Here is a 55,142-nt window from a genome sequence, read left to right on the forward strand (position 1 = left end):
CGTCCCGTCTTGCTTGCCGAGCCCGGACCATCTGGCAGTTCTGGCCCGCCTCGTCGTTGTCGGGGCTGCTTCCCGCCCGTGGTTCCCGTCCCGGACCCGGACTGCCCCCAGCTTCACTGCGCCGCTGCGACGACACGGCGGCGAAGGTCTCTCACCTCCACTCGGTTCAACAGCGCCTCGTGGCGCTCCAGATCCGCCACCCAAAGCCGGTTCGGCGCGTCGGCCCGGAAGTTGCGTTCGACCCGATCCGGGGCGGCGGTGTGGTTCGGATCCTGCCGGGTCGAGCCGTGCTTCCAACCCCGACGCAGATGCGCGCCCTGCAGGCCGTGGGCGCGCATGATCCGCTCGATGCGCTTGCGCCCGACCCGCACGCCCTGGCGGCGCAGCTCCAGCCACACCCGCGGCGAGCCATAGGTCGCGGCGTACTCGTTCACGCTGCGCACTTTGACGATCTGCTCGAGCAGTGCGGCATCGTCGAGCTCACGGCGCGAGGGATACTCGCGGCGGGTCCGCCAGTCGTAGTAGGTCGAGGCGGGGATGCCCAGGACCCGCAGTACGAGACCGGCCGGGAAGCCATGGGCGTCGATGAAGCTCATGACCACCTCCGGGTCGGGCCGATCTCGCTGGCGAAATACGCACTCGCCGCGCGCAGGACCTCGTTGACCCGCCGCAGCTCGGCGTTCTCGGCGGCCAACCTGCGGTTCTCCTCGACCATGTCAGTGCTTGGGCGGTCATGCCGTTCGCCGGCATCGGCCTCGGCCTGACGGACCCAGTTCCGCAGGGCCTCGGGGTGCACGTTGAGTTGCTCGGCCAGCCGCTTGAACGACGGCCGCGGCTCGGACTGTCGATACAGCCGGACCGCCCGTTCCCGCAGCTCATCGGGGTACTTCCTCGGTGCTGCCAACAGAGCCTTCCTTCCCAGTCCCTAACCATGGGACCAGTCTTCGAAGACTCCGGCGAAGCGGGGGAAGCTCACAGCTCACCGAAGCCGGGTTCCGCGCCGACGTCCGGCCGCTGGAGTTCAGCCAGATGGTCGAGGCCCGGCGGACCGGCAACTTCAGCGCGACCGTGTCGCTGCTGCAGGCCGGGCGACCGGACAGCAGCCAGTTCGCCGTGGACTTCTACATGCCCGGCGGCACCTACAACCCGGGGAACTTCTCGCTGCCGGGTCTGGACGCCCTGCTCGCCGAGTCCCGGGCGGCCGACGACACGGCCGAGCGGGAGGGACCGACCCGGGAGCTGTTCCGCGAGGTCTTCGAGGCGGGACCGCCGGTGATCCCGGTGTGCAACGTCATCTGGGTCGCCGCCTTCCGCGATGGCGTCACCGGCTTCGAGGTGCCGACGTACGGCGACTACGGCTTCGCCTCCATCAAGATCGCCGGCTGATCAGGGAACGGAACGCAACGGATGCAGAACATCGATCTCAGTGAACGGGTCGCGGTGGTCACCGGCTCCGGACGCGGCCTCGGCCGCGCCTACGCCGAGGCGCTGGCGGCCGCAGGTGCCGCGGTGGTGGTGAACGACCTGGACGCCGACGCGGCCGGCGAGACCGTCGCCGCGATCACCGGGGCGGGCGGCAGGGCCGTCGCACACGTCGGCGGGGTCGGTCCGACCGAGACTGCCGAGCAGCTCGTCGAGCGGGCGGTGAGCGAGTTCGGCAGGCTGGACGTGATGTGCACCAACGCGGGTGCGCTGCGCGACCGGACCCTGCTCAAGCTCGCCGACGACGAGATGGACATAGTGCTGGACAGCCACATCCGCGGCACCATCACCTGTGGCCGAGCCGCCGCCAGGCAGTTCAAGGAGCAGGGTGACGGCGGCCGGTTGATCCTCATCGGGTCACCGGCGGGCCAGCTGGGCAGTTTCGGGCAGACCGCGTACGCCGCCTCCAAGGCGGCGATCGTCGGGCTGGTCCGGGTCTGGTGGGTGGAGCTGGCCAGGATCGGGGTGACGGTGAACGCCGTCATCCCGAAGGCGCTGACCAGGATGGCGGCCACGATCCCGGGGATGGCCGAGGTCGTCGAGCAGGTGGAGGCCGGCGGACCCGTGCCCGAGCACCTGCGGCACAACGGAACCGGCACGGTCGCCGATGTCGCGCCGCTGGTCGTGTACCTGAGCGCGGCGGAGTCGGCGAAGGTCACCGGGCAGTACTTCGGGTTCGGCGGCGACCGGTTCTCGGTGTGGGCGCACCCGTCCGAGGCGTTCGTGACCCACCGGTCCGGTGGCTGGACGGCCGAGCAGCTGGCCCTGGACTTCGCCGACTTCACCGATCACCTGCGGAGTCACCTCCCGGCCGGCTGAACACGGCCCGGATGGAGTGGACGACCCCGGGTCCGGCACCGCCGGACCCGGGGTTCCGGCGTGCGCAGATGCAGGTCAGCGCTCCGGCACCGGCAATCGGCACTCGGCCGCGATGGCGTCGCCCGCACGGATCATCGGCCCTTCCCAGCGCACTCTCCCGCGGATACTATCTACATAGTGGACTATTTGTCCGATTATAGGACAGCTGAGATCTCAAAGGAGAGACTCCATGGCCCGTCGACTCACCGTCGCGCTGGCGGGCGTGACCGCCCTGCTCCTGCTCACGGCCTGTGGCAGTGCAGCGGGCGACGATCGTCCGAAGGTCTTCCGGGTCGGCTTCGGCGGCGACCCGATCACGATGCATCCGCACCTCAGCGCGCCCGCGTACAACATCTTTCTGACCCCGGTGTACGAAACACTGATCAAGTCCACCCCGGACGGCGGGTACGAGCCCGCGCTGGCCACCGAGTGGACCCTCGCCGAGGACAGCCGCAGCCTGGCGCTCACCCTCCGCCCCGGGGTGACCTTCCAGGACGGCACCCCGTTCGACGCCGAGGCGGTGCGGGCCAACCTGGAGGCCGCCGCACGCTCCGGCACCCTCACGGCCCGGAGCCTGACCACGGTGGACAGCGTCGACGTCGTCGACGACACGCACGTGGTCCTGCGGCTGAACGCGCCGGGTGGTCATCTCGTCGGTGTGCTGGCGAGCGAGGCCGGGATGATGATCAGCCCGGCGCTGCTGGACGGCGACGAGGCCGCCCGCAACCCGGTCGGCACCGGCCCGTACCAGCTGACCGAGCTCACCCGCGGCCGGACCGCCTACGCCCGGTGGGACGGCTACCGCGATGCCGACACGACCGAGCTGGACGGCATCGAGATCCACGGCTTCCCGGACGACACCGCCCGGTTGAACGCACTGCGCTCCGGGCAGCTGGACGCGAGCTTCATCTTCCCGTCCCAGATCGACCAGGCCGAGCAGTCCGGCATGCGCACGACGGTCTTCGAACGCACCGTCTTCCACTCGATGCTGCTCAACACCGGCCGCTCGGAGTTCGGCGATCCGCGGGTGCGGCGCGCGATCGGACTGGCGCTGGACCGGGCGACCATGGCCCAGACCCTCTACGACGGCAACTGCAGTCCGGCGGGTCAGCCCTACCCGGAGACGCACTGGGCGCACTCCCCCGAGGTCGGCCAGCCCGAGTACGACCCGGAGCAGGCCAAGTCACTGCTCGCCGAGGCCGGCCTGCCCGACGGGTTCACGTTCACCCTGGCGGTCTCGAACATCACCACCTACCAGCGCCTCGGCGAGGCGGTCCAGGGCGAGCTGGCCCGGATCGGGATCACCGTGGACCTCGACATCATGGACAACCCGTCACTGACCGCGTTGCGACAGACCGGCAACTTCGACGCCGTCGGCGGGCAGTACGAGTCCGGCCGGCCCGATCCGACGACCTTCCTGACCGACTTCTATCTGCCCGGTGGGACGTTCAATCCGGGTGGCTTCACGACACCCGGCGGGGCGGAGCTGGTGGATCTCGCCCGGCAGTCCACCGACGAGGCGGACCGCACCGGCCCGGTGCGGCAGGTCGTCGCCGATGCCGCCGAGCTCGGCGCACCGGTGGTCCCGGTCTGCTTCCCCGGTTCCATCGAGGCCGATGCACCGCACGTCACGCACGGGGTGACCGTGTCGATCGTGGGCGACCACGACTTCTCCACCGTGCGGATGGACTGAGGGAGCCGAGTGGGATGACCGGACTGATCGCGGGCCGCGTCGCGCTCGTCACCGGCGCGGCCCGCGGTCAGGGCCGCAGCCATGCGGTGCGGCTGGCGGAGGAAGGTGCCGCCGTGATCGCGGTGGACATCTGCCGGCAGATCGACTCCGTGCCGTACCGGCTCGCGACGTCCGCGGATCTGGAGCGGACGGTCGACGAGGTCCGGGCGGTGGGCGGGCGGATCGTGGCGGTCGAGGCCGACGTGCGCGACCCGGTCGCGCTCGGTGCCGCGGTCGGCACCGGGGTCGAGGAGTTCGGCAGGCTGGACATCGCCTGCGCGAACGCCGGCATCCTCAGCTTCGCCGGGGCCGGTGAGATGGGGCAGGCCACCTGGCAGGACATGATCGACGTCAACCTCACCGGGGCGTGGAACACCGCGCAGGCCGCGATACCGCACCTGACCGGCGCCGGTGGTGGGTCGATCGTGCTGACCAGCTCGGCCGCCGGGTTGCGGGCCCGCCCGAACCTGGCGCACTACGTCACGGCGAAGCACGGCCTGACCGGGATGATGCGCAGCCTGGCGATCGAGCTGGCGCCCAGGATGATCCGGGTGAACTGTGTGCTGCCCACCGGCGTCGGCACCGACATGGTCACCAATCCGGCGATGTGCGCCCTGTTCCGGCCGGACCTGCCCGACCCGGGGCCTGACGACATCCGGGACCGGTGCCGGGAGATGAACGCGATGCCGGTTCCCTGGGTGGAGGCCCGGGACGTCAGCAACGCGGTGCTGTTCCTGGCCTCCGACGAGGCCCGCTTCGTCACCGGTGCGTTGCTCCCCGTCGATGCCGGAGCGACCCTGTAGCCGCTCCGGTACCGCCCGGGTACCACCGTGGGCAGGCGTCGAGGACGGGTGACTCGACCGCTCGCCGGGACGGGTACCGGCTCAGGATCGCGGACCCGCTGTCCACGCGAACCTCACCGCCGGTGACCGCACCCCCTGCGCGGCGCGGGACCGGTTGGGCTCTTCCAGCGTGTCGAGCAGGTCCTCCCCCTCGGTGACCAGCCCGGCCAGCACCGCCGGCGTCAGCCAGTCCGGGCGCAGAGCGAACAGCAGGTCCTCGGTGGCGGTGTTCCCGCTGGCGCCCGGTGCGAACGGGCATCCGCCGAGCCCGCCGAGCGCGCCGTCGAGCAGCGTCGCCCCGGAGCCCACCGCGGCCAGCGCGTTCGCCACGCCCTGTCCCCAGGTGTCGTGACCGTGGAAGCCGATCCGGCGGCCGTCGGCGAGCCCGGCGACCCGCTGCACCAGCGCGCCCACCTCGGACGGCACGGCCTGGCCGAGCGTGTCGCAGACGATCACGTCGCAGGAGCCGGCGGTCCGCGGGTCGGCGACGATCGCGGCGACCCGGTCCGGATCGACCGGGCCGTCGAACGGGCAGCTGAACGCGGTCGCCAGGCACAGCTGGATCCGGCCGCCGGCGTCGAGCGCGAACCGCACGGCGTCCGGCATGGCGGCCAGCGACACCTCGGTGTCCCGGCCGATGTTGGCGTTGTTGTGGGCGTCGGAGACCGAGAAGCAGTACTGGACGTTCCGGGCACCGGCGGCGAGCGCCTTCTGCACGTGCCGGGGCGTCGCGACCCACACCCAGCAGCGGTCGAGTTCGTCGGGGGTGAGCGCGGCGACCACGTCGAGCGTGTCGGCCAGCGGCGGCACCAGGTCGCCGCGGGCCAGCGAGCCGATCTCCAGCTCCGGCACGCCCGCCGCGAGCAGCGCCCGGACCAGCTCGACCTTGCGGCCGGTGGGCAGCGGCTTCCCGGTGAGCTGCAGGCCGTCGCGCAGGGTCACGTCGCGCAGCACGGCCCCGGTCACGACGCGTCCCCGGCGGCCGCCCGGATCGTCTCGGCCGGGTAGCCGAGCAGGCCGCCGAGCACGTCGTCGGTGTCGGCACCCAGGTCGGGCCCGACGTGGCGGACCGGCACCGAGCGGCCGTCCAGCACCGGGACGACGCCGGGGAACCCGACCCGGGCGGGGGCCTCGCCGCCGGTGTCGACGTCGAAGTACTGGACCATGTCCCGGGCCCTGAACTGCTCGTCGGCGACGATGTCGGCGGCCGAGTAGATCGGCCCGGCGGGCACCCCGGCCTCCTCCAGCTCGGCCAGCACCCGGTCCCGCGGCAGTGACCGGGTCCAGGTCTCGATCGCGCCGTCCAGCTCGTCGCGCCGGGCCCAGCGACCGGCGTTCGAGGTCAGGTCCGGCGCCTCGGCGAGATCCGGGCGGCCGATCACCTGCATGAACCGGCCGTAGATCGAGTCGCTGTTCCCGGCGATGACGACGCTGCCGCCGTCGCCGCAGACGTAGGCGTTGGACGGGGCGATGCCCTCCATCCGGCCGCCGACCCGGCGCCGCTGCACGCCGTAGGCGAGATGGTCGGGCACCAGCGACTCCATCATCGAGAAGACGGCCTCGTTGAGCGCGACGTCCATCGACCGCCGGTTCAGCGGCGGCCGGTCGCTGCTCGACTCCCGCTGGTAGAGCCCCATCACCGCGGAGAACGCGCCGTAGAGGCCGGCGATCGAGTCGCCGATCGACACCCCGGTGCGCGACGGCGGCCGGTCCGCCTCCCCCACCAGCGCGCGCAGTCCGCCCATCGCCTCGGCGACGGCGGCGAACCCGGGCCGGGCGGCGAGCGGGCCGGTCTGGCCGAACGCGGAGATCCGGACCAGCACGACGTCCGGGTTGACGGCGTCCAGCTCGGCCGGGCCGAGACCCCACTTCTCCAGCGTGCCCGGCCGGAAGTTCTCCAGGACGACGTCGGACCGGGCGGCCAGGTCCAGCACCGCCTGCCGGCCCGCGTCGCTGCGCAGGTCCAGGGTGATCGACCGCTTGCTGCGGTTCAGCGTCCGGTACAGCATCGAGGTGTCCCCGGCGTAGAGCCGCCAGTTCCGCAGCTCGTCGCCGGTCCGGGGGCGCTCGACCTTGATCACGTCGGCGCCGAAGTCGGCGAGCAGCCGGCCCGCGGTCGGCGCCGCGATGTAGTTGCCCAGCTCCAGCACGCGGACACCGGACAGCGGCAGTCCGTCCGCGGTCACGTCGGACACGGTTCCTCCTCGAACGACAGTCGACCCACATCATGATGTACGCCCCACGATGCGAGCAAGCCCCGCCGGGCTCCCCCGGGAGCAGACCACAGCGGCGCGACGTAGGGTCCGGAGCCGTGAGATCCCGCTCCGGCCGGCGGCGCGCCGCGCGGGAGGTGTCGCCACTGCCCGCCCGCGACGGCCTCGATCCCGCGCGGCTGCGCACCCCGCCCGCCGGGACGTGGCCGACGATGCGCGCGCACCTCGTCGCGCGGCTGCCGCACGTCGATCCGGCGGCGATCGACGCGAAACTGGCCGCCGGGGAGATCGTGACCGCCGCCGGGCCGCTGCGCCCGGACTCGCCGTTCACCCCGTCGACCACGTTGTGGCTGCACCGCGAGGTGCCCGACGAGGCGCCGGTGCCCTTCCCGCTGGAGGTGCTGCACGCCGACGACGACCTGGTCGTCGTCGACAAGCCGCACTTCCTGGCGACCATCCCGCGCGGCAGCCACGTCCGGCAGACGGTGCTGGTGCGGCTGCGCCACGAGCTGGGCCTGCCCGGGCTCAGCCCGGCGCACCGGCTGGACCGGGCCACCGCCGGGGTGCTCCTGCTGGTGGTGCGGCCCGAGCTGCGCGGCGCCTACCAGACCCTGTTCGCCACCGGCCGGGTCACCAAGACCTACGAGGCGCTCGCGCCGCACGATCCCGCGCTGGAGCTGCCGCGCACCGTGGTCTCCCGGATCGTGAAGCGGCGCGGGGTGTTCGCGGCCGTCACCGAGCCGGGCGAGCCGAACGCCGAGACCCGCATCGAACGCGACGGGCACCGCGACGGCGTCGCCCGGTACCGGCTGTTCCCGCGCACCGGGCGGACCCACCAGCTGCGGGTGCACCTCGCCGGGCTCGGCGTGCCGATCCTCGGCGACGACGTGTACCCCGAGCTGCGCCGGCGCACCGACGGCGACTTCACCCGCCCGCTGCAGCTGCTCTCCCGGTCGCTGGAGTTCGACGACCCGCTCACCGGACGGCGGCGGCGCTTCGTCAGCCGCCGCACCCTGCAGGCCTGGGACGATCCGGCCGGGTGGGCCGGGGGGTGACCTCCGCGCCCGCCGCGGCGCCGCCGCCGCCCACGCAAACCCGCAGGCGCCCCGCACCGAGCCCCGGCCGGGCCACGCGGATCCCGCACCGACGCGAGCCGGCGGGAGGCGGCCGGGGATCAGCCGACGTTGCGCCCGCCGTCGCCGTTGAGGCGATGCCCACCACCGTGCCCGTTGAGCGCGGCACCGTTCACCGGCGGCGCAGGCGGCAGCGGGTCCTCGGCGGCGCGGTGCCGCCCTTCCCGCAGGCCGCGCTGGTAGCTCGCCAGCCGGCTCCGGACGCGGTCGGGCTGCCGCTCCCGCGATCCGCTCGGCAGGGCGCCGTTCGGCGTGTCCCGCCAGGACGGCGGCACCATGGCCTGCCCGGGCAGCCGCTGCGGGAGCCCCTGGGCGGTGGTCGGGAGGTCGACCACCCGGTCGGCGCGGATGCGCGCGGCGTCGAACTCGGTGTCCCCGGGGGTGCGCCAGTTGCCCGACGTCGCGGAGCCGCCCGGCTGCCCGTCGGTTCCCGCGGGTGCGCTGGGCTCCCGGAACCAGGCCGAGGCGACCGCCGCGAAGATCGGCGTGTCGTCGACGTCGTCCACGGCCACCGGAACCTCCGAATCGAACGGACCGAACAGCTCCACCGGCGGGGTGCCCTCCGCAGCGGTGAGAGGTAGTGCCTCTGTGACGGGTGGATCGTCCGGGCCGTCCGGGCCCGGCGGCCGGGCGCCGTTGCGCGGCCCGGCGGGTGGCGGTCCGCCCTGCGGCGGGGGCCCCTGCGGCGGTGCGCCCTGGGGCGGCCCGGGCGGAGGGGGCGGGACCGTGCCGAAGGCGACACCGGCGCGGGCGGCGTCCGCGCGCGCGGCCTCGGCCTGCGGATCGGGCTGCGGGCCCGGCCGGGACGGCGCGTTCTGCGGCAACGGCCCGTTCTGCTGGAACGGGGCGTTCTGCTGCGACGGCCCGTTCTGCTGGGACAGGGCGTCCACCTGCTCGGCGGGCTGCCGGACCGGCCACTGCGCACCGGACCCGTTGCGCTGGTCCGGGGCACCGAACGGGGTGGCCGCGGCGATCCCGGGCGGCCGCCCCGGCGCCCCGCGCTGCGGCAGGTCACCCGCCGGCACGCCACGCTGCGGCAGGTCACCGCCGGACGGGGGCCGCGGCAGATCACCCTCCGGGCCACCACGGTGCTCCACGGCGGGCGGGCCGGACCGGACCGGATCGGTCCCGGCCGGGTCCCCGGGCCGGGGAGCCGTGCTCGCGGCCGAGAGCGGCGGCCAGCTCGGCACCTGCTCCTCGGCCGGGGCCGGGCGCGGCTCGTGCTGCTGCGGCGGCCACGGTGCCTCACCGGCCGCCGACGGCGAGTGGTGCAGTGCCGCGGTCGGCCCGGCCTCCTGCTCGCGGGCCGGCTCGGGCGGCGCGGACTGCTCGCCCTGCGGACCGCCGTGCACCACCGACGACGGCAGGTGCAGGACCGCGATCGGCGACACGCCGGTGGTCCCGGCGGGCCCGCGGACGCCGAGCCGGGCGCCGATCGTGCGGGCCAGCCGGGCGGCGACGTGCAGGCCGATCTCCTGCGGCGCGACCGGGCCGCCCGGGGTGGCCGTGGTCAGCGCCCGGTCCAGCTCGTCGATCGGGGTGAGGTGGCGCGGCGGCTGCGCGCACTGCAGCTCGACGACCAGGCCGCCGTCAGGACCCCAGCGGCTGTGCAGCTCGAGCCGCTCCCCCGGCGGCGTCGATCCGGCGGCGTGCGCGAGCAGTTCGGCGAGGATCTGGCCGAGGACGGTCTCCGCGGCGGCGTCCAGCGCGATGCTGGGGGTGGGCGGGACGACGGTGCGCGACGCGGCCTCGCTCGACGCGACCACCGCGTTCAGCGTCTGCCCGAGCGGGGTGGGCGGCGCGGCGAGCCGGGGGCCGCGCGGGGACCCGGCCAGGACGAGGATGTGGTCACCGTCGCGGGCGCCGCGCCGGGCGGCGGCGGCCAGCTCCGCCAGGTCGGCGAGTGCGCCGGGGCGTAGCTCACCGCTGCGCAGCCGTTCGGTCAGGAGCTGCTGGCGCTCAGACCGGGCCCGCAGCCGGTGTGCGATCGCAGCCAGCACCGCGTCGCCTCCGGCGCCGTCACCCGGCCCGCCCGGTGGATCCTGCCCCGGACCGGACCGGCTGTACGGCGGGTCGTCTCGCGCCACGCGATCGTCCTCCGAACGGCTGGTACGACGCCCGGTTCCGGACGTCGCGCACCCGGCCCGCTGCGGGATCGGGCCGGGAACGGTCGATCACGAAGACTACTCAACGGTTGCGCTTTCGCCCGCCCCGATGCGGTGGGCGGTGGACCGCGGAGGGGCGGGCGGCGCGGGCCCGGCCACCCACCGGCCCGTCCACCCGGTCCCCCTCGACCGGCGGACCTTCCGCAGCGCCGGGCCGCGTGGCCCGGGCCGCGCCCTCGTCGCGCCGTCACCGCTCCCGGCCGGCCGTCACCCGTCCGGCGTCACTCGAAGCGTGACGGGTCCCCGGCGCCGGTGCGGACGATCTCCGGCTCGTCGCCGGACAGGTCCACCACGGTCGTCGGCTCGGTGCCGCAGTCGCCGGAGTCGATGACCGCGTCGACCTGGTTCTCCAGCTCCTCCTTGATCTCCCAGCCCTGCGTCATCGGCTCGTCGTGCCCGGGCAGCAGCAGGGTGGACGACAGCAGCGGCTCGCCGAGGCGTTCCAGCAGCGCCTGGGTGGTGGCGTGGTCGGGGATCCGCACGCCGACGGTCTTCTTCTTCGGGTGCAGCAGCCGCCGCGGCACCTCCTTGGTGGCGGGCAGGATGAACGTGTAGCTGCCCGGGGTGGACGCCTTCACCGCCCGGAAGACCCGGTTGGAGATCTGCACGAACTGGCCGAGCTGCGCGAAGTCGGCGCAGACCAGCGTGAAGTGGTGCTTGTCGTCGAGCTTGCGGATCTGCCGGATGCGGTCGAGCCCCTCCCGGTTGCCCAGCGAGCAGCCGAGGGCGAAGCACGAGTCGGTCGGGTACGCGATGAGCCCGCCGTCACGGACCACGTCCACGATCTGACCGATGCTGCGGGGTTGCGGATTCTGCGGGTGCACGTCGTAGTACCTCGCCATCCGGGCAGCCTGCCACGGCCGCCTCCGGTTGTCGCGCACGTCAGGCGTGCGGCAGGGTGCATGTGTCCGACCCGGCCCGCTGCTCGACGAGGAGAGCGATGTCCGACACGACCAGAGACAAGATCAAGGTCACGATCCTGCCGACCGGAACGATGCACGCCGATCTGACCTGGCTGCTGATCGACCCGTCCCGGATGGCGACGCACCAGCAGCCGGCGAAGCAGCGTGACTGGGTGGAGGTACCCACCCACGTCGTCTACGTCGAGCATCCGAACGGCCAGAAGCTCATGTGGGACGCCGGTGTCCCGCGGGACTGGGAGACCCGCTGGGCGCCGTCCGGGCTGGGCCAGTTCTTCCCGGTCGACGCCGCCACCGAGGACGACTGGCTGGACTCGCGGTTGCGGCAGCTGAAGCTCGAACCGAACGACATCGACTACCTGGTGCTCTCGCACCTGCACCTGGACCACGCGGCGAACGCGAAGTTCTGGGAGAAGGCCGACACGACGATCATCGTCGACGAGGCCGAGAAGGCGGGCGCGTTCTCCTTCGACGGGCACAACAAGGGCGCGCACATCAAGTCCGACTACGACACCCTCGAGCTGGACACGATCTCGGCCGACACCGAGCTGATGCCCGGCGTCACGCTGCTCCGCACGCCCGGCCACACCTGGGGCACGATGAGCCTGCAGGTCGATCTCGCCGACTCCGGGACGATGATCTTCGCCTCGGACTCGCTGTACCTCAAGGAGTCCTACGGCCCGCCGCCGATCGCGGCCGGGATCGTCTACGACACGGTCGCCTGGTTCGAATCGGTCGACAAGATCCGCGCCATCCAGGAGCGGACCGGCGCGACCGTGGTGTTCGGGCACGACGCGAACCAGATCAGGGAGCTGCGCACCGGCCCCGGGAACCACTACACCTGAGGGGGCCGCCACCATGCCCGTCTACGACTACGCCTGCGGCTGCGGCACCCGCTTCGAGATGATGGTCCCGTCCTGGTCGTCGCCCGACCCGGACTGCCCGGCCTGCGGTGCGGCGACCGCGCGCCGGCCGCCGTCGCCCGCGATGCACGGGCGGGCCGCGCCACCACCGTCGATGGCCTCGGCCCCGCAGTCCTGGGAGGGCGTGGGCGGCGGCGACCGGGACACGATCACGCACTGGCGGCGCACCGTCGAGGCACGCCGCGAGTTCGAGTCCCGCCATCCCGAGCACCGCGAGCAGCGCGACGCGATCGCCGCGCACGAGGGCCGGTTCGAGCGCAGGCCGCTGACCTACCGGGAGCTCGCCGCGCGGGCGGCCACCAGCGGGGACGCCACCCGGGCGGCCGCCGAGGCGAGCCGGGACCGGCGGACCGGCGGCGGTCAGCCGTGCGGGAACTCGGAGCCGTCGTAGGGCCGGGGCTCGACCAGCACCAGCCAGTTGCCCGAGTTGTCGCGCAGCACCGCCTCGATCCCGTAGGGCCGCTCGGCCGGCGGCTGGACGAACTCCACCCCCAGGCCGGCGAGCCGGGCGTGGTCGCCGCGGCAGTCGTCGGTGGTCAGCCCGAACCCGCCCATCCGGCCGGCGGCCAGCGACCGGGTGACGGCCTCGGCCATCGCGTCGTCGAGCGGCGGTCCGGGCTTCATCAGCGTCACTTCCAGCTCGGGGTGCGCCGGATGGTGGACGGTGACCCAGCGGAAGCCGTCACCCATGGACACGTCGGTGCCCTCGGCGAACCCGAGCACGTCGCAGTAGAAGCGCTTGGCGGCGTCCTGGTCGGTGACGTAGAGGGTGACCAGCGAGATGTTGGTGAGCATCCGGGCGACGCTAGCGGCGCCGGCGGTCCGCGGGCTTCTCCGGGATTGCGGTGTCCGAGAGCCCGTGCATGAGCACGAAGCAGCCGGGGATCCGCGGCGCCCCGTCCGCCCAGCGGCACTGGTAGGCCGCCGGGCCCACCCCGACCAGCTGCCGGAAGCGGGAGCTGAACGAGCCGAGCGAGGAGTAGCCCACCAGGTGGCAGACCTCGGTGACGGTCAGGTTCGTCGCGCGCAGCAGGTCCTGCGCGCGCTCGATCCGGCGCCGGGTCAGCGTCGCCACCGGGGTGCGCCCGTACACCTCGGCGAAGCAGCGCAGGAAATGGTGCCGGGACACCCCGGCGACGGCGGCGAGCCCGGCCAGGTCCAGCGGCCGGGCGTAGTGCCGGTCGATCTCGTCGTGCGCCCGCCGCAGATGCGGCAGCAGATCCCCCGGAACCACGATGCGTACGGTAACCGTTGCCGGGCAACGGCGGGCGGGACATGATCCCATCCATGCGCGTCGTCGAATACCGCCCCGAACGGCACGAGTTCGCCTGGACGTTCGGCGGTGCCGCCCCGGCCCGCCGGGTCACCCCCGGCACCTGCCTGCGGCTGTGGACCGAGGACGCGTTCTCCGGCCGGATCACCTCGACCTCCGACCGGGCCACCGACGTGCTCGACATGACCGAGGTGAACCCGCAGACCGGGCCGTTCTTCGTGGAGGGCGCCGAGCCCGGCGACACGCTCGCCATCCACCTGGTGGACCTCACCCCGGCCCGGGACTGGGGCGCCTCCACCACGATCCCGCTGTTCGGCGCGCTCTCGACGACCGACCGGACGGCGCTGCTGCACGAGCCGCTGCCCGAGCGCACCTGGATCTACCAGCTGGACCGGGCCGCCGGCACGGTGCTGTTCGAGGCGACCAGCGCCGACCTGCGCCTGGAGCTGCCGTGCAATCCGATGCTCGGCACCGTCGGCGTCGCCCCGCCCGGCCGGGAGGTGCGCAGCTCGCTGGTCCCCGACGTGTTCGGCGGCAACATGGACACCCCGGAGATGCGCGCCGGCGCCACCTGCTACCTGCAGGTCAACGTCGAGGGCGCGCTGTTCTCGGTCGGCGACGGGCACTACCGGCAGGGTGAGGGCGAGAGCTGCGGGACGGCCGTCGAGGGCGCGATGGACGTCGTGCTGATCGTCGAGCTGATCAAGAACGCGCCGGCCCCGGCCTGGCCGCGGATCGAGACCGACAGCCACTACGTGGTGGTCGGGTCGTCCCGGCCGCTGGAGGACGCCTGGCGGGCCAGCCAGGTCGGCATGATCGCCTGGCTGGGCGAGCTGTACGGCCTGGACCGGCTGGACGCCTACCAGCTGCTCACCCAGGCGGCGGAGTCGCCGCTGGCGAACGTCGTCGACACCAACTACAGCGCCGTCACCAAGATCTCCAAGGCGCTGCTCCCCGACGCCGCCGCCTACAACGGCGTGCACCGACACCTGCGCGAGCAGGCCCGCACCCTCTAGAAGGAGCTCCCCCGTGGACATGTTGCTGACCGACCGGGTCGTCCTGGTCACCGGCGGCTCGCGCGGCATCGGCCGGGCGGTCGTCGACGCGCTGGCCGCCGAGGGCGCCCGGGTGGCGTTCTGCGCCCGTGACGCCGACGGCTGTTCGGCCGCCGAGCAGGAGCTGCGGGCCGGCTCGGCGGAGGTCACCGGCACCGCGGTGGACGTCGCCGACGGTGACGCGCTCACCGCCTGGGTGGAGGCGACCGCGCAGCGGTACGGCCGGATCGACGCCGTCGTGGCGAACGTCAGCGCGCTCGCCATCGGCCCGGGTGAGGCGAACTGGCGGTCCAGCTTCGAGATCGACCTGCTGCACACCGTGCGGCTGGTCGAGGCGGCGCTGCCGCACCTGGAGCGCAGCGACGCCGCGTCGGTCACCGCGGTGTCCTCGGTGTCCGGCCGGGAGATCGACTTCGCGGACGGCTCGTACGGCGTGATGAAGGCCGCCCTGGTGCACTACGTGTCCGGCCTGGCGTTCGACCTGGCGCCCAAGGGGATCCGGGCCAATGCGGTCTCCCCCGGCAACGTCTACTTCCCGGGCGGGGTGTGGGAGAGCGTCGAGCAGGGCGATCCCGAGCTGTTCGCGCACGCGATGGGCCTGAACCCGACCGGCCGGATGGGCACCCCGGAGGAGACCGCGTACGCCGTCGTCTCGCTGGTGAGCCCGCGGGCGAGCCGGATCAGCGGCACCAACCTGGTGGTCGACGGCGCCCTCACCCGGGGCGTGCAGCTCTGACCGGCACCCGCCGAGATGCAGCTCACGGGGCGCTCGCGGGCGCTGCGGCCCGCTGAGCTGCATCTCGGTGCGGGGGGCGGATCAGGCCGGAGCGGGCGCCTGCTGCCGGAACGCGTTGTGCATGGCGCTGGCGCCCTGTGCGATCCAGGCGTCGAAGCCGGCCTGGTCCATGTCGTGGAAGTCCGGCGTGTCCAGCACCTGCTGGGGCGAGCGCCATCGCGTCCTGCAGGCCCTTCACCGCGCCGGAAGCGTTGTACGGCCGGGCGACGCTGCCGGCGTCACCCATCAGCACGGCCGCGGCCGTCCCGACCAGCGACCCGCCCACGATCCCCACGCGAAACGTCTTCGTCACGCGACTTCCCTTCTCGTTGAGTGCCGGCGTCGCCGTCGACGCCGGATCGGGTGCTGAACTCGGCTCAGCCCGGGTCGACCGGGGAGCGGGCGTACTCGTCGGAGAAGTCGGTGAAGTAGCGGGCCGCGACGTCGGCCTGCGGGGTCAGCTGCGGGCCGTCCCGGCGCATGATCTCGGCCATCTCCCGGAACAGGCCGACGTAGAGGTTCGGGGAGAACGTCACGAGCATGACGGCAGGTTCGTCGAACGGGTTGTGGAAGCCGTGCGGCGCGCCGGGCGGCACCATGATGAAGGTGCCGGCCGACCACCCGGGTGTCCGGCCCGACGCTGAACCGAACCGCCCGGACATGACGTAGAAGCCCTCGTCGTGCTTCTGGTGCCGGTGCGGCAGGCCCGAGTTGCGGCCCTTCTGCACGGTGGCGATGCCGACCGCGTGCCGGCCGTCGGTGGTGTCGCCGGCCTCCACCAGCTTCACCCGCAGGGTGCCGTCGAGAGTGATCTCGCCGTCGCCGGGCTCGACCAGCGATACCTGGCGCTGCAGCGCCTCGGGTTCCCACACCAGCGGTAGCGGGCCGGTCATGCGGTCACCTCCGGACGGACGGCGTGCTCGGCGCAGAAGCAGCCGACCCCGGCCTCGATCACTCGTGCCCGACCAGGTCGGGCAGGCCGCGCTGAGCACCTCGCGGGCCTCGGCGACGATCTGCTCCTCGGGCATCGCCGAGTCCCGGCGCCGCCACGTCTCGTCGCGCAGCAGGCGCAGGTGCTCGAGCACCACGTCGAGCCGCTCCGGCCCGCCCGGCGCGCGTGCCCGGGGACCACGACCCGGAACTCCTCGGCGGCCAGGCCCTCCATCACCCGGATCCAGCCCGGCCCGGTCGCGTCGGTGTCGTGCGGCGGGAACCACGGGACGATCGCGAACCTGCCGGCCTCGACCAGGTCGCCGCCGAACACCGCGCCCGCGTCCGGCACGACGACGACCTGATCGCCGCGGGTGTGCGCGCGGCCGGTCGGCCGCAGCTCGACGGTGCGCCCGCCCAGGTCGATCACCCGGGTGCCGTCGTACACCTCGTCCGGCTGCACGAGCTGCACGCCGGGCAGCTCGGCCTCGACGACCGCGCCTAACCAGCGGAACATCTCCGGGTAGCCCTGGCCCTTGTCGCGCAGGTCCTCGGCCTGGGCGCGGTTCACCAGCCAGGTCGCGCCAGACCCGCGTCACGCCCGCTCGGCCACCAGGGTCATCGTCAGCGAGTGGCCGACGCCGAGGCCGGGCCCCGCCTCCCGCTCCAGATCCAGCAGGGCGTGCGCGAGCCGGGCCGCCGCGGCGTCGTCGAGCGCGCCCGCCCGGTCCGGCAGGCCGGCCAGCAGCCGGTTCCAGCGGGTGGCGAACCGGCCGAGCCAGGCCAGGACGTCGGCCGGGCCCCCGTCGGTCGCCGGGGTGAACCGCAGGTCCGCCGGGCGCACCCGGCCCGGATCGCGCAGGAGGTCGTTGACCAGGGTCCGGAACCGCGGCACCTGTGGGTGGAACGTGCCGGTGGCGGTGTGCCGCCCGACCAGCACCGAGCGGTCGACGGCGGTCCGGGCGACGATCCGGGCGCCGCTGCCCTCGCGGGCGGCGTCGACCACCGCGTCGAGCGCGGGCCGCGAGTAGAAGGTCATCGGCTCCGAGATCGCGTCGCCGCCGCCGGCGAAGAAGCTCATCGCGTAGTCCCAGCGTTCGCGGTCCCAGCGCGGCCGCCACTCCACCGAGTAGCGGCCCAGCACGTCGACGATCACGGCGGCCCGGCGGCCGCGTGCCGCGACCGCGGTCAGCACCGAGCGCAGGGCCACGACCAGCTCGTCGCGGGTGAGGTGCGAGTACGGGACACCGCAGGACAGGTACACGTCGAAGACGCCGTCCGGCAGCCGGTCGCGCACGTCACCCAGCACGAACGACGCCGACGGCGAGAGCACCGTGGCCCGTGCCGTCCGCACCATCTCCGGATCGACGTCCAGGCCGACGTAGGTCAGGCGCTCCGGCACGACCAGCGGCGGGGCGTCCGGCGCGGACCGGGTGAGCAGCGTGTACCCGTCGGCCGTCCCCGAGCCGACGTCGAGCACCGACACCGGACCGTCCCCGGTGCGGTCGAGCGCGGCGAGCGCGGCGGCGATCACCCGCCGGGTCACCGGCTCCTCGGAGAGGATCTTCACCGGGTCCCGCCGGGACGGGGACAGATAGTGGGCGCTGGCCCCGCGGTAGGACGGGGCCGGGGCCTGTTCCGAACGGCTCACCGTTCTTTCCTACACCGGGTGACGCCGGATGATCACCGGTGTGGCGGGCGTCGCGCGGCCCGGTGGCTCACCGCGGGCGGCCGGGGTCGGGCCGGCCGCCCGCGGGAGGAACAGGGATCAGGCGAGATCGTCGAGCTCGCCGTTCTTGATCGAGGTCAGGAGATCGCCGAATCCGGACGTGGAGAACGCCAGGACCGTGCCGTGCGGATCGCGGGAGTTGCGGACCGAGATCCCCCCGCCGGTGACCGCGAGCTCCACGCAGTTGCCCTGCTGGCCACTGCGGGTGCTCTTGCGCCAGGTCAGCTCGTCGATCGTCGCGGGGTCGCTCAGGTGCATCTGGTTCATGCGAACGCTCACCTCATCTGCACATGCATTGTCGCGTGCATCGACGGTAGCAGCCGGGCCGGGGCGGCACCGCCCGTCGGCGCCCGGCGGTCACCCGGCCGCGCCCGGCTGCAGATCGCCGGTCGTCCGGTCGGGCCGGCGCGCGCCGCCGTCCGGCCGCCGGCGCTGCGGCCCGCCGATCGCCCGGCCGGCGTCCGGTCAGCCGTCGGCGAGCAGCTTCACCAGCGCCTGCCCGGTCTCGTCCGGGCTCAGCGCGTCGACGGTGAGCCGGTCCATCGAGCGCCCGTAGCGCTCCACGTCGGCCCGCTTGTCCAGATACGACGCGCCGGTCGTCTCCTCCAGGTAGACCAGGTCGGGCAGCTCGGGCTCGGCGAACCGCAGCATCGTGAACGCGTGCTCGGCGGCGTAGCCGGACAGGCTCCGCGGCAGTAGCTGGACGATCACGTTCGGCAGTGCGGACAGGTCCAGCAGGTGCTCGATCTGTTCCCGGTACACCGCGGGCCCGCCGACCGGACGCAGCAGCACCGCCTCGTCGAGTACCACCCAGAAGGTCGGGGCGTCCTTGCGGTGCAGCACCTTCTGCCTGCGCAGCCGGACCTCGACCCGCTTCTCCACCTCGGCCAGCCGGTCCGGCGGCAGCTCGGCGTGGCCGCCGCTCACCACGGTGCGGCAGTACGCCTCGGTCTGCAGCAGGCCCGGCACGAACATCAGCTCGTAGGTCAGGATCCGGGACGCCGAGGACTCCAGCCCGACGAAGCCCTCGAACCAGCCGGGGACCACGTCGTTGTAGCGGGCCCACCAGCCGCTGCCCTTGCTCTCCCCCGCCATCGCGAGCACGTGCTCGCGCTCGGGGCCGTCGGCGACGCCGTAGAGGGTGAGCAGGTCCAGCACGTCGCGCTGCTTGAAGCCGACCTTGCCCGCCTCGAGCCTGCTCAGCTTCGAGTCCGAGCCGCGGATCGCGTACGCCGCGTCGGCCCGCCGGATCCCGGCCCGCTCCCGCAGCCGGCGCAGGTGGGAGCCGAGCACGATCCGCTGCGCCGTCGGGCCACGGTCGGCGCCGGGCGGCGTCGGGCTGTTCGGGCTCGCGACCACCGGGGGGCGTGCTCCTCTGGATCCGGACAGGGGTCCCGACGCCACGGAACCGGCCGGAACCGGCCGGGCACCGACTCGCCGGGGAGTACCGGCCGGGCACCAGGTGCCCGGCTCAGGCGTTCGGGCGATCAAGCCTACACAGCCGGTGTTCGAATCGCGGCGCAACCGTCCTGCTCAGCCGCCCCCAGGGGTCCGCTACGGTGGACCGAACAGGTGACGCCGGTCACTCCGTACGCCCGCGCCGAGCGCAGTGAGGACACCGCAGATGGTCCAGCCGGCCGAGGGTCGAGCTCCCACCTACATCGACACCACGCGGGCCAGCATCGCCCGCGTCTACGACTACGCACTCGGTGGCAAGGACAACTACGAGGTCGACCGGGCGATCATCGACCGGATCCGGGCGGTCGCCCCGGAAATCGGCCGGATCGCGCTGGACAACCGGGCGTTCCTGATCCGGGCCGCCCGCTTCGTCGCCACCCAGACCCCGGTCACCCAGTTCCTCGACTGCGGCTCCGGCCTGCCGACCGCGGAGAACACCCACCAGGTCGTCCAGCGGCTGCGGCCCGAGGCCAGAGTGGTCTACGTCGACAACGACCCGACGGTCGTCGCACACGGCCGGGCGCTGCTGGAGAACAACGACAACACCCGGTTCCTCGACGCCGATCTGCGCGACCCGGGCGCGGTCCTCGACGACCCGACGGTGCAGGAGTTCCTCGATCTCGACCGGCCGGTGGCGCTGTTCCAGGTCGCCACCCTGCACCACGTCGCCGAGCGGACCGCCGAGATCATGGCCGGCTACCTCGACCGGCTCCCGGCCGGGAGCGTCGTGGTGCTCTCGCACTTCTTCGATCCGGAGAACGACGACAGCGCGCTGGCCCGCCGGATCGAGGACCTCCTCGTGCACAGCCCGATGGGCAGCGGCCACTTCCGCACGCGGCCGCAGATCGAGGCCCTCTTCACCGGCCTGGACCTGGTCGAGCCGGGCATCGTGACGTGTCACCGGTGGTGGCCGGACGGTCCGCAGCTCTCCCCGGAGGACGCCGTGCAGCGCTGCGTCGTCGGGGGCGTCGGCATCAGGCCGTAGCCCGGCCGATGAGTTCCGGCGGCCGGCCGGGTCGGAACCGGTGAGACCGTTCGACACCGGGAGGCACCGTGCGCACCGATCTCGACCGCAGCCCGTCCGGCGATGTCGCACGGACGCTGCAGGACGCCGTCACCGACGGCCGGACGCCCGGGCTGCTCGCCGCCGTCGACCGGCCGCGGGGGGGCACCGAGGTGCACGTACTCGGTGACGACGGCGCAGGGCGGCCGCTGCGCCGGGACACCATCGTCCGGATCGCCTCGATCACCAAGCCGGTCGTCGCCGTCGCAGCGCTCGGCCTGGTCGAGGACGGGGTGCTCGATCTCGACGCCCCGGTCACGACCTGGCTGCCGGAGTTGGCCCGGCCGAGGGTGCTGCGGCACGAGGTCGCCGAGCTGGACGACACCGTCCCGGCCCGGCGCGGGATCACCCTCGCCGACCTGCTGTCCTACCGCAGCGGGATCGGGATGCTGCCCCGGTCCACCGCCGACCTGCCGGTGCAGAAGGCCTACGCCGACGCCCGGCTCGGCAGCGACGGCCCGCCCGGCCGGTACCAGCCCCCGCCGCCGGACGAGTGGCTGCGCCGGCTCGCCGCGATCCCGCTGATCGCCCAGCCCGGGGAGCGCTGGGCCTACCAGACCAGCGGGGACCTGCTCGGCGTGCTGCTCGCGCGGGTCTGCGGCCGGTCCCTGCCCGACCTGCTCCGGGACCGGGTGTTCGCCCCGCTCGGCATGCACGACACCGGCTTCCACGTGCCCGCAGAGCGGCTGGACAGGTTCGTCCCGCAGCTCGCCGCGGACCCGGCGGGCGGGTTCACCGTCGTCGACCCGGTGCGCGGCGCGTGGGCCGCGCCGCCGCCGTTCCCGTCCGGCGCGGCCGGGCTCGTCTCCACCCTCGACGACCTGCTGGCCTTCGCCCGGGCACTGCGCGACGGCGGCAGGCCGCTGCTCACCCCCGGCGCGGTCGCCGAGCTGACCACCGACCGGCTCACCGACGCGCAGCGGGCCGACGCCACGATGTTCCTCGACGGCGCCGGCTGGGGGCTGGGCCTCTGCGTCGAGCCGGACGGCCGCTACGGATGGGACGGCGGGCTCGGCACCGGCTGGCGGTCGGACCCGCGGACCGGGGTGATCAGCCTGCTGCTCACCCAGGTGCTGTGGACCGGGCCGGACGGCCCCGCCCAGCTGCACGGGTTCCGGGCCGCGGCGCACGCCTGATCCCGTGGCAACCGGGGGCGACACCGCCGCCTCGGTGCCCCGTCACGCCTCCCCACCGCACCCCGGCGCCCCCACCGCACCCCGGGCCCGACACCGCACCCCGGCTCCCCCGCCGCACCCCGGGCCCCACCCCGCACCGACTCCACCCGGTGCGACGTCGCGCGGAGAGTGCGACAACCACGCCGCACCGTCACCCGAGCCCCCGCCGCACCCCGGCGCGCACGCCGCACCGGCTCCAGCGGGTGCGACGTCGGGGCCGGGAACGGCGGGCCCCCGCCGGCGTCCGGGGCTACAGTCGGTCACGGCCGATTCGAGGTGACGCGATGGAGCGGACGACCTGCTGCGTGGTCGGGGGCGGCCCCGCCGGGATGGTGCTCGGGCTGCTGCTCGCCCGGGCCGGGATCCGGGTGACCGTCCTGGAGAAGCACGCCGACTTCCTGCGCGACTTCCGCGGCGACACGGTGCACCCGTCGACCCTCGACCTGCTCGACGACCTGGGGCTGGGCGAGCGGGTCGCGGCCCTTCCGCAGAGCCGGATCACCGAGGTCGCCCTGCCCACCCCGGGCGGCGGCCCGCCGCAGGTCGTCGGCGACCTGGCCCGGCTGGCCCGGCTCGGCGTGCGCCATCCCTACATCGCGATGATGCCGCAGTGGGACCTGCTGGACCTGCTCGCCGACGCGGCCCGCGCCGAGCCGTCGTTCACGCTCCGGACCAGCACTGCGGCGACCGGCGTGCTGCGCGAGAACGGCCGGGTCACCGGCGTCCGGTACCGGACCGCGGACGGCGCGTCGGGGATCCTCCGGGCCGAGCTGACGGTGGCCTGCGACGGCAGGCACTCGCTGCTGCGGTCCGGGTCCGGTCTGGCGGTGCGCGAGTTCGGGGTCCCGTTCGACGCCTGGTGGTTCCGGCTGCCGCGCCGGCCCGACGAGGCCGGCGCGATGCTCACGCCCCGGCTCGGCACGGGCCGGTTCGCCGTCGTCATCCCGCGCGAGGGCTACCTGCAGATCGCCTACCTCGGCCGGAAGGGTTCCGACGCGGCGCTGCGCGCCCGCGGGATCGAGGCGTTCCGGGCCGACGTCGCCGAGCTGATCCCGGACTGTGCCGACCGGGTCGGCGCGATCGGCTCGATGGACGACGTGAAGCATCTCGACGTGCGGTTGAACCGGCTGCGCCGCTGGCACGTCGACGGCCTGCTGTTCATCGGCGACGCCGCGCACGCGATGTCCCCGATCGGCGGGGTCGGGATCAACCTCGCGGTGCAGGACGCGGTCGCCGCCGCCAGGCTGCTCGCCCCGGCACTGCGGCGGGGCAGCGTGCCCGGCGCCGAGCTCGCGCGGGTCCGGCGCCGGCGGCTGCTGCCGACCGTGCTGGTCCAGGGCGTGCAACGGATCATGCACCGGCTGGTCGCCGCTCCCGCACTCGACGGCACGCTGACCGCCCCGCCGGCAGCGGTGCTCGGCCTGATGCGCCGGGTGCCGGCCCTGCGGATCGTCCCGGCCTACCTGGTCGGCGTCGGCCCCCTCCCGGAGCGGGCCCCCGCCTTCGCCCGCCGTCCGGTCCGCACCCCGTCGCCCCGGTCCGCACCCGCTGCGACGGGTGCGGACGACGGCGACGGGGTGTGAGCTCAGCGGCTCACGTCGGGTCCGGTCATCGCGGCCAGGTCGCTCCGGTCCGGGAGCGCCTCCCAGTCCCCGGGGACGGTGCACATCAGCGCGCCCGCGGCGACCGCGGTGCGCAGTCGCGCCGCCGGGTCGCGGCCGGCCAGCCGCTCGGCCAGGTAGGCGCCGACGAACGCGTCACCGGCGCCGACCGGGTCGACGACCTCCACCGGCACCGCGGGCTCGGACAGCACCGTCCAGCCGCCGGACGTGGCGCTGCCGCCCGCGGCCCCCACAGTCCCCACAGACCCCGCAGCTCCCACAGTCCCCACACCAGCCGATGCCCGGCCGTCCCGGACCAGCGCGAGCGCCCCGTCCGCCCCCAGCTTCACCACGACCTCGGACGGCCCGAGCCCGGCCAGCCCGCGGGCCAGCGTCTCCGGATCGGTCTCGGTGCTCCCGAGCACCAGGCGCGCCTCGTCGTCCCCGGCGAACAGCACGTCCGCCGAGGCGGCGAGGGTCCGCAGGGCGGGGGCGGCAGCGTCGTCGGACCACAGCGCGGAGCGGTGGTTGACGTCGACCGACACCGTCGTCCCGGCCGCCCGGGCGACCGCGACGGCGTGCGCCGCGGCCGCCCCGGGGCCCGGCCCGAGCGCCGGCGAGATGCCGGTGACATGCAGCAGCTCGGCGGCGGCGATCAGGTCGTCGTCGACGTCGGCGGCGACCAGCCGGGACCCGGCGGCGTGCGAGCGGTAGTACCAGACCTTGATCCGGCCGCCGGGCAGGCGCTCCTTGAGCATCAGCCCGGTCGGCGCGTCCGGGTCGCGGACGGCGTGCACCGCGATCCGCTCGGCGGTCAGCTCCCGGGCCACCCGGTCGCCGATCGCGTCGGCGCCGAGCCGGCCGGTCCACGCGGTCGGCACCCCGAGCCGGGACAGCGCGATCGCGACGTTGCTCTCCGCCCCGCCGATGCCCAGCGCCATCTCGCCGACGTGCGCGAGCCGGCCGACGGACGTGGCGGCGAGCAGGCCCATCGTCTCGCCGAGGCAGACGGCCCGTGGCGCCGTACCCATCAGGCGTCCACCCGGCCGCGGGGCGGGGCCCCGGCGTCGTGCGGGACGGTGAGATCACGGTCCAGGGTCTCCGGCGCCATCCAGGCGGCGACCAGGCCGACCAGCGCGATCAGCGACATGTAGAGCGCGACCGGGATCCAGGACCCGGTGAACGCGCTGAGCAGGGCGGCGCAGATCAGCGGTGCGACGCCGCCGCCGAGCGCGGAGGAGAACTCCCGGCCCAGGGTGACCCCGGCGTAGCGGTAGCGGCTGCCGAACAGCTCCGGGAAGTAGCTCATCTGGACGCCGACGCCGCCGTTCACGGCGAGCACGAAGCCGATCACGATGGTCACCACGATGGCGACCGGGTCACCGGTGTTCAGCGCGACGAACGCGGGCCAGGGCAGCAGCACGATCCCGGCCATGATCCCGACGTAGACGGGGCGCCGCCCGACCCGGTCGGACAGCGAGCCGAAGCCGAACGCGGCGAGGCCGCCGCAGATCGCCCCGACCAGCAGCACCGGCGGCACGAACGACGAGTCCACGCCGACCTGCATCACCAGGTAGGACGCGATGAACACCTGGAAGGTGTAGGACTGCGCGCTGGTCCCGACGTTCATGAACAGCACCAGCAGCATCGGACGGCGGCCGTGCCGGAACACCTCGCCGGCCGGCTTGGCCGGCGCGACGTGGTTCTCCTTCAGCTCGGCGAACACCGGGCTCTCGTCGAGCTTGCGGCGGATCACCATCGCGACGATCGTGACGATCAGGCTGGACCCGAACACCAGCCGCCAGCCCCAGCTCATCAGCTGCTCCTCGGGCAGCTGCTGCACCGCGATCCAGACGACGGCGCCCAGCGCGGTGCCGAGCGCCGCGCCCACCATCACCAGCGAGGCGTACCGGCCGCGCCGGCCCCGGCCGACGGTCTCGGTGAGCAGGGTCGCCGCGCCTGCCTGTTCGGCCCCGGCGCCGAAGCCCTGGAAGAACCGGCAGACCACCAGCAGCATCGGCGCGAACACGCCGATCATCTCGTAGGTGGGCAGCAGGCCGATCAGCAGCGTGGAGCCGCCCATCAGCAGCAGCGTCGCGACCAGGATCCACTTGCGGCCGAGCCGGTCGCCGTAGCGGGAGAAGAACAGCCCGCCCAGCGGCCGGGCCAGGAACCCGACCGCATAGGCGGAGACGCTGGCCAGGATGCCGACGGTCGGCGAGACGTTCGGGAAGAACAGCGTCGAGAACACCAGCGCCGATGCGGTGCCGTAGATGACGAAGTCGTACTGCTCGAGCGTGGTGCCGACCAGACCGGCCCAGGCCGCCTTGCGGGTCGCCTTCGGGTCGGCCGGCCGATCGGGATCCACTGTGGACGGATTCGGTGCGGTTCCGCTGGTGTCCATGCGTCCTCGGATGGAGTCGGGCCCCGTGCGGGGCGGGATGTCAGTCGCCCGGGCGGACGACGACCTTCAGGTGGTGCGGGTCGGCACCCGGCGCGCGCAGCGCGTCCGGTGCCTGCGCGAGGGCGAACCGGCCGGTCAGCACGCCGGCCAGGTCCACCCGTCCGGACGCGGCGAGCCCGAGCGCAGGCCCGAACGCGTGCGCGGACCGGAACGAGGCGTTCAGGTCGATCTCCCAGCGCTGCATCAGCGCCAGCGGCAGCCCGTCGACGGCCGGCGGTGCCTGCCCGACGACGGTCGCCCGCCCGGCCGGGCCGAGCGCGTGCATGCCCTGCCAGAGCGCAGCGGGCACCGCGGAGCACTCGAGCAGCCGGTCGAACGTGGCCTCCCCGAGCTCGTCGCGGGCGGTGTTGACGGTGCCGGTGGCGCCGAGCCCGGCGGCCCGGTCGAGCCGGGCGTCGTGCACGTCGGTGACGACGACCTGCTCGGCGCCCGCCGCCCGGGCGACCTGGGCGACCAGCACCCCGATCGGCCCGGCACCGGTGACCAGCACCCGGTGCCCGGTGGACACCCCGGCCCGGCGGACCGCGTGCACGGCGACCGCCAGCGGTTCGACGAGCGCGCCGAGCTCGGTGGGCAGGGTGTCCGGCAGCGGGTGCACGGCGCGGGCCGGGACGGCCCGGTAGCCGGACATGGCGCCGTCGGTGGGCGGCGAGCCGAGGCAGGTCCCGGACGGGCACAGGTGGTAGGCGCCGGACCGGCAGGTCGGGCAGTCCCCGCAGCCGACCGCCGGTTCGACGGCGACCCGGGTGCCGACCGCCGGTCCGGTCACCCCCGGCCCGAGCGCGGCGACGACGCCGGCCGCCTCGTGCCCCAGCACCATCGGGCCGCGCAGCACGTTGCGCCCGTTGCGGCCGTCGGTGAAGTAGTGCACGTCGGAGCCGCAGACGCCGACCGCCTCGACCGCGACGAGCACCTCGCCGGGGGCGGGACCGGTCACCGGCACCTCCTCGACCCGCAGGTCGAGCGCGGCGTGCAGGACGGCGGCGCGGGTGCGCCCGGGGATCGCTCCGGTGCTCATGCCGCCCTCCGCTCACCGGCGGCCTCGGCGGCCGCGGCGTCGACGCCGTGCCGCACGAGCACGTCGAGCAGCTCGGCGGTGCGGGCCGCGAACCCGCCACCGGGATCCCCGCCGAGCAGGTCCAGCCCGGCCCGCACGTGCCCGTCGGCCGGGCCGGCCGCGGTCGCGGCCAGCCGGTCGCGGGCCGGCTCGGCCATCGCGGCGGCGTGCGGGCCGGGATCGAACCCGGCGGGCGGTGCGACGCAGGCGAGCCAGCCGGCGACGGTCAGCGCGAGATGGTGCGGCATCGTGCCGGACGCCAGGTGCTCGGCGGCCGGGCCGGGGATCCGCTGGGCGAGCTTGAGCGATCCGTCCGACCCGACCTGCCGGGTGCGGTGCCCGAGCGCGACGTTCGACCAGCGGGTGAACAGCCGGGCGGCGTAGTCGTCGACGTCGACGCCGTCGGGCACCCGCACGGTGGGCCGGTAGTCGTCGTGCAGCACCCGCGCGGCCGCGGCCCGGATCGACGGCCGGGCTGCCGAGTCCGCGATCAGGTCCTCCCCGGCGAGCGCGCCGAGGTAGGCGAGCAGCGAGTGGGTGCCGTTGAGCAGGCGCAGCTTGAGCAGCTCGTAGCCGGCGACGTCGTCGGTGAACACCGCGCCGGGGACGCGCCCCCGGTCGCCCGGCGCCTCCCAGGCCGGCCGGCCTGCGGCGAACGCGTCCTGCAGCACCCACATGCTGAACGGCTCGGCGGGCACCGGGACGGCGTCCGGGACGCCGGTCAGCCGCGCCGCGGCGGCCCGGGTGGCGTCGGTGGTGGCCGGCACGATCCGGTCCACCATCGAGTTCGGGAACGTGACGGCGCCCGCGTCGAGCCAGCCGAGCAGGTCGTCGCGCTCGGCGGCCGGCAGCGCGGCCGCGAAACCGCGCACCAGCCGCTGTGTCACCTCGCCGTTGGCGAGCAGGTTGTCGCAGCTCAGCACGGTCACCGGGGCGCCGTGACCGCGGGCCCGGCGGAGCAGGCCGCGGGCGACCAGGCCGATCGCGGTGCCGCTCGCGCCGGCCAGGTCGGCCCGCACACCGGGATCGTCGAGATCGATGCCACCGGTGCGCGGATCGATCGTGTATCCGCCCTCGGTGACGGTCAGCGAGACGATCCGGGTGTCCGGTGCGGCGAGTGCGGCCAGCACCGGCTCCGGATCGCGGGCCGCCACCAGCGCACCGGTGTGCACCGCGGGGACGCTCGCCCGCTCGCCGTCCGGCGAGATCTCGACGACGGTGTAGCGCAGGTCCTGCGCGACGAGCGCGTCGGCGACCGCGGTGCTGCGCGGCGCCACCCCCAGCACGCCCCACGGGCCGGGTTCGGCGGCGAGCGCGGCGGCGGTGTGCACCGCCTGGTGCGCCCGATGGAAGTTGGACAGTCCGATGTGGACGATCCCGGTCGGTGGGTGCATGCTCACCAGTCCGTCATCGAGCCGTCGCGGCGGCGCGCGACGGGCAGCAGGGCGGGTTCGTAGGGGTACCGGGCGGCGAGCGCCTCGTCGACGTCGACGCCGAGGCCGGGCGCGTCGCCGGGGTGCAGGTGGCCGTCGGTGCAGGTCCAGGCGTGCCGGAACACCTCGTGCGCCTGCTCCGGGTAGCCCATGTATTCCGCGATCCCGTGGTTCGGCGTGGCCAGCGCGAGGTGCAGGCCCGCCGCCATCGCGATCGGCGAGACGTCCGAGGGGCCGTGCGGGCTCACCTTCACCTGCCAGACGTCGGCGAGCGCGGCCAGCCTGCGCAGCGCGCTGATCCCGCCGGCGTGGGTGACCGCGGCGCGCGCGTGGTCGATCAGCTGCTCGGTGATCAACTGCTGGAACTCCCAGAGGGTGGAGAACACCTCGCCGATCGCCAGCGGGACGGTGGTGTGCGCGCGGACCCGGCGCAGCACGTCCGGGTTCTCGGCCGGGGTGACGTCCTCCAGCCAGTACAGGTCGGCCGGTTCGAGGGCCTTCCCGAGCCGGGCGGCCTCGATCGGGGTGAGCCGGTGGTGCGCGTCGTGCAGCAGGGCGAGCTCCGGACCGGCGTGCGCCCGGACCTCGGCCAGCACGCCCGGGACGTGCCGCAGGTAGGCGGCGGTGTCCCAGACCTCCTCGGCGGGCACGGTGCCGCGGGCGGCCGGCTCGTAGCCGGGCCCGCGGCCGACGCCGTAGACCGAGTCCAGGCCGGGCACCCCGCTCTGCACCCGGACGGCGGTGAAGCCGCGCTCGCGCACGGCGTCCACGGCGTCGCACAGCTGGCCGGTCTCCCAGCCGGTGGCGTGCGTGTAGGCCCGCACCCGGTCCCGGACGGCGCCGCCGAGCAGCTGGTAGACGGGCAGCCCGGCGGCCTTGCCCTTGATGTCCCACAGCGCGAGATCGACCGCGCCGACCGCGGTCATGGTGACCGGGCCGCGCCGCCAGTAGGCGCCGCGGTAGAGGTACTGCCAGGTGTCCTCGATCCGGGCCGGGTCGCGCCCGAGCAGCTGCGGGCACAGGTGCTCGCGCAGGTAGGCGGCGACGGCCAGCTCGCGGCCGTTCAGGGTGGCGTCGCCCCAGCCGGTCACCCCGTCCGCGGTGGCGATCTTCAGCGTGACGTAGTTGCGGCCGGGCGAGGTGAGCAGCACCTCGGCCGCGACGATCCGGTCCGGGCCGCTCACCGGCCGACCACCGCCACCACGTTGGCGAGGGGCTCCCCCGCTGCGAGCCGGTGGGTGTTCGCGCCGATCTCGGCGGCCCGCCCGAGGAAGGTCTGCCGGGTCAGGCCGGAGCTGTGCGGGGTCATCAGGACGTTGCCCAGCTCCCGGAACGGCAGCGCCGATGGCTCGGCCCGCGCGGTGCCCGGCGCCGGATAGCCGTACCAGACGTCGATCGCGGCGCCGCCGATCACGTTGTCGCGCAGCGCCTCGTACAGCGCCCGCTCATCGACCAGCGGCCCGCGGCCGACGTTGACCAGGATCGCGGAGTCCTTCATGGACGCCAGCTCGGCGGCACCGATCAGCCCCTCGGTCGCCGGGGTCAGCGGGGCGCTGACGACGACCACGTCGGAGCAGGCCAGCAGCTCGCCGAGCCGGTCGGCGGTGCTGCCCGCCCAGTCCAGGCCGGTCGCGGCGGCGTCGATCGCGCCGCGCCTGCTGACCGCGACGCCGCGCGCACCGAACGCCCGCAGCCGCTCCCAGGCCCGGGACCCGATGTGCCCGAAGCCGACCAGGCCGACGGTGGCCTCCTGCAGCGAGCCGGTCCAGCGGGCGGCGGGATCGTAGGCCGGGGTCGGCCACTCCCCCCGGCGCAGCGCGGCGTCCTGGGCGAGGAAGCCGCGGCGCAGCAGGACCACCGAGGCGGCGACGTACTCGGCGATCGAGTCCTCGTGATGGAAGGTGTTGGCGACGGTGCACCCGGCGGGCAGCGCGCCGACGTCGATGCCGTCGGTGCCGGCGCCTGCGGCGTGCACCAGCCGCAGCCCGGGCCCCGCGTCCGCGACCTCCTTCGGGCAGTGCCCGCCGATCAGCACCTCCGCGTCGCCGACCAGCGCGGCGATGTCGGCGGCGTCCCGGGTCGGCGACCAGACGATCTCGCTGCCCGCGGGCAGTGCCGCCTCGGTCTCGGCGCGGATGCCGGCCAGGTTCTGGTCGGCGACGACGATCTTCACGGGGTGACCTCCAGTGCGGTGGCGGAGCGGGCCGGCGCCGGGCCGGTGGTGCCGCGCGCGACGAAGTGGGTGGGCAGCCGGACGGCCCGCGGCGCGGTGCGCTCGCCCGCGGCGGCGCGGCCGAGGATCTCCATGGCGAGGGTCCCCGCGCGGTCCATCGGGGTGGCGATGCTGGACAGGCCCGGCTCGGACAGCGCGGCGAACGGGATGTCGTCGCTGCCGACGACGGACAGGTCGTCGGGCACCCGGGCACCGAGCGCGCGGGCCCCGGCCATCAGCCCGAGCGCGACCAGGTCGTTGTGCGCGATCGCGGCGGTCGCGCCGGAGGCCAGCACCCGGGCCGCGGCGGCGCTGCCGCCGTCGGTGGTCTCGGTGTGCCAGCCCAGCAGCGACAGCTCGCAGCCGTACTCGGCGGCGAGCTCGCGCACCAGGCCGACCCGGTGCAGGTTGGACCAGGAGTCCGAGCGGCCCTGCACGTAGGCGATGTGCCGGTGGCCCAGCGCGTCCAGGTGGTCGACGACCTGGCGCAGCCCCTGCGTGGAGTCGGCGATCACGCAGTCCCCGCCGGGCACCTCGCGGTTGACCAGCACCGACGGCGTCCCGCCGCACAGGTCGAGCACCTCGGCGCCGTCCAGCCGGGACGAGTGCACGACGATGCCGTCCACCCGCGGGCACAGCCCGGTGATCACCTCGCGCTCGCGGTCGGCGTCGTAGTCGGTGTCGGCGACGACCACCGTGGAGCGGACCTGCCTGCCCTGCGCCTGGGCGGCCTTGACGAAGCGGGAGAACACCGGGTTCGCGATGTCCGGGACGACCGCGGCGACGGTGGCGGTGACCGGCGCGGCCGCCGGCTCGGCGGTGCGCGGCGCGTACCCGAGCTCCTGCGCGGCGGCCAGCACCTTGCGGCGGGTCCCGGCGCCGATCCGGTCCGGATCGGAGAACACCCGGGACGCGGTCGACAGTGCGACGCCTGCGGTCCGGGCGACGTCGGTCAGGGTGGGCGCCACGGTGCTCCTCCTCGTGCGTGTCCCCGCGGTGGGACGGCCTCACCATGCAACGCCTTGCACAAGCTTGTCAAGCCTTGCCAGATCCTTGCCAATCCCGTGCCGGAGCCGTGCCGGGAGCGGGCCGGGCGGGGTGCGTCCCGGCCCGGCCTAGACTCCGCGGCGTGCCCGAGCCGATCCGCCTCGACGCCCTCGACGTCGACCTGCTCGCCGCCGTCGCGGACCGGCCGCGGGCCGGGGTGCTGGAGCTGTCCCGCGCGCTGACCGTCGCCCGCGGCACCGTGCAGGCCAGGTTGGACCGGCTGGAACGGGCCGGCGTGGTCACCGGCTACGGGCCGGACATCGACCTCCCCGCGGCCGGTTTCGGCGTGCAGGCGTTCGTGACGCTGGAGATCGCCCAGGGCGAGCTGGACGACGTCACCGCGGCACTGGCCGCGCTCCCCACGGTGACCGAGGCGTACGCGACGACCGGCTCGTCGGACGTGCTGTGCCGGATCGCGGCGTCCTCGCACGAGGACCTGCAGGCGACCCTGCTCGCGCTGGGCCGCTCACCGCTGGTCGCCCGCACGGCCAGCGTCGTCGTGCTGTCCACGCTGGTCGCGCCGCGCTGGCGCCCGCTGCTCGCCGACCGGCACCGGGAGGGCCCGAGCCGGGCGCCCGCCTACCGGCCGTGATCCCTCACCGCAGGTGGTGCGCCGCCCGGTGCGCGCCCAGCACGTCCAGCCCGAAGTCGGCCGACGGGTCCCCCCACACCGAGTGCGCATGGTTCGCCTCGCGCTGGGTGTTGTCCCACTCGACCAGCAGCCGCGGTCCCTGCAGCCGGTAGTAGTTCGGGGCGCCGTCGGCCAGCGACCCGGCCCAGGCCAGGTGCACCCGGTCCAGCTCGGCGTCGTCGTCGTACCGGCCGATCGGCGACACCTCGGGCGGCACCCGGCCCAGGTAGGTGCCGAGCAGGGCGCGCAGCATCTCGCGCTGCCCGGCGTCCAGCTCCGCGGCCGGGACGCCGCGCGGCGTGCGGGAGAGCCGCACGACGTCCTTCTCGGCGTCGGTGAACCCGGCCCGCTCCTCGATCGCCTCGCTCACCGCGTCCAGCTTCGCCTGCTCGGCGTCCGAGCCGAACCGGTCCCGCCAGACCCCGGCCAGCGGGATCCAGTTGTCGCCCTCCTGCGGATCGGCCCGGTTGGCCGCGACCACGTCCGGCGGGGCCTTGTCCAGCAGCACCGCGCGGCCGCGCAGCGGCGCCGGCAGCGACCGCACGAGATCGCGGGCCAGGTCCTCGACCCGCCCCAGCGGGCGCAGCGTCGCGTCCCCCAGCAGCTCCGACGACGCCGGATCGGCCCCCAGGAAGCACGGCGTCGTCGCCACCACCTCGCCGTCGACGACCAGCATGTTGACCGACACGTGATGCCCGCCGAACCGCCAGCCCCAGGCGCCGCTGTCGCCGGGCTCGCCGAACACCCGCAGGTAGTACATCAGCGGATCGCGACCGCGGGAGCGGTCGAACATGGTCACAAAACCCTCGGTGTGGTCCAGCAGGTTCTCCAGGCCCATCACCGTCACGACGGTGACGTATGCGGGCCGGGACAGGCCCGACCCGATCAGCTTCATCGCGGCCCGCTGCTGCGGCGGCAACTGCTCGTGGAAGGTCAGCCCGCCGTGGTCGGTGGGGGTGTAGAACCAGCGCCTGCGCTCGGCGTCGGGGCCGCCGTCGCCGCTCGGGACGTGCCCGGTGGCCCGCTCGCGCTGCCCCGCGTCGAGCGTGCCGAGCCACTCCCGGGCCGCCTCGGCCATCGCTCCGGCCGTCGCCCGGGTGCCCGCGCCATCGCTCATGGGGCCGACGGTAACCAGGTGCGGGGCGCCGCACCCGCCGAGATGCGCGATAGTCGTCGGGCAGGACTGACCACGACGGAGGCGACGACGCCCACCCCCGCCGACGACAACCGCGAGCTGCTGACCGTCATCGCCCGGATGCGCACCAGGCCGGGCAAGGAGGCGGAGCTGCGGGCCGAGCTGGAGAAGCTGGTCGAGCCGACCTCGAAGGAGGACGGCTACGTCAACTACGACCTGCACCAGGGCGTCGACGACCCGGCGGTGTTCTTCTTCTACGAGAACTGGGAGACCGACGAGAAGCTGGGCGCGCACCTGCAGACCCCGCACCTGGTGCACTTCCAGCAGGTCATGGGCGACCTGCTGGACGGTGAGCTGGTGATCCAGAAGCTCAAGCGGATCGCCTGAGCGGCGCCGCGCCACGGCGCGAGGCGGCTCGTGCGCCGGGTGGTGCTCTGTCACCCTGGCGCACGTGCCGCACCTCATCCGGGCCGGCGCCCGGCCGGCCCGCACCGGCACCGTCGCACCGACCGTGCCGGCGGTGCTGGCCCTGCTGGCGGCGCTGACCCTGCTGGCCGGTTGCGGCTCGGGCACCGCCGACGACGCCCCGGGCCCGGCGCCCGGGCCCCCGCTCGGCGAGGCGACGGCGGCGCCCGCGCCGCCGGCAGCACCGGCAGCGCCAGCCGCACCGGCAGAGCCCCCAGCTCCGGCCGAACCCGCAGAACCGGCACTCTCCGAGGCCGACGTCCGGGCGGGCGTCCGCAGCCGGGAGGTGCCGCGCTCCGCGTCCGGTGAAACGGTCGTCGTCCCGGGCGGGCACGCCGCGCCCGCCGGACGCGCGCGGACCGTCCCGATGCGGGTCGAGATCGAACGCGGCATCGACGTCGACGGTGCCGCGTTCGCCGCGTTCGTCGCCGAGGTGCTCGACCATCCCCGCTCCTGGGGCGGCGACGGCTCGGTCGGCTTCGCCCGCACCGACGGCCCGGCGCCGCTGCGGATCGTGCTCGCCACCCCGGAGCTGGCCGACCGGCTGTGCCTGCCGCTGGACACCGTCGGCAGGCTGTCCTGCCGCAACGGCGACCGCGTCGTGCTCAACCTGGAGCGCTGGGTCACCGGCACCCCGGACTACGCCCGCGACCTCACCGCCTACCGGCACTACCTGGTGAACCACGAGGTCGGGCACTGGCTCGGGCACGGCCACGAACCCTGCCCCGGGCCGGGCCGCCCGGCCCCGGTGATGCAGCAGCAGAGCCTCGGCCTGCAGGGCTGCGCCCCCAACCCCTGGCCCCGCTGAGCACCTCTCGATCACGCCACCTCGATCACCGCACCTCGATCACTGCACCTCGATCACGCCGTACTCCGGGCGCCCGCCGACCCGGTAGGTGTGGACGCCGACGCCGGCCGGGGTCGTCCGCGACCCGGTCAGGATCAGCGCGGTGTCGGGCCCGGACTCCGGGAACAGCCTGCGCCCGGCGCCGACCACCACCGGCGCGACGACCAGGGTCAGCTCGTCGAGCAGCTCCTGCGCGAGCAGCCACCGGACCAGCAGGCCGCTGCCGTGCACCTGCAGCTCCCGACCCGGCTCCGCCTTCAGCGCGGCGACCGCGCCCGTCTCGCCGGGCAGCACCCGCGTCCCCGCCCAGGACGGCGCGGTCAGCGTCGCCGACACGACGTGCTTCGTGAGTGTGGCGAACCCGACCGCGATCGGGTCGTCGCCGGGATCGTCCATCGCCCCCCAGGACGCGGCGAAGATCTCGTAGGTGTGCCGGCCGAGCAGCAGCGCGTCGGCCCGGCCGAAGATGCCGGTCATCACCGAGCCGAGCTCGTCGTCGAAGTGCGGCACCAGCCAGCCGCCCCGGGCGAAGCCGCCCGAGGTGTCCTCTGTCGGGGCGCCGGGGCCCTGGTAGACGCCGTCGGCGGAGACGAACAGGGTCGAGGTGAGCTTCATGCCCTGCTGACCGGACGGGACGGCGGAACTAATCGCCGGCATCGCGGACCAACAGCGCGATCTGCACCCGGTTGTCCAGGCCCAGCTCCCTCAGCAGCCTGGACACATAGGACTTCACGGTCGCCACCGACATGTGCAGCTCCTCGGCGATGTCGGCGTTCGACCCGCCGCGGGCGACCGCCTCGGCGACGTCCCGCTCCCGCTCGGCGAGCCGGTCCAGCCGGGAGCGGGCGGCGCGCCGCCGGTCCAGCGGGCCGGCCCCGCCCTTCACGATGCCGATCAGCCTGCGGGTGATCGCCGGGGACAGCACCGCGTCGCCGTCGGCGGCGGCCCGGACGGCCTCGACGATCCGCTCCGGGGCGGCGTCCTTGAGCAGGAACCCGCCCGCGCCCGCCCGCAGCGCCCGCACCACGTGCTCGTCGGCGTCGAACGTGGTCAGCACGACCACCGTCGGCGGGTCCGGCTCCGCGGTCAGCCGCTGGGTCGCGACGACGCCGTTCACCCGTCGCATCCGCAGGTCCATCAGCACCACGTGCGGCCGCCCGGCGCGGACCGCCTCCGGCACCTCGTCGCCGTCGCCGGCGTCGCCGATCACCCGGATCCGGCGCGGCGCCGGTGCGCCGGCCAGGACGTGCCCGTCGAGCATCACCCGCAGACCGGCCCGGACCAGCGGATCGTCGTCGACGAGCAGCACCCGGATCTCCGGATCGGGACTCACGCGCTCTCCTTCCGCCACGGCAGCGCCGCCCGCAGCCGGTACCCGGTCGGCAGCGGGCCGTGCGCCAGCGTGCCGCCGGTGAGTGTCTCGACCCGCTCGCGCAGGCTCACCAGGCCGGTCCCCGCGCCCTCCGGGGCGGGCCGGTCACCGGTGCAGCCGGAGGTGACGGTGACGGTCAGGTCGCGGCCCGGGCGGCCGTCGAGCACCACCTCCACCGGCGCGCCCGGCGAGTGCCGGGCCGCGTTGGTCAGGCCCTCGCGCACCACCCGGTAGGCGACCCCGGCCAGCGGCCTGCCCGGCGGCGCCACCATCAGCAGCGCGGTCGAGCGCAGCGACACGTCGGCGCCGGCCGCACGCGCCTCGGCCACCAGGCCCTCGACCGCGGTCAGGTCCTCGGTGTCCTCGGACTCGTCGCACGGCGGGTCGTGCAGCACCTGGACGATCGTGCGCAGGTCCTCCATCGCCCGGTGCGTGGTGTCGCGCAGCACCTGTGCGCTCTCCCGGACGGTCTCGGCGGACAGGTCGGTGCGCAGCGCGAGCGCGCCCGCGTGCACCGACAGCAGCGACAGCCGGTGCCCGAGCCGGTCGTGCATCTCGCCCGCGATCCGGCGGCGCTCGGCGATCCGGGCCTGCTCGTCGCGCAGCGCCCGGTCCACCTCGGCCCGGGTGAGCCGCTCGCGCAGGTCGTCGACCATCGCCCGGCGGGTGCCGGTGAACAGGCCCGCGGTGACCGAGCTGACCAGCAGCGTCGACGCCCCGAGCAGCATCGCCCACATCGTCTGCGGGTCCGGGATCGCGGCGAAGTTGAGCGCGGCCCCGCCGAGCGCGAGCACCGTGATCAGGACCGTCTCGGACACCCGGCGCCGGGTCGCGACGACGAACACCCCGACCAGCGGCAGGTAGCTGGTGAGCGGCGAGACGTTCGCCGACAGCACCGCCACCACGCCGAACGCCCGCGGGTACCGGTACCGCCACGGGATCGCCGCGATCGCGGCGGCGCCGGCGATCAGCTGCAGGACGTGCAGCGGGCCGTCGATCTCGCGGGTCTCGGCGACGGTCAGTCCGGCGACGGTGACGGCGATCATCAGGATCGCCGACATCGCGGAGGGTCGGACCGGCACCCGTCGACCATAGGCGGCGCGCCGCAGCTGTCCAGGAGATTCCCCCGGGAGCGGGGGGGGGGGGGGGGGCGCCCCCGCCCCCCCCCCCCCCCCCCCCCCCCCCCCCCCCCCCCCCGCCCCGGCCACCGCGGTCAGGACCTCCCCCGTCCCGGCGCGGTGCCGGCGCCCGCCCGGCTCACCGGCCGTCCCCCGCGGTCACCGCGGAGGCGGCCACCGCCGCGGTGACGGCCTGCACCTCGCGGACGGCGGCGGTCACCGCCGGGCCGGCCCAGTCGCCGTCGGCGACCACCCGGGCCCGTTCGCGCAGCTCGCGCCGCCGCCCGTCGAGCACCCGGTGCTCGGCCCGGACGGCGTGCAGCAGCGAGACCAGCCCGGCGAGCCGGGCGTCGACGGCGACGCCGTGGCGCAGCGCGGCGGCCACCCCGGCCAGCAGCGCTCCGCGCAGCGCCGGTTCCGGCCACCACCGGGCGGACCGCAGGAACCCGCCGGGCTCGCGGTCGGCGTGCCCGCCGCTGCCGAGCGCGTCCAGCACGGCCGGCCGCAGCCCCGGCACCAGCCTGCTCACCCCGCGGCGGGCCGGGAACCAGCCGGACGGCAGTCGGGTCGCCCGCTCGGTGACGACGTCGGTGGCCGGTCCGGGCAGCAGCCGCAGCCGCGGCCGCGGCCGATCGTCGGTCGCCAGCCGGCCGCGGGCCGCCAGGTCGAGCAGCACCGCCCCGGCGAGTGCGCGCTCGGTGCGCTGCCGGTCGACGACGAACCGGCCGGTGCCGGGATCGAGCAGCACCACCGCCAGCAGCTCCGGCAGCGTGGCCGTCCCCGTGTCGTCCATCGGTGCGCCCCTCTCGCTCGGCGGGACCGAGCCTGCCGGGCGGGGCGGGTGGAACGCACCCTGCGAAGGTTGTCGGCGCACCGACGGAAGTCGCGCTCGTCGATCACCCGGATAGGTACAATTCGGACATGCCAGAGCCCCAGAGTCACCGCGAGAGCGGCCAGCACGTCATCGAGCACGCCCTCGACCTCCTCTCCGCGGCCGATCGGGCGAAGGACTACACCGAGGCCACCGACGGCCACACCGCCGCGACCGCCTACGCGGTGAGCGCGCTCTACCAGGAGATGCGGCACGGCGACGACCAGATCACCGCGCTGATCGGGGCCGTCCGGGAGCAGACCGAGATCCTCAAGCAGATCGGCGAGCAGCTCCGGCGCTGACCTCGGCGCAGCTCCGGCCCTGACCCGGCCCGGCGCCGGGGCCGCGGATCTGGCCGGATCTGTTCGCCCGGTGTCCGTCCGGACGGTGTCCGCTCCCCGCCGGCCGGACCAGGCTCGCAGTCATGAACAGACTGCCGGTCTTCGTCACCCTCCCCAGCAGCACCGCCCTCACGGCCACCGCGCTCGGTGTCACCGCCCTGGCCGTCCTGACGACACTCCCCGCCACGGTCACCGCGGCGCTGGCCGTGCTCGCACTCGGCGCCGCGCTCGCGGCGGCGGGTGCGGTGCGCCCGCTGCGGCTGCCGCTGACCCCGCACGTCGCCGCACTCCGCGCCGCCACCGTCGCACTGGTGGTGATCGGCGGGCCGATCGTCGCGGCCGTCCAGCTCGGCGCCCGCGCGGTGCCGCTGATGATGGCGGTCGCCGCGGTCACCGTGCTGGTGGCGCCGCTGATCCCCGGCCTGTGGGGCGGGCAGCGCCGCGACCGCGACCTCCCGCCGCGGGACGCGCTCCGGTGACCGGGGTGGCCCCGTCGCCGCCCGCCGGCGTGCGCACCGCTTGGCCGGCGGGCATCCTGGGCCCGGTGGAGACTCAAGCCGGCTTGAGCAGAGCGCGGCTGCCGATCGACGCCGCCGCCCGGCTGCTCGGGACGACCGTGTCCGCGCTGCGCCACTACGACGACCGCGGGCTGGTCCGCCCGGCGGGCCGGGCCGGCGGGCGCCGCTGGTACGGCCGCGCCGAGCTGCGCGAGCTGGCGCTGCTGCGCGCGGCCCGGGACACCGGCCTGCCGCTGGAGGGCATCGCGGCCCTGCTCGACCCGGACCGCCGGGACACGATCGCCGACCGGCTCGCCGAGCTCGACCGGCTCGGTGCGCGGGCCGCGATCGTCCGCACGGTGCTGGCGCACGTGCGGGACTGCCCGGCGGCGAACCCGTGGCGCGACTGCCCGGCGCTGACCGGCGCGCTGGACGCACTGCTCGACGGCGCCCCGCTGCCGGACCTCGGCGGGTCGCATCCCGGCCCGGCGGCGGACACCGACGGCCGGCACGAGGTCGCCGTGCTCGTCCGGCCGGGGGTGCTGCCGATGGAGCTGGGGCTGGTCCATCAGCTGCTCGGCGGGGCCCGGTCCGCCGCGGGCGACCCGCTGTACCGGGTGCGGACCTGCGCGCCGGTCCCGGGGACGGTGCGCACCGACGGCGACTTCGCGATCGTCGTCGACCACGGGCCGGAGATCCTCGCCGGCGCGGGAACCGTGGTCGTGCTCGCCGCACACGCCCCGCACGACGAGGACCCGGACGTCCTCGACGGCGGCCTCGGCGCGGCACTCGCCTCGATCGGGCCGGACACCCGGATCGTCTCGATCTGCACCGCGGCCTTCGCGCTTGCCCGGGCCGGCCTGCTCGACGGCAGGCGGGCGACCACGCACTGGCTCTCCGCGGAGCGCCTGCGCAGCCGGTTCCCGCAGGTGCAGGTGGAGCCCGACGTGCTCTACGTCGACGAGGGCCGGATCCTCACCGCGGCCGGCGAGGCGTCCGGGATCGATCTGTGCCTGCACCTGATCCGGCGGGACTTCGGCGCCGCCGTCGCCAACGAGGTCGCCCGCCGGACCGTGGTGCCGCCCTACCGGGAGGGCGGCCAGGCGCAGTACGTCGCCCGCCCGGTCACGCCCGAGCGCACCGGGACCGGCACCGCCGGGCTGCGCGAGTGGATGCTCGACCGCCTCGACCGGCCGCTGTCTCTCGACGAGCTGGCCGCCCGGCTGCACGTCAGCGTCCGCACCCTGACCCGCCGGTTCCGCGCGGAGACCGGGCTCAGCCCGCTGGAGTGGCTGCTGCGCCAACGCGTGGAGCGGGCCCGGGAGCTGCTCGAGCTGGGCGACCTGTCGATCGAGCGGATCGCCGACCGGTGCGGGTTCGGCACCGCCACCGCGCTGCGCAGGCACTTCGCCGCACAGCTCGGCGTGCCCCCGGCCGCCTACCGCCGGACGTTCTGCGGGAGCTGACGGCGCGGCCCGGGCCCGCCGCCCGGCGCACCGGAATGCGCTTTCCCGGAATCGACCGCATCGGGTGCGAAACCGAACCCAGGGTGATCCGGTCACACGATGGAATTGCCTGAATTGAGTCGGCGATTTCGCCCGAATACGGTGCACGGCAGCCGATGCGGGCTCCCCCATGTTCGCTGCATCGGCAGTGTGGTGGCCGTACCGGCGACCACCGGACCGACAGGAGAGAAACTGTGCTGAAGAAGGCTGGAATTGTCGTGGCGGCATCGGCCGCGTCGCTGCTCGCGATCAGCCCGATGGCGTTCGCCGGGCACGGCGACGAGATCGACAAGGGCGCCGACGGCCTCGTCGCCGCCGGGAACGGCAACAACCTCGACGTGCCGATCCAGGCCTGCAACAACAACGTGCCGGTCAACGTGCTCGGCGTGCAGGTCCCGGTCGAGAACGCGGCCGCCGGCAACGGCGTCACCGGCGCGCTGGGCCTGCTGGGCTCCGGCCAGGCGGCGAGCGGCGACTCGGTCACCGACCAGTCCGACCTGTGCGCGCAGGAGTCCGGCGCGGGCGACTCGATCGGCGGCTGAGCCGCCCCCGGCGGGCGGGCCTCGGAATCCGGGGCCCGCCGGCCGGCCCGATCGGGCAGGATCCCCCCGCATGGAGCAGCGACCGCACGGGTTCGACGACGAGGACGTCCGCTCCGCGCTGTCCCGCCATCACGGCATCGACGCGCGCGAGCTCCACCACCGCCCGGTCGGCTTCGGCGACTACCACTGGGCGGTGACCGGCGCCGACGGCACACGCTGGTTCGCGAAGGTCTCCGACCTCACCGACAAGCCGCAGTGCGGCGACACCCCCGCGGCCGCCCTCGACGGCTACCGGGCGGCGCTGCGCACCGCGACCGAGCTGCGCGCCGGCGGGCTCGAGTTCGTCCTCGCGCCGGTCCCGGCCGCCGGCGGCGAGCTCGTCGCCGACCTGGACGGCCGCTGGGCACTGACGGTGTTCGAGCACGTCGACGCCCCGGGCCAGGACTTCCACACCGAGCTCTCGACCGGCAGCCGGGAGGCCGTCCTCGCCCTGCTGGCCCGGCTGCACGGCGCGCCGGCGCCGGACGCCACCCCGCGGCACTCGCCCGCCGTCCCCGACCGGCAGCTCGTCGAGGACGCGCTCGCCGAACAGCAGACCTCCTGGACCGGTGGCCCGTTCTCCGAGCCGGCGCGGCAGGCCGTCGTCACCCACACGACCGCGATCCGGGCCCGGCTGGCCGACGCCGACGCGCTCACCCACCAGGTCACGACGGCCGGCCGGGAGCGCGTCGTCACGCACGGCGAGCCGCATCCGGGCAACCTGCTCGACTCCGGGAAGGGCTACCTGCTGATCGACTGGGACACCGTCGGGCTGGGCGTGCCGGAGCGGGACCTCGCCGTCGTCTCCGGTGATCCCGCCGAGCTCGCCGCCTACACCGAGCTGACCGGCGTCCGGCCGGACCCGGCGGCACTGGAGCTCTACGCGCTGCGCTGGACGCTCGCCGATCTCGGCGAGTTCCTGCGCTGGTTCCGCGCCCCGCACGACGACGACGCCGACAGCGCCACCGCCTGGGAGGGCCTGCTCGCGACCCTCGCCGATCTGGACCGCTGACCGGCCGCCGGGACCTCCGTCCCCCGGACGGGGTTCGGACGCCCCTGTCGCACAGGCCCGCCCGCGGGGAGCATCGGAACCGTCACCCGACCCGCGGGTGACGGCGAGAGGGGCGAGCGTGACGGTGGACGGACTGGAGGTGCCGGCGGTCGTCGTCGGCGTGGACGGGTCGGAGTCGGCGCTGGCCGCTGTGCGCTGGGCGGCCGACGAGGCGACCCGCCGGGGTGCCCCGCTGCGGCTGGTCGGCGTGCTCGAATGGTCGGCGTACCGGCCGCCCGCCGCCGCCGGGGTGCTCCCCGAGGGGGACCGCGACGTGCTGATCGAGCACCTGCGCGAGGAGCTGACCGGCGCCGCGGCGCAGGCGCACGCCCTCGCACCCGAGCTGACCGTCACCCACCACATCGCCGTCGGCTCCCCGAAGCGGCTGCTGCTCGACGAGGCCGGGTCCGCGACGCTGCTGGTACTGGGCAGCCGCGGCCGCGGCGGGTTCACCGGGCTGCTCACCGGGTCGGTGTCGATGGCGCTGTCCGCGGTGGCGCCGTGCCCGGTCGTCGTGGTCCGTGGGAAGGGCGTGCCGGACGGGCCGGTGGTGGTCGGTGTCGACGGCTCCGTGGCGGGCGCGCTGGCCCTGCGCTTCGCGGTCGGGTCCGCGGCCCGGCTCGGCGCCTCGGTGCTGGCGGTGCGGGCCTGGAGCCACGACCGGATCGACCCCTACGTGCTGGAGCTGGTCCAGTGGGACGGCGTCGAGAACGACGAGCGGCGCCAGCTGGAGAAGTCGGTGCTGCCCGCCCAGCAGGCCCGTCCGGACGTGCCGATCGAGACCGAGCTGGTGCGCGGGCATCCCGCCCAGGCCCTGCTGGAGGCCGGTGAGCGGGCGCAGCTGCTGGTCGTCGGGTCGCGCGGCAACGGCGGGGTGACCGGGCTGCTGCTCGGATCGATCAGCCGGTCGGTGCTGCACCACGCGCACTGCCCGGTCGCGGTGCTCACCGAGCCGCCGCCCCCGGACGCGTCCGACGTGCAGCCCTGACCCACCGCGCCGCGCGCACCGGCCCGGGGATCAGCCTCCGACGTAGGCGGCGAGGTGCTGCCCGGTCAGCGTGGACGCGTCGGCGGCGAGCTCGGCGGGCGTCCCCTCGAACACCACCCGGCCGCCGTCGTACCCGGCGCCCGGCCCCAGGTCGATGATCCGGTCGGCGTGCGCCATCACCGCCTGGTGGTGCTCGATCACGATCACCGACAGGCCGGAGTCGACGAGCCGGTCCAGCAGGGCCAGCAGCTGCTCGACGTCGGCGAGGTGCAGTCCGGTGGTCGGCTCGTCCAGGACGTAGATCCGGCCCTTCTCCCCCATGTTGACGGCCAGCTTGAGCCGCTGCCGCTCGCCGCCGGACAGCGTGGTCAGCGGCTGGCCGAGGGTGAGGTAGCCGAGCCCGACGTCGGCCAGCCGTTCCAGGATCTTGTGCGCGGCGGGCGTCCGGGCCTCGCCGGCACCGAAGAACTTCTCGGCCTCGGCGACCGGCATCGCCAGCACCTCGCTGATGTCCCGCCCGCCGAAGCGGTACTCCAGCACCGAGGAGTCGAACCGGCGGCCCTCGCACACCTCGCAGGTGGTCGCCACGCCCGCCATCATCGCCAGGTCGGTGTAGACGACCCCGGCGCCGTTGCAGTTCGGGCAGGCCCCCTCGGAGTTGGCGCTGAACAGGGCCGGCTTCACCCCGTTGGCCTTCGCGAACGCCTTGCGGATCGGCTCGAGCAGCCCGGTGTAGGTGGCCGGGTTGCTGCGCCGCGATCCCTTGATCGCGCCCTGGTCGACCACGACGACGCCGTCGCGCCCGGCGACGGACCCGTGGATCAGCGAACTCTTGCCGGACCCGGCCACCCCGGTGATGACGGTGAGCACGCCCAGCGGGACGTCGACGTCGACCCCCTGCAGGTTGTGGCTGTCCGCGCCGCGGATCTCCAGCGCGCCGGACGGCGTCCGCACCGACTCCTTGATCCGCGCCCGGTCGTCGAGGTGCCGGCCGGTGAGGGTGCCGCTGGACCGCAGACCGGCGACCGTGCCCTCGTAGACGACCTGGCCGCCGTCGGTCCCGGCCCGCGGGCCGAGATCGACGACGTGATCGGCGATCACGATCGTCTCCGGCTTGTGCTCGACGACGAGCACGGTGTTCCCCTTGTCCCGCAACCGCAGCAGCAGGTCGTTCATCCGCGCGATGTCGTGCGGGTGCAGGCCGATCGTCGGCTCGTCGAACACGTAGGTGACGTCGGTGAGCGACGATCCGAGATGCCGGATCATCTTGGTGCGCTGCGCCTCGCCGCCGGACAGGGTGCCGGCCGGGCGGTCCAGCGACAGGTAGCCGAGCCCGATCTCGACGAACGAGTCCAGGGTCTCCCGCAGCGAGGCGAGCAGCGGGGCGACACCCCGCGCGGCCGACTCGCCTTCCAGCCCGCGGACCCACTCGGCGAGGTCGTTGATCTGCATCGCGCAGGCGTCGGCGATGTTGATGCCGCCGATCCGCGACGAGCGGGCGAGCTCGGAGAGCCGGGTGCCCTCGCAGTCCGGGCAGGTGCGGAACACGATCGCCCGGTCCACGAACGCCCGGATGTGCGGCTGCATCGCCTCCCGGTCCTTGGCCAGGAACGACTTCTCGATCCGCGGGATCAGCCCCTCGAAGGTGACGTTGACGCCGTCCACCTTGATCCGGGTCGGCTCCTTGTAGAGCAGCGCGTCGAGCTGCGGCTTCGTGAACGACGAGATCGGCTTGTCGCCGGGGAAGAAGCCGGAGCCGGCGAAGATCCGCCCGTACCAGCCGTCGACCGAGTAGTTCGGGATGGTGAGGGCACCCTCGACGATCGACTTCGAGTCGTCGTAGAGGGCGGTGAGGTCGAAGTCGGAGACGTTGCCGCGGCCCTCGCAGCGCGGGCAGGCGCCGCCGATGATCTCGAACTCGCGGCGCTCCTTGATCTGCCGGCCGCCCTTCTCGACGGTCACCGCGCCGCTGCCGCTGATCGAGGCGACGTTGAACGAGAACGCCTTCGCCGAGCCGACGTGCGGCTCCCCGATCCGGCTGAACAGGATCCGCAGCAGCGCACCGACGTCGGTCGCGGTGCCGACGGTGGAGCGGACGTCGCCGCCCATCCGCTCCTGGTCGACGATGATCGCGGTGGTCAGCCCGTCCAGCAGGTCGACGTCCGGCCGGGCCTGGGTCGGCATGAACCCCTGCACGAACGTGCTATACGTCTCGTTGATCATCCGCTGGGACTCGGCGGCGATCGTCGCGAACACCAGCGAACTCTTGCCGGAGCCGGAGACGCCGGTGAACACGGTCAGCCGCCGTTTCGGCAGCTCCACGCTGACGTCGCGCAGGTTGTTCTCCCGCGCGCCGTGCACCCGGATCAGGTCGTGGCTGTCGGCGGCGTGCCGCTCGGACGTGCTCATTCGGTGGTCCCCCCTGGTCGTGCGGTGCGCCCGATGCCCCGGGACCGCTCACGAGATCCGGACCATGGTGCCCGCCCGGACGGTCACCGTCACGCTATGAGGGGCGGGTCCCGCCGCGCTTCTCGATTCCTGACCACTACGGCGTGGTGATCGATGCCCGCCTACGGCGTGGTGAGGAACGCCCGCAGCTCGGCCGCCGTCTCCGCCGGTCGTTCCAGGTAGACCATGTGGCCGGTGTCGAACGGGCGCACCGTGAGGTCGTCACCGAGCTCGGCCCGGCACGCGTCCAGCCACCCGTCGCGGACGAAGTCGGCGCCGGTGGCGGGCAGCACCAGGGTCGGCAGGCCGGCCGGTGGGACGACCGCCGGGCGGGCCATCTCCGACCAGGCCACGACCACCGAGGCCCGCGAGTAGCGCCAGCGCAGCGCGCCGTCGCGCTCCGCCAGGTGGTCGGCCAGCTCGGCGTCGACGAGCTCGCCGGACACCCCCGGCCAGGTCGCGACCCGGTCGGCGCGGGCCGCCGCGACGTCGGTCCAGGACTGGTCGGCGCGGAACTCCTCGGCCCGCTCCAGCATGTCGTCCGGGTCCAGGCCGATCGCCGGGTCGATCAGCACGAGCCGGCTCACCCGGTCCGGCGCGGTGCGGGCGAGGTGGGTGGCGATCGCACCACCGAACGAGTGCCCGACGACGGCGGCCCGCCCGATCCCGAGCCCGTCCAGCACGTCGAGCACGTCGGCGACGTGCCGCTCCAGGTTCCACGGCGGCGCCCAGGGGGATCGGCCGTGCCCGCGGACGTCGACGCTGATCCAGCGCAGCTGCGGGCACGCGTCGAACAGCGGGCGGAACCGCAGGCCGTGCCCGGTGACGCCGTGCACGGCGAGCACCGGCGGGCCGTCGGGGTCACCGGCGTGATGGACGTTGAGCAGCATGCGGGGATCGTCGCACCGGCGGGTCGCCGGGCACGTCGCCGGGCGGCGGTCCGGGGCTCGGCGCCACCCTCCGCGCACCCCGTGCACGGCGCCGCACCGGGTACCGGGGGTGCGCGATCGCCCTGGAGGTGCGGGACGGCGCCAGGGGTGCGACGCCGGCCCTCCGCACGACGCGCGCCCGCGGCACGACCGGGTGTGCGCCGCGGTTCGTTCCGCGGAACGCGCCCGGGCACACGGCAGGATGGGCCGATCATGACCGAGCTCGCGGTGATCGTCCTGCTCATCCTGTCCTTCGTCGTGCCCCTGCTGCTGGCCGTCGGCGTGTGCCTGTTCGTCCGGCGCCGCATCCGGACCGATCCGCGCCGGCTCGGCAACGCCTACTGGCTGCTGCTCGCCGCGCTGCTCGTCGGCAACGCGGCCGCGACGCTCGGGATCGTCGGGAGCAACCCGGTGGTCGCGACCGGGGTGTTCCTGGCCGTCGTCTCCCCGCTGATCGCGCTGGTCTTCGCCGGGTTCCTGCTGCTCAACGGCGTGGTCATGCTGCGCCGGGAACGGGTGAGCGCGGGCAACTCGCTGTCCCTGCTGGCCGGGCTGGCGATCGTCGCGCTGCTGGTGGTGACGGTGCCGGTGCTGCTGAACGGGACGCCGTGGATGCGCGCCCTGTGGCTGTTCTGCACGGTGACGGCGCTGCTGCTCGGGTTCCAGTTCGTCGCGTTCCTCGGCTACGCGCGGCTCTACGCCTGGCTGGTGCACGACCGGCCGGCGGACTGGGTGCTGGTGCTCGGGTCGGGGCTGCGCGGCAGCGAGGTGCCACCGCTGCTGGCCTCCCGGATCCGGACCGGGATGGACGAGTTCGACCGGCGGTCGGCCCGGCTGCTCGTGCTGTCCGGCGGCAAGGGCAGCGACGAGCAGCTCGCCGAGGGCGAGGCGATGCGCCGGTGGGCGATCGCGCACGGCGCCGACCCGGCCGCGCTGCGCACCGAGACGGAGTCCCGCAACACCGAGCAGAACCTGCGGTTCTCCGACACCCTGGTGCGCGACGAGGTGTCCGGCAGCGGCCTGATCGTCACCAGCAACTACCACGCGTTCCGGGCCGCGGTGCTGGCCCGCAGGCTCGGCATCGACGCACAGGCGGTCGGCGCCCCGACCGCCGGGTACTACTGGCCGAGCGCCGTGCTGCGCGAGTTCGTCGCGATCCTGCGCGAGCACCGGGTGCGCAACCTGGTACTGCTGGTGCTGGTGTGCGTCCCGGCGCCGCTCGCGATGCTGCTGGCCGCCTGACCGGCCGTCACGATCACCGAGATGCAGATCAGCGGGCCGCACCCGGCGGATCCGGCCCGCTGATCTGCATCTCGGCGGGCCGCCTCACCGGTCGTGCCCGGACCAGTACCGCTCCAGCTCCGGGCCGAGCGGCCCGGCGTCCTGCATCGGCAGCGAGTGCGTCGTCCCCGGCCGGACGATCACCGGGTCGATGCCCAGCGCACTGGCCCGCTCCGCGGCCTGCGCGCCACCGGCCAGCGACCGGTCCCCGGCGATGTCGATCCGCACCGGCATCCGCAGCGACCGCCACTCGTCGTCGGTGAGGGTGCGCGGCACCAGGGTGACGGCCGCGTAGTGCCGGGCCCCCTCGTCGATCATCACCGACATCGGCGTGCGCTCCCGCACCTCCTCGACGGTGACGCCGCCGATCTCGGCCATCGCCCGGTCCTTCCAGGACTGCGGCACGGGCACCAGCAGCAGCGTCGACCACAGGTAGGTCGACGCGGGGAGCCCGTGCAGCACCAGCACCGGTTCGAGCAGCGTCAGCGACGCCACCCGGCCCGGGTGGGCGAGTGCGTGCGCGGTCGCGGTGGCCGCACCGAACGAGTGCCCGACGACGTGCGCCCGGTCCAGCCCGAGCCCGGCGAGCGCCTGCTCGACCCAGGTGGCCTGTTCGTCGAACGAGGTGAGCGGCACCGACTGGAGCGACATCCCGGAGTCGCCGATCGCGTCCATCGCGTAGACGGTGCGATCACCGATCCAGTGCCCCAGGTTCTCCCCCCACATCGGCGCGCCGGACCGGATGCCGGGCAGCAGCACCACCGGCAGCGGGTCGCCGGACGACGGACCGGTGACCCGCCACTCGTAGACCCGCACGCTGCCGTGGTCGACGGCGACGTCGTGCACGGCGCTCGGTGCGGGCAGCGTCGCCATCACCCCGTCGTACGCGGCGCGGTAGGCGTCCCGGCCCTGCTCGCTGCGCCAGTGCCCGACGGTCGGCTCCGGCGCGACCAGCGAGACGACCTTGTCGACCACCAGCCAGCCCACCACCAGCACCGCGACGACGCTCAGGAACCGGCGCACGGGAACACCTCCGTCAATACGATTGTATTGACGGCGACTCTAATACAGTCGTATCGATCTCGCCTACAGTGGCACCCATGGCCTCCGACGACCGCCGGGCGGCGATCATCCACGCCGTCTGGCAGGTGATCGCCGAGCGCGGCATGGCGGCGGTGTCCATGCGCACCGTCGCCGCCGCCGCGGGCGTCTCGGTCGGCCGGATCCAGTACTGGTTCGCGAGCAAGGACGAGCTCGTCCGGGCCGGTCTGGCGGCGATGCTCACCGGCGCCGCCGAGCAGCACGCGGACGCGACGGCCGGTGCCGACGACCGCGAGCAGCTGTGGCAGCTCGTCGGGCACCCGATCCCGCGCACCGCGGCCGAGCGCGCGGGCGTCTCGGTGTTCCACCAGTACGCCGCCGCCGCGATCAGCCATCCGGCGCTCGCCGCGATGCTGGCCGACGCGAAGGACGGTCAGGAGCGCGCGGCCGCCCGGCTGGTCACCGCGATCGCCCCCGCGCTCGACGACCCGCTCGCCGCGGCCCGGGCACTGATCGCCACCGCGGACGGGCTGACCGTGCGCGTGCTGATCGGCGGGCTGTCCGCGGACGACGCCGAGCGCGCGCTGCGGGACGCGCTGCACCGGCTCACCGGCTGACCGGCCGGCCGGCACCGACGACCGCGAACGCGTCCGCGAGCGCGGCCCGGACCTGCGCGATCGCCGGATGCCCCGCGGACACCAGCCGCGCCGAGGTGAACAGCTCGCGGTGCGACGGGCCGGCGAGCCCGATCAGCCGCACGCCGTCCCGGTTCCCGGTCCACACCAGGTCCGGCAGCAGGCTCACCGCGTGCCCGGCCCGGACCAGGTGCACGTGGATCTCCAGGTCGGCGGAGTCGAACCGGATGTCGGGCTCGAACCCGGCCGCCCGGCACTGCTGCACCGCCCACTGCCGCGCGGCGGTCCCCGCCGGCTCCATCACCCAGGGCAGGTCCCGGGCGTCGGCGAGGCCGGTCACCCCGGAGCCCGCGGCGACCGCGAGCCGCACCGGATCGGTGCCGAGCGGCTCGCGGTCCAGCGTGGCCCGGTGCGACCGGCTGTGGCCGGGGTACTGCTCGGCGACGGCGACGTCGAACCCGCGGGTCTCCAGCTCGGCCAGTCCGGTCTCGGGCGGGACCACCGACGCCTCCAGCCGCAGGTGCGGCGCGGTGCCCCGCAACCGGGTCAGCGCATGCGGCAGCAGCGCCCGGGCCGTCGTCTCCAGTGTCGCCAGGCGCACCGTCTCGCCGACCGGCTCCGCCGAGGCCAGCCTGCTCCGGACCCGTTCCTCCAGGTCGAGGACCTCCGCCGCGTGCCGGGCGACCAGCTCGCCGGGCGGGGTCAGCCGGAGCCTGCGCCCGTCCGATTCGAGCAGCCGGACCCCGACCTCCTCCTCCAGCTTCGCCAGCTGCTGGGACACGCTCGACGGCGCGTAGTTGAGCGTGCGCGCCACCTCGGTCACGGTCCCCCGCAGGCTGAGCTCGTGCAGCAGCCGGAGCCGGTGGAGATCCCACATCGGTCACACCTTTCGGTCGAACCGAATAATAGCGTTCACTTATCGTCGCTTTTGTCGACGTATGTGGGCTGGGACTCTCGTCTTCCCGGGAACGGCGGACGAGCGGAGGGGTGCAGCGTGAGCGTGACGAACGGCGTCGTGATCGACGAGGAGCTGGCGACCGAGGCGGTCGCGCTGGTGCGGCGCTGGCTGGAGGCCGCCCGGCAGGAACCGGTCGACCGCTCCGCCCGCCGGCTGGCGGACGTGCTGCAGGACCCGGACGGGCTCGCCTTCACGGTCGGCTTCGTCGACGGCGTGATCCGGCCGGAGGACCCGCGGGCCGCCGCCCGGCACCTGGCGACCCTGGTCCCGATCGTCCCGCGCTTCCTGCCGTGGCCGCTGCGCACCGCGATCCGGGCCGGCGCGGTCGCCGGCCGGGTGGCGCCCGGCGTCGTCGTCCCGGTGGCCAGGGCCGCACTGCGCCGGATGGTCCGCCATCTCGTCGTAGACGCCTCCGAGAGCCGGCTCGGCCCGGCGATCCGGCGGATCCGCCGCGACCGTCCGGGCACCCGGCTGAACGTCAACCTGCTCGGCGAGGCCATCCTCGGCCGCGACGAGGCGGACCGCCGGGTCGAGGGCACCCGCGCGCTGCTCGCCCGCGACGACGTCGACTACGTCTCGATCAAGGTCTCGTCCACCGTCGCGCCGCACGACCCGTGGTCGTTCGACGCCGCCGTCGCCGACGCCGTCGACGCGCTCGCCCCGCTCTACCGGCTGGCCCGCTCCGCGCCCGGCGGCCCGAAGTTCCTCAACCTCGACATGGAGGAGTACCGCGATCTCGACCTGACCCTCGCCGTGTTCACCACGCTGCTGGAGCGCCCCGAGTTCCACGACCTGCCGGCCGGGATCGTGCTGCAGGCGTACCTGCCGGACGCGCTCGGCGCGATGGTCCGGCTGCAGGAGTGGGCGGCCGCGCGGGTCGCCTACGGCGGCGCCCCGATCAAGGTCCGGGTGGTGAAGGGCGCGAACCTGCCGATGGAGCGGGTCGACGCCGAGCTGCACGGCTGGCCGCTCGCGACCTGCGGCAGCAAGCAGGAGTCCGACGCGTCGTACAAGGCGGTGCTGGACTACGCGCTGCGCCCCGAGCACACCGCCGCCGTCCGGATCGGGGTGGCCGGGCACAACCTGTTCGACATCGCGCTGGCCCGGCTGCTCGCCGGGCGTCGCGGCTGCCTCGACGGGATGGACGTCGAGATGCTGCTCGGCATGGCGACCGCGCAGGCCGCCGCGGTGCGCGCCGAGGTCGGGTCGCTGCTGCTCTACACCCCCGTCGTGCACCCGCAGGAGTTCGACGTCGCGATCGCCTACCTGGTCCGCAGGCTCGAGGAGGGCGCGTCCCGGGAGAACTTCATGTCCGCCGCGTTCGACATCGACCGCGATCACGACCTGTTCGAGCGCGAGCGCGACCGGTTCCTGGCCTCGGTCGCGACCGTCCCCACCTCGGTGCCCGCGCCGAACCGGGTACAGGACCGCAGCCGTCCCGAACCGGCCGCGCCCACCGACGGCTTCACCAACACCCCGGACACCGACACCGCCGTCGCCGCGAACCGCGCCTGGGGCGACGCGATCCGCGCCCGGATGCGCGACAGCGCGCTCGGCGCCGGCACCGCGGACGCCGGCCGGGTGCACACCCCGACCCAGCTCGACGACGTCGTGACCGGCGCCCGCGACGCCGGCCCGGCCTGGCACGGGCTGGGCGCCGACCGGCGCGCGGAGATCCTGCACCGGGCCGGTGACGAGCTGGCCGCCCGGCGCGCCGATCTGCTGGAGGTCATGGGCGCCGAGTGCGGCAAGGTGCTGGAGCAGGGCGATCCTGAGGTCAGCGAGGCGATCGACTTCGCCCACTACTACGCCGACCAGGCCCGCCGGCTCGACGACGTCGCGGGCGCCCGCTTCTCCCCCGCCGCACTGACCGTGGTGACGCCGCCGTGGAACTTTCCGGTGGCGATCCCGGCCGGATCGACGCTGGCCGCGCTCGCCGCCGGCTCACCGGTCGTCCTCAAGCCGGCCGACCAGGCCCGGCGCAGCGCGGCCGTGGTCGCCGAGGCGCTGTGGGCGGCGGGCGTCCCGCGCGAGGTACTGCGCTACGTCCAGCTCGACGAGAACGAGCTCGGCTCCGCGCTGATCACCCATCCCGCCGTCGAGCGGGTGGTGCTCACCGGCGCCTACGAGACGGCCGAGCTGTTCCGCTCGATGCGCCCCGATCTGCCGCTGCTGGCCGAGACCAGCGGCAAGAACGCGATCATCGTGACCCCCGCGGCGGATCTCGACCTGGCCGCGAAGGACGTCGCCCGCTCCGCGTTCGGGCACGCCGGGCAGAAGTGCTCGGCCGCGTCGCTGGTCGTCCTGGTCGGCTCGGTCGCGACGTCCCGGCGGTTCCGGCGCCAGCTCGTCGACGCCGTGACCTCGCTGCACGTCGACCTGCCCTGGACCGAGCGCGCCCAGGTCGGCCCGCTGATCGAGCCGGCATCGGGCAAGCTGCTGTCCGCGCTGACCACGACCGGGCCCGGCGAGAGCTGGGTGATCACACCCGAGCGGCTCGACGAGCGCGGGACGATGTGGCGGCCGGGAGTGCGCGAGGGCGTCGCGCCGGGCTCCGAGTTCCACCTCACCGAGTACTTCGGCCCGGTGCTCGGGATCATGACCGCCGACACCCTCGACGAGGCGATCGGGCTGGTCAACCGGGTCGAGTACGGACTCACCTCCGGCCTGCACTCGCTCGACGGGACCGAGATCGACACCTGGCTGCGCACCGTCGAGGCCGGGAACCTCTACGTCAACCGCGGGATCACCGGGGCGATCGTGCAGCGCCAGCCGTTCGGCGGCTGGAAGAAGGCCGCCGTCGGCACCGGCACGAAGGCGGGCGGGCCGAGCTACCTGTTCGGCTTCGGGATCTGGTCCGACCACCCGGTCAGCGCCACCGGTACCCGGGCCGATCCGCTCGCGGACCGGGTGCTCGACGTCGCGCTGCCCGACGCCGACCGGGACTGGCTGCGCGGCGCGCTGGCGACCGATGCGGACGCCTGGGCGGCCGGCTACGGCATCGCTCACGACGCGACCGGCCTGACCTGCGAGCACAACGTGCTGCGCTACCACCCGGTGCCGGTCACCGTCCGGTACGCGACCGGCCGCCCGGTGGAGCTGCTGCGGATCGTCGCCGCCGGTCTGCGCGCGTCGGCGCCGCCGACCGTCAGCGCCGCCGCGCCGCTGCCCGCCGCGCTGGACGCGCACCTGGCCCGGCTCGGCGTGACCGTCCTGGTGGAGGACGACGCCGCGTGGCACGACCGGCTGCGCACCCTCGCCGCCGGCGGCGGCCGGGTCCGGCTCGTCGGCGACCGTGCGGCGGACGTCGCCGGGGTGACCGGCGGCTCGCCGGCGCTGGCCGTGTACGACGGCCCGGTCGTCACCGCCGGGCGGGTCGAGCTGCTGACCTTCCTGCGCGAGCAGGCCGTGTCGGTCACCGCGCACCGGTTCGGCACGCCGCACCCGGTGCCGGTCCCGGCCGCCGTCCCCACCCTCGTCTGACCCGTACAGCGAACAGAGACGTTCGTGATGCACGACCAGACCTTCCAGATCGTCGCGCTCGTCGTCTACTTCGCGGTGATGATGGGAATCGGCTACTACGCGTACCGGCAGACCGCCGACCACGAGGGCTACATGCTCGCCGGGCGCAAGCTGCCCCGTGGACGGCCGCGCTCAGCGCCGGGGCGTCCGACATGTCCGGCTGGCTGATGATGGGCCTGCCCGGGGCGATCTACGCGGCCGCGCTGATCGAGGCGTGGATCGCGATCAGGCTGACCGCCGGCGCCTACCTGAACTGGCGCTTCGTGGCGCCGCGGCTGCGCTCCTACACCGAGGTGGCGCGGAACTCGATCACCATCCCGAGCTTCTTCGAGAACCGGCTGCACGACACGTCGCGGTCGCTGCGGGTCGCCTCCGGCGCGATCGTGCTGGTCTTCTTCACCTTCTACGTCTCGTCGATGATGGTGGCCGGCGGGGAGTTCTTCCAGCTCGCGTTCGGCGGGTCGACGCCGCGTCCGCCGGACCGGCCCGCCGGGTCGGGATGAGCTGGATGATCCTGTCCCTGCTCGGCGCGGTCGCCTGCGGCGTCGTCGGCATCGCGTTCTTCTTCCACACCACGCCGAACGAGCTCGACAATCCCGAGCTCGTCGTGCTCGCGATGTCCCAGATCCTGCCGCACCCGCTGGTCGTCGGCTTCGTGTTCGCCGCCGCGCTGGCCGCGATCATGAGCACCCTGTCGAGCCAGCTGATCGTCAGCTCGTCGGCGTTCGTCGAGGACCTCTACAAGGTCGTCGGGCGGGACACCTCGCCGCGCACCCTGATGGTCCTCGGCCGGTCCTGCGTGCTGGCGGTCGCGGTGATCGCCGCTGTGATCGCGCTCGACCCGGGCGGCACCATCCTCGATCTCGTCGCGTTCGCCTGGGCCGGGTTCGGCGCGTCCTTCGGCCCGGCGATCCTGCTGTGCCTGTTCTGGCGCGGGCTGACCGACTGGGGTGCGCTCGCCGGCATGGTCGGCGGGGCGGTCACCGTGTTCGTCTGGGACACCTGGGCCCCGCCGATCGCGGGTGTCGAGCTGTACGAGATCGCGCCGGGATTCGCGGTGAACGTGCTGCTGGCGGTGGTCGTGAGCAGGCTGACCCACGTCCCGAACGCCGAGATCGAGCGGGAGTTCGACGACGCCGCCGCGATCGCCGCGGGCCGCGACGTCACCGCGGCGCGCTGATCCCTGCCGCCCGCGGGGTCGCGTCGGCGCGGGCCCGTGGCACGCCGATCCCGGCGGGGGTCAGAGCCCGGCCGGGGCGGCGGCCCGGGAGAACAGGTCGCCGTCGAGGTAGACGTCCCAGTCGGCGCCGGTCAGGCCGTGCCCGCCGGAACGCAGGTGGTAGCTCATCGCCGGACCGCGGTGGGCGCGGTCGGTCTCGGGCCGCC

At 74.7% G+C, this 55,142-nt stretch carries 57 protein-coding genes and 1 pseudogene (1 of these 58 running past the window's edge); 28 read left to right on the plus strand and 30 right to left on the minus strand.

Features of this window, described 5'->3' with window-relative positions:
• Positions 1-113: 113 nt before the first annotated feature.
• On the minus strand, positions 114-596 hold the full coding sequence (locus ACVJO7_RS28245) for an IS3 family transposase (protein WP_491675422.1): 483 nt from the start codon (positions 594-596) through the stop codon (positions 114-116).
• Positions 593-904 (minus strand): transposase, encoded by a 312-nt coding sequence (locus ACVJO7_RS28250; RefSeq protein WP_210026741.1) that lies wholly within the window; start codon positions 902-904, stop codon positions 593-595. The genes ACVJO7_RS28245 and ACVJO7_RS28250 overlap by 4 nt, the downstream gene beginning before the upstream one ends.
• A gap of 125 nt (positions 905-1,029) precedes the next feature.
• On the opposite strand from ACVJO7_RS28250, the gene ACVJO7_RS28255 reads away from it, so the two are divergent.
• The 4 genes from ACVJO7_RS28255 (at position 1,030) to ACVJO7_RS28270 (ending at position 4,875) form a co-directional block, all read left to right on the plus strand.
• Complete coding sequence (locus ACVJO7_RS28255) at positions 1,030-1,386, plus strand: hypothetical protein (protein ID WP_491675423.1); 357 nt, start codon at positions 1,030-1,032, stop codon at positions 1,384-1,386.
• 21 nt (positions 1,387-1,407) lie between these two features.
• Complete coding sequence (locus tag ACVJO7_RS28260; RefSeq protein WP_491675424.1) at positions 1,408-2,301, plus strand: SDR family NAD(P)-dependent oxidoreductase; 894 nt, start codon at positions 1,408-1,410, stop codon at positions 2,299-2,301.
• Positions 2,302-2,530: 229 nt separating this feature from the next.
• Positions 2,531-4,033 carry an ABC transporter substrate-binding protein gene (locus tag ACVJO7_RS28265; protein WP_491675425.1) on the plus strand — a complete coding sequence of 501 codons (1,503 nt, stop codon included), beginning with the start codon at positions 2,531-2,533 and terminating at the stop codon, positions 4,031-4,033.
• 14 nt (positions 4,034-4,047) lie between these two features.
• Positions 4,048-4,875: a mycofactocin-coupled SDR family oxidoreductase gene (locus ACVJO7_RS28270; RefSeq protein WP_491675426.1), complete on the plus strand. Its 828-nt coding sequence runs from the start codon at positions 4,048-4,050 to the stop codon at positions 4,873-4,875.
• 81 nt (positions 4,876-4,956) lie between these two features.
• On the opposite strand, the gene ACVJO7_RS28275 is transcribed toward ACVJO7_RS28270, so the two are convergent.
• Positions 4,957-5,880: a hydroxymethylglutaryl-CoA lyase-like TIM-barrel protein gene (locus ACVJO7_RS28275; protein ID WP_491675427.1), complete on the minus strand. Its 924-nt coding sequence runs from the start codon at positions 5,878-5,880 to the stop codon at positions 4,957-4,959.
• Positions 5,877-7,109: a CaiB/BaiF CoA transferase family protein gene (locus ACVJO7_RS28280; RefSeq protein ID WP_491675428.1), complete on the minus strand. Its 1,233-nt coding sequence runs from the start codon at positions 7,107-7,109 to the stop codon at positions 5,877-5,879. Before ACVJO7_RS28280 ends, ACVJO7_RS28275 begins: the two co-directional genes overlap by 4 nt.
• A 116-nt stretch (positions 7,110-7,225) precedes the next feature.
• On the opposite strand from ACVJO7_RS28280, the gene ACVJO7_RS28285 reads away from it, so the two are divergent.
• A complete protein-coding gene (locus ACVJO7_RS28285; protein WP_344025410.1) occupies positions 7,226-8,182 on the plus strand; it encodes a pseudouridine synthase in 957 nt (318 codons plus the stop codon).
• A 119-nt stretch (positions 8,183-8,301) separates the two neighbouring features.
• On the opposite strand, the gene ACVJO7_RS28290 is transcribed toward ACVJO7_RS28285, so the two are convergent.
• Both ACVJO7_RS28290 and ACVJO7_RS28295 read right to left on the minus strand, forming a co-directional pair.
• Entirely contained in the window at positions 8,302-10,260 is a 1,959-nt protein-coding gene (locus ACVJO7_RS28290; RefSeq protein WP_491675429.1) for a hypothetical protein, read from the minus strand.
• 386 nt (positions 10,261-10,646) lie between these two features.
• The gene (locus ACVJO7_RS28295; protein ID WP_344025414.1) at positions 10,647-11,267 is read right to left on the minus strand and encodes an L-threonylcarbamoyladenylate synthase; all 621 of its coding nucleotides are present in this window, start codon (positions 11,265-11,267) and stop codon (positions 10,647-10,649) included.
• A 98-nt stretch (positions 11,268-11,365) separates the two neighbouring features.
• On the opposite strand from ACVJO7_RS28295, the gene ACVJO7_RS28300 reads away from it, so the two are divergent.
• Entirely contained in the window at positions 11,366-12,190 is an 825-nt protein-coding gene (locus ACVJO7_RS28300; RefSeq protein ID WP_344025416.1) for an N-acyl homoserine lactonase family protein, read from the plus strand.
• A gap of 13 nt (positions 12,191-12,203) precedes the next feature.
• A complete protein-coding gene (locus ACVJO7_RS28305; RefSeq protein ID WP_491675430.1) occupies positions 12,204-12,659 on the plus strand; it encodes an FmdB family zinc ribbon protein in 456 nt (151 codons plus the stop codon).
• Here ACVJO7_RS28305 and ACVJO7_RS28310 read toward each other — a convergent pair.
• Positions 12,629-13,063, minus strand: a complete 435-nt coding sequence (locus tag ACVJO7_RS28310; RefSeq protein WP_491675431.1) for a VOC family protein — start codon at positions 13,061-13,063, stop codon at positions 12,629-12,631. The genes ACVJO7_RS28305 and ACVJO7_RS28310 overlap by 31 nt on opposite strands.
• 10 nt (positions 13,064-13,073) lie before the next feature.
• Positions 13,074-13,502, minus strand: coding sequence for a helix-turn-helix transcriptional regulator (locus ACVJO7_RS28315; protein ID WP_491675432.1), 429 nt, complete (start codon positions 13,500-13,502; stop codon positions 13,074-13,076).
• A 53-nt stretch (positions 13,503-13,555) separates the two neighbouring features.
• Between ACVJO7_RS28315 and ACVJO7_RS28320 the strand changes: the two genes are divergently transcribed.
• Both ACVJO7_RS28320 and ACVJO7_RS28325 read left to right on the plus strand, forming a co-directional pair.
• The gene (locus ACVJO7_RS28320; protein ID WP_491675433.1) at positions 13,556-14,557 is read left to right on the plus strand and encodes an acetamidase/formamidase family protein; all 1,002 of its coding nucleotides are present in this window, start codon (positions 13,556-13,558) and stop codon (positions 14,555-14,557) included.
• A gap of 19 nt (positions 14,558-14,576) precedes the next feature.
• Positions 14,577-15,332 (plus strand): SDR family NAD(P)-dependent oxidoreductase, encoded by a 756-nt coding sequence (locus ACVJO7_RS28325; RefSeq protein WP_491675492.1) that lies wholly within the window; start codon positions 14,577-14,579, stop codon positions 15,330-15,332.
• 416 nt (positions 15,333-15,748) lie between these two features.
• Here the strand turns inward: ACVJO7_RS28325 and ACVJO7_RS28330 are convergent, their stop codons facing one another.
• The 5 genes from ACVJO7_RS28330 to ACVJO7_RS28350 all read right to left on the minus strand — a co-directional run bounded on the left by ACVJO7_RS28330 (position 15,749) and on the right by ACVJO7_RS28350 (position 19,389).
• Positions 15,749-16,264, minus strand: a complete 516-nt coding sequence (locus tag ACVJO7_RS28330) for a cupin domain-containing protein (RefSeq protein WP_491675434.1) — start codon at positions 16,262-16,264, stop codon at positions 15,749-15,751.
• Positions 16,261-16,872, minus strand: coding sequence for an MBL fold metallo-hydrolase (locus ACVJO7_RS28335; protein ID WP_491675435.1), 612 nt, complete (start codon positions 16,870-16,872; stop codon positions 16,261-16,263). The genes ACVJO7_RS28330 and ACVJO7_RS28335 overlap by 4 nt, the downstream gene beginning before the upstream one ends.
• 24 nt (positions 16,873-16,896) lie before the next feature.
• Positions 16,897-17,952, minus strand: coding sequence for a class I SAM-dependent methyltransferase (locus tag ACVJO7_RS28340; protein ID WP_491675436.1), 1,056 nt, complete (start codon positions 17,950-17,952; stop codon positions 16,897-16,899).
• A gap of 117 nt (positions 17,953-18,069) precedes the next feature.
• On the minus strand, positions 18,070-18,297 hold the full coding sequence (locus ACVJO7_RS28345; protein ID WP_491675437.1) for a DUF397 domain-containing protein: 228 nt from the start codon (positions 18,295-18,297) through the stop codon (positions 18,070-18,072).
• 198 nt (positions 18,298-18,495) lie between these two features.
• Positions 18,496-19,389, minus strand: a complete 894-nt coding sequence (locus tag ACVJO7_RS28350) for a helix-turn-helix domain-containing protein (protein WP_491675438.1) — start codon at positions 19,387-19,389, stop codon at positions 18,496-18,498.
• A 265-nt stretch (positions 19,390-19,654) separates the two neighbouring features.
• Here ACVJO7_RS28350 and ACVJO7_RS28355 point away from each other — a divergent pair, with 265 nt between their 5' ends.
• The 3 genes from ACVJO7_RS28355 (at position 19,655) to ACVJO7_RS28365 (ending at position 23,309) form a co-directional block, all read left to right on the plus strand.
• Positions 19,655-20,473: an SAM-dependent methyltransferase gene (locus tag ACVJO7_RS28355; RefSeq protein ID WP_491675439.1), complete on the plus strand. Its 819-nt coding sequence runs from the start codon at positions 19,655-19,657 to the stop codon at positions 20,471-20,473.
• A 68-nt stretch (positions 20,474-20,541) separates the two neighbouring features.
• A complete protein-coding gene (locus ACVJO7_RS28360) occupies positions 20,542-21,687 on the plus strand; it encodes a serine hydrolase domain-containing protein (protein ID WP_491675440.1) in 1,146 nt (381 codons plus the stop codon).
• 323 nt (positions 21,688-22,010) lie between these two features.
• Positions 22,011-23,309: an FAD-dependent oxidoreductase gene (locus ACVJO7_RS28365; RefSeq protein ID WP_491675441.1), complete on the plus strand. Its 1,299-nt coding sequence runs from the start codon at positions 22,011-22,013 to the stop codon at positions 23,307-23,309.
• Positions 23,310-23,311: 2 nt separating this feature from the next.
• Here the strand turns inward: ACVJO7_RS28365 and ACVJO7_RS28370 are convergent, their stop codons facing one another.
• The 7 genes from ACVJO7_RS28370 to ACVJO7_RS28400 form a co-directional block, all read right to left on the minus strand.
• Positions 23,312-24,358 carry a sugar kinase gene (locus tag ACVJO7_RS28370; protein WP_491675442.1) on the minus strand — a complete coding sequence of 349 codons (1,047 nt, stop codon included), beginning with the start codon at positions 24,356-24,358 and terminating at the stop codon, positions 23,312-23,314.
• Positions 24,358-25,695 (minus strand): MFS transporter, encoded by a 1,338-nt coding sequence (locus ACVJO7_RS28375; RefSeq protein ID WP_491675443.1) that lies wholly within the window; start codon positions 25,693-25,695, stop codon positions 24,358-24,360. Before ACVJO7_RS28375 ends, ACVJO7_RS28370 begins: the two co-directional genes overlap by 1 nt.
• A gap of 76 nt (positions 25,696-25,771) precedes the next feature.
• Positions 25,772-26,809: an NAD(P)-dependent alcohol dehydrogenase gene (locus ACVJO7_RS28380; protein ID WP_344025453.1), complete on the minus strand. Its 1,038-nt coding sequence runs from the start codon at positions 26,807-26,809 to the stop codon at positions 25,772-25,774.
• The gene (locus tag ACVJO7_RS28385) at positions 26,806-28,242 is read right to left on the minus strand and encodes a mannitol dehydrogenase family protein (RefSeq protein ID WP_358487507.1); all 1,437 of its coding nucleotides are present in this window, start codon (positions 28,240-28,242) and stop codon (positions 26,806-26,808) included. Before ACVJO7_RS28385 ends, ACVJO7_RS28380 begins: the two co-directional genes overlap by 4 nt.
• A 2-nt stretch (positions 28,243-28,244) precedes the next feature.
• The gene (manD, locus tag ACVJO7_RS28390; protein ID WP_491675444.1) at positions 28,245-29,465 is read right to left on the minus strand and encodes a D-mannonate dehydratase ManD; all 1,221 of its coding nucleotides are present in this window, start codon (positions 29,463-29,465) and stop codon (positions 28,245-28,247) included.
• Entirely contained in the window at positions 29,462-30,454 is a 993-nt protein-coding gene (locus ACVJO7_RS28395) for a 2-hydroxyacid dehydrogenase (protein WP_491675445.1), read from the minus strand. Before ACVJO7_RS28395 ends, manD begins: the two co-directional genes overlap by 4 nt.
• On the minus strand, positions 30,451-31,461 hold the full coding sequence (locus ACVJO7_RS28400; RefSeq protein ID WP_344025459.1) for a LacI family DNA-binding transcriptional regulator: 1,011 nt from the start codon (positions 31,459-31,461) through the stop codon (positions 30,451-30,453). Before ACVJO7_RS28400 ends, ACVJO7_RS28395 begins: the two co-directional genes overlap by 4 nt.
• Before the next feature lie 161 nt (positions 31,462-31,622).
• On the opposite strand from ACVJO7_RS28400, the gene ACVJO7_RS28405 reads away from it, so the two are divergent.
• Positions 31,623-32,132, plus strand: coding sequence for an Lrp/AsnC family transcriptional regulator (locus tag ACVJO7_RS28405; protein WP_491675446.1), 510 nt, complete (start codon positions 31,623-31,625; stop codon positions 32,130-32,132).
• A gap of 4 nt (positions 32,133-32,136) precedes the next feature.
• Here the strand turns inward: ACVJO7_RS28405 and ACVJO7_RS28410 are convergent, their stop codons facing one another.
• Positions 32,137-33,288, minus strand: a complete 1,152-nt coding sequence (locus tag ACVJO7_RS28410; protein ID WP_491675447.1) for a DUF3500 domain-containing protein — start codon at positions 33,286-33,288, stop codon at positions 32,137-32,139.
• 42 nt (positions 33,289-33,330) lie between these two features.
• Between ACVJO7_RS28410 and ACVJO7_RS28415 the strand changes: the two genes are divergently transcribed.
• Both ACVJO7_RS28415 and ACVJO7_RS28420 read left to right on the plus strand, forming a co-directional pair.
• The gene (locus ACVJO7_RS28415) at positions 33,331-33,693 is read left to right on the plus strand and encodes a putative quinol monooxygenase (RefSeq protein ID WP_491675448.1); all 363 of its coding nucleotides are present in this window, start codon (positions 33,331-33,333) and stop codon (positions 33,691-33,693) included.
• A 64-nt stretch (positions 33,694-33,757) separates the two neighbouring features.
• Positions 33,758-34,579, plus strand: a complete 822-nt coding sequence (locus tag ACVJO7_RS28420; RefSeq protein WP_491675449.1) for a DUF3152 domain-containing protein — start codon at positions 33,758-33,760, stop codon at positions 34,577-34,579.
• Between the two features lie 39 nt (positions 34,580-34,618).
• Here ACVJO7_RS28420 and ACVJO7_RS28425 read toward each other — a convergent pair whose 3' ends face one another.
• The 4 genes from ACVJO7_RS28425 to ACVJO7_RS28440 all read right to left on the minus strand — a co-directional run bounded on the left by ACVJO7_RS28425 (position 34,619) and on the right by ACVJO7_RS28440 (position 37,901).
• Complete coding sequence (locus ACVJO7_RS28425; protein ID WP_491675450.1) at positions 34,619-35,233, minus strand: dihydrofolate reductase family protein; 615 nt, start codon at positions 35,231-35,233, stop codon at positions 34,619-34,621.
• A gap of 28 nt (positions 35,234-35,261) precedes the next feature.
• A complete protein-coding gene (locus tag ACVJO7_RS28430) occupies positions 35,262-35,951 on the minus strand; it encodes a response regulator (protein ID WP_491675451.1) in 690 nt (229 codons plus the stop codon).
• Entirely contained in the window at positions 35,948-37,072 is a 1,125-nt protein-coding gene (locus ACVJO7_RS28435; RefSeq protein ID WP_491675452.1) for a sensor histidine kinase, read from the minus strand. The genes ACVJO7_RS28430 and ACVJO7_RS28435 overlap by 4 nt, the downstream gene beginning before the upstream one ends.
• A gap of 175 nt (positions 37,073-37,247) precedes the next feature.
• Complete coding sequence (locus tag ACVJO7_RS28440) at positions 37,248-37,901, minus strand: GOLPH3/VPS74 family protein (RefSeq protein ID WP_491675453.1); 654 nt, start codon at positions 37,899-37,901, stop codon at positions 37,248-37,250.
• 128 nt (positions 37,902-38,029) lie between these two features.
• On the opposite strand from ACVJO7_RS28440, the gene ACVJO7_RS28445 reads away from it, so the two are divergent.
• The 7 genes and pseudogenes from ACVJO7_RS28445 to ACVJO7_RS28475 all read left to right on the plus strand — a co-directional run bounded on the left by ACVJO7_RS28445 (position 38,030) and on the right by ACVJO7_RS28475 (position 42,942).
• On the plus strand, positions 38,030-38,281 hold the full coding sequence (locus ACVJO7_RS28445) for a hypothetical protein (protein WP_491675454.1): 252 nt from the start codon (positions 38,030-38,032) through the stop codon (positions 38,279-38,281).
• 122 nt (positions 38,282-38,403) lie between these two features.
• Entirely contained in the window at positions 38,404-38,799 is a 396-nt protein-coding gene (locus ACVJO7_RS28450) for a hypothetical protein (RefSeq protein ID WP_491675455.1), read from the plus strand.
• Between the two features lie 65 nt (positions 38,800-38,864).
• Positions 38,865-39,086: pseudogene (locus ACVJO7_RS28455) on the plus strand (MerR family transcriptional regulator); the annotation flags it as partial.
• A gap of 279 nt (positions 39,087-39,365) precedes the next feature.
• Entirely contained in the window at positions 39,366-40,283 is a 918-nt protein-coding gene (locus ACVJO7_RS28460; protein ID WP_425563648.1) for a GlxA family transcriptional regulator, read from the plus strand.
• 233 nt (positions 40,284-40,516) lie between these two features.
• Entirely contained in the window at positions 40,517-40,864 is a 348-nt protein-coding gene (locus ACVJO7_RS28465; protein WP_358487359.1) for a hypothetical protein, read from the plus strand.
• A gap of 70 nt (positions 40,865-40,934) precedes the next feature.
• The gene (locus tag ACVJO7_RS28470; protein WP_491675456.1) at positions 40,935-41,915 is read left to right on the plus strand and encodes a phosphotransferase; all 981 of its coding nucleotides are present in this window, start codon (positions 40,935-40,937) and stop codon (positions 41,913-41,915) included.
• Between the two features lie 118 nt (positions 41,916-42,033).
• Positions 42,034-42,942 carry a universal stress protein gene (locus tag ACVJO7_RS28475; protein ID WP_491675457.1) on the plus strand — a complete coding sequence of 303 codons (909 nt, stop codon included), beginning with the start codon at positions 42,034-42,036 and terminating at the stop codon, positions 42,940-42,942.
• Between the two features lie 30 nt (positions 42,943-42,972).
• Here ACVJO7_RS28475 and ACVJO7_RS28480 read toward each other — a convergent pair whose 3' ends face one another.
• Both ACVJO7_RS28480 and ACVJO7_RS28485 read right to left on the minus strand, forming a co-directional pair.
• Positions 42,973-45,351: an ATP-binding cassette domain-containing protein gene (locus ACVJO7_RS28480; protein ID WP_491675458.1), complete on the minus strand. Its 2,379-nt coding sequence runs from the start codon at positions 45,349-45,351 to the stop codon at positions 42,973-42,975.
• A gap of 161 nt (positions 45,352-45,512) precedes the next feature.
• Positions 45,513-46,280 carry an alpha/beta fold hydrolase gene (locus tag ACVJO7_RS28485; protein WP_491675459.1) on the minus strand — a complete coding sequence of 256 codons (768 nt, stop codon included), beginning with the start codon at positions 46,278-46,280 and terminating at the stop codon, positions 45,513-45,515.
• Between the two features lie 252 nt (positions 46,281-46,532).
• Between ACVJO7_RS28485 and ACVJO7_RS28490 the strand changes: the two genes are divergently transcribed.
• Positions 46,533-47,561, plus strand: a complete 1,029-nt coding sequence (locus ACVJO7_RS28490; protein ID WP_491675460.1) for a YdcF family protein — start codon at positions 46,533-46,535, stop codon at positions 47,559-47,561.
• Positions 47,562-47,645: 84 nt separating this feature from the next.
• On the opposite strand, the gene ACVJO7_RS28495 is transcribed toward ACVJO7_RS28490, so the two are convergent.
• Positions 47,646-48,623, minus strand: a complete 978-nt coding sequence (locus tag ACVJO7_RS28495; RefSeq protein WP_491675461.1) for an alpha/beta fold hydrolase — start codon at positions 48,621-48,623, stop codon at positions 47,646-47,648.
• Positions 48,624-48,700: 77 nt separating this feature from the next.
• Here ACVJO7_RS28495 and ACVJO7_RS28500 point away from each other — a divergent pair, with 77 nt between their 5' ends.
• Positions 48,701-49,258, plus strand: coding sequence for a TetR/AcrR family transcriptional regulator (locus ACVJO7_RS28500; RefSeq protein WP_491675462.1), 558 nt, complete (start codon positions 48,701-48,703; stop codon positions 49,256-49,258).
• Here ACVJO7_RS28500 and ACVJO7_RS28505 read toward each other — a convergent pair.
• Positions 49,248-50,153 (minus strand): LysR family transcriptional regulator, encoded by a 906-nt coding sequence (locus tag ACVJO7_RS28505; protein ID WP_491675463.1) that lies wholly within the window; start codon positions 50,151-50,153, stop codon positions 49,248-49,250. The genes ACVJO7_RS28500 and ACVJO7_RS28505 overlap by 11 nt on opposite strands.
• A gap of 117 nt (positions 50,154-50,270) precedes the next feature.
• On the opposite strand from ACVJO7_RS28505, the gene ACVJO7_RS28510 reads away from it, so the two are divergent.
• Genes ACVJO7_RS28510 through ACVJO7_RS28525 form a run of 4 tightly spaced genes read left to right on the plus strand, consistent with a single transcriptional unit; the run spans position 50,271 to position 54,936 of the window.
• Positions 50,271-53,717, plus strand: coding sequence for a proline dehydrogenase family protein (locus ACVJO7_RS28510; protein WP_491675464.1), 3,447 nt, complete (start codon positions 50,271-50,273; stop codon positions 53,715-53,717).
• A 27-nt stretch (positions 53,718-53,744) separates the two neighbouring features.
• Positions 53,745-53,924 (plus strand): hypothetical protein, encoded by a 180-nt coding sequence (locus ACVJO7_RS28515; protein ID WP_491675465.1) that lies wholly within the window; start codon positions 53,745-53,747, stop codon positions 53,922-53,924.
• The gene (locus ACVJO7_RS28520; RefSeq protein WP_491675466.1) at positions 53,909-54,259 is read left to right on the plus strand and encodes a sodium:solute symporter family transporter; all 351 of its coding nucleotides are present in this window, start codon (positions 53,909-53,911) and stop codon (positions 54,257-54,259) included. Before ACVJO7_RS28515 ends, ACVJO7_RS28520 begins: the two co-directional genes overlap by 16 nt.
• 5 nt (positions 54,260-54,264) lie before the next feature.
• Positions 54,265-54,936 (plus strand): sodium:solute symporter family transporter, encoded by a 672-nt coding sequence (locus tag ACVJO7_RS28525; protein ID WP_491675467.1) that lies wholly within the window; start codon positions 54,265-54,267, stop codon positions 54,934-54,936.
• 60 nt (positions 54,937-54,996) lie between these two features.
• Here ACVJO7_RS28525 and ACVJO7_RS28530 read toward each other — a convergent pair whose 3' ends face one another.
• Positions 54,997-55,142, minus strand: the end of a protein-coding gene (locus tag ACVJO7_RS28530; protein WP_491675468.1) for a glucuronyl esterase domain-containing protein. The gene runs 1,225 nt beyond the window's last position; only the last 146 of its 1,371 coding nucleotides appear in the window; its start codon lies beyond the right edge, outside the window — the gene reads right to left on this strand; it ends in the stop codon at positions 54,997-54,999.

The sequence above is a fragment of the Pseudonocardia sp. DxW genome (assembly GCF_058448985.1).

What these genes read in the sequence shown, in the direction of transcription:
- ACVJO7_RS28245 (WP_491675422.1), bottom strand. Translation starts at nt 596, where the DNA reads ATGAGCTTCATCGACGCCCATGGCTTCCCGGCCGGTCTCGTACTGCGG.
- ACVJO7_RS28255 (WP_491675423.1), top strand. Translation starts at nt 1,030, where the DNA reads ATGGTCGAGGCCCGGCGGACCGGCAACTTCAGCGCGACCGTGTCGCTG.
- ACVJO7_RS28260 (WP_491675424.1), top strand. Translation starts at nt 1,408, where the DNA reads ATGCAGAACATCGATCTCAGTGAACGGGTCGCGGTGGTCACCGGCTCC.
- ACVJO7_RS28265 (WP_491675425.1), top strand. Translation starts at nt 2,531, where the DNA reads ATGGCCCGTCGACTCACCGTCGCGCTGGCGGGCGTGACCGCCCTGCTC.
- ACVJO7_RS28270 (WP_491675426.1), top strand. Translation starts at nt 4,048, where the DNA reads ATGACCGGACTGATCGCGGGCCGCGTCGCGCTCGTCACCGGCGCGGCC.
- ACVJO7_RS28295 (WP_344025414.1), bottom strand. Translation starts at nt 11,267, where the DNA reads ATGGCGAGGTACTACGACGTGCACCCGCAGAATCCGCAACCCCGCAGC.
- ACVJO7_RS28300 (WP_344025416.1), top strand. Translation starts at nt 11,366, where the DNA reads ATGTCCGACACGACCAGAGACAAGATCAAGGTCACGATCCTGCCGACC.
- ACVJO7_RS28305 (WP_491675430.1), top strand. Translation starts at nt 12,204, where the DNA reads ATGCCCGTCTACGACTACGCCTGCGGCTGCGGCACCCGCTTCGAGATG.
- ACVJO7_RS28310 (WP_491675431.1), bottom strand. Translation starts at nt 13,063, where the DNA reads ATGCTCACCAACATCTCGCTGGTCACCCTCTACGTCACCGACCAGGAC.
- ACVJO7_RS28320 (WP_491675433.1), top strand. Translation starts at nt 13,556, where the DNA reads ATGCGCGTCGTCGAATACCGCCCCGAACGGCACGAGTTCGCCTGGACG.
- ACVJO7_RS28325 (WP_491675492.1), top strand. Translation starts at nt 14,577, where the DNA reads ATGTTGCTGACCGACCGGGTCGTCCTGGTCACCGGCGGCTCGCGCGGC.
- ACVJO7_RS28330 (WP_491675434.1), bottom strand. Translation starts at nt 16,264, where the DNA reads ATGACCGGCCCGCTACCGCTGGTGTGGGAACCCGAGGCGCTGCAGCGC.
- ACVJO7_RS28345 (WP_491675437.1), bottom strand. Translation starts at nt 18,297, where the DNA reads ATGAACCAGATGCACCTGAGCGACCCCGCGACGATCGACGAGCTGACC.
- ACVJO7_RS28355 (WP_491675439.1), top strand. Translation starts at nt 19,655, where the DNA reads ATGGTCCAGCCGGCCGAGGGTCGAGCTCCCACCTACATCGACACCACG.
- ACVJO7_RS28365 (WP_491675441.1), top strand. Translation starts at nt 22,011, where the DNA reads ATGGAGCGGACGACCTGCTGCGTGGTCGGGGGCGGCCCCGCCGGGATG.
- ACVJO7_RS28370 (WP_491675442.1), bottom strand. Translation starts at nt 24,358, where the DNA reads ATGGGTACGGCGCCACGGGCCGTCTGCCTCGGCGAGACGATGGGCCTG.
- ACVJO7_RS28380 (WP_344025453.1), bottom strand. Translation starts at nt 26,809, where the DNA reads ATGAGCACCGGAGCGATCCCCGGGCGCACCCGCGCCGCCGTCCTGCAC.
- ACVJO7_RS28385 (WP_358487507.1), bottom strand. Translation starts at nt 28,242, where the DNA reads ATGCACCCACCGACCGGGATCGTCCACATCGGACTGTCCAACTTCCAT.
- ACVJO7_RS28410 (WP_491675447.1), bottom strand. Translation starts at nt 33,288, where the DNA reads ATGAGCGATGGCGCGGGCACCCGGGCGACGGCCGGAGCGATGGCCGAG.
- ACVJO7_RS28415 (WP_491675448.1), top strand. Translation starts at nt 33,331, where the DNA reads ATGCGCGATAGTCGTCGGGCAGGACTGACCACGACGGAGGCGACGACG.
- ACVJO7_RS28425 (WP_491675450.1), bottom strand. Translation starts at nt 35,233, where the DNA reads ATGAAGCTCACCTCGACCCTGTTCGTCTCCGCCGACGGCGTCTACCAG.
- ACVJO7_RS28440 (WP_491675453.1), bottom strand. Translation starts at nt 37,901, where the DNA reads ATGGACGACACGGGGACGGCCACGCTGCCGGAGCTGCTGGCGGTGGTG.
- ACVJO7_RS28445 (WP_491675454.1), top strand. Translation starts at nt 38,030, where the DNA reads ATGCCAGAGCCCCAGAGTCACCGCGAGAGCGGCCAGCACGTCATCGAG.
- ACVJO7_RS28450 (WP_491675455.1), top strand. Translation starts at nt 38,404, where the DNA reads ATGAACAGACTGCCGGTCTTCGTCACCCTCCCCAGCAGCACCGCCCTC.
- ACVJO7_RS28460 (WP_425563648.1), top strand. Translation starts at nt 39,366, where the DNA reads ATGGAGCTGGGGCTGGTCCATCAGCTGCTCGGCGGGGCCCGGTCCGCC.
- ACVJO7_RS28470 (WP_491675456.1), top strand. Translation starts at nt 40,935, where the DNA reads ATGGAGCAGCGACCGCACGGGTTCGACGACGAGGACGTCCGCTCCGCG.
- ACVJO7_RS28480 (WP_491675458.1), bottom strand. Translation starts at nt 45,351, where the DNA reads ATGAGCACGTCCGAGCGGCACGCCGCCGACAGCCACGACCTGATCCGG.
- ACVJO7_RS28485 (WP_491675459.1), bottom strand. Translation starts at nt 46,280, where the DNA reads ATGCTGCTCAACGTCCATCACGCCGGTGACCCCGACGGCCCGCCGGTG.
- ACVJO7_RS28490 (WP_491675460.1), top strand. Translation starts at nt 46,533, where the DNA reads ATGACCGAGCTCGCGGTGATCGTCCTGCTCATCCTGTCCTTCGTCGTG.
- ACVJO7_RS28500 (WP_491675462.1), top strand. Translation starts at nt 48,701, where the DNA reads ATGGCCTCCGACGACCGCCGGGCGGCGATCATCCACGCCGTCTGGCAG.
- ACVJO7_RS28505 (WP_491675463.1), bottom strand. Translation starts at nt 50,153, where the DNA reads ATGTGGGATCTCCACCGGCTCCGGCTGCTGCACGAGCTCAGCCTGCGG.
- ACVJO7_RS28515 (WP_491675465.1), top strand. Translation starts at nt 53,745, where the DNA reads ATGCACGACCAGACCTTCCAGATCGTCGCGCTCGTCGTCTACTTCGCG.
- ACVJO7_RS28520 (WP_491675466.1), top strand. Translation starts at nt 53,909, where the DNA reads ATGTCCGGCTGGCTGATGATGGGCCTGCCCGGGGCGATCTACGCGGCC.
- ACVJO7_RS28525 (WP_491675467.1), top strand. Translation starts at nt 54,265, where the DNA reads ATGATCCTGTCCCTGCTCGGCGCGGTCGCCTGCGGCGTCGTCGGCATC.